The organism is Variovorax sp. 3319 (genome assembly GCF_031456585.1).
Classification (GTDB): Bacteria; Pseudomonadota; Gammaproteobacteria; order Burkholderiales; family Burkholderiaceae_C; genus Variovorax; species Variovorax paradoxus_P.
Genome location: NZ_JAVDUZ010000012.1, coordinates 109,932 through 164,912 on the forward strand (window position 1 = coordinate 109,932; position 54,981 = coordinate 164,912).

General features: G+C 65.2%; 59 protein-coding genes (2 of these 59 running past the window's edge). 25 read left to right on the forward strand and 34 right to left on the reverse strand.

The window, feature by feature from the left end; genetic code table 11:
* On the reverse strand, positions 1–795 hold the 5' portion of the coding sequence (gene apbC / locus J2X67_RS22945; protein WP_309956819.1) for an iron-sulfur cluster carrier protein ApbC. Its footprint begins 297 nt before the window's first position; only the first 795 of its 1,092 coding nucleotides appear in the window; its start codon is at positions 793–795; its stop codon lies off the left edge, out of view.
* A gap of 135 nt (positions 796–930) precedes the next feature.
* On the opposite strand from apbC, the gene J2X67_RS22950 reads away from it, so the two are divergent.
* Positions 931–2,124 carry a patatin-like phospholipase family protein gene (locus J2X67_RS22950; RefSeq protein WP_309956821.1) on the forward strand — a complete coding sequence of 398 codons (1,194 nt, stop codon included), beginning with the start codon at positions 931–933 and terminating at the stop codon, positions 2,122–2,124.
* A gap of 6 nt (positions 2,125–2,130) precedes the next feature.
* On the opposite strand, the gene J2X67_RS22955 is transcribed toward J2X67_RS22950, so the two are convergent.
* The 5 genes from J2X67_RS22955 to J2X67_RS22975 form a co-directional block, all read right to left on the reverse strand.
* On the reverse strand, positions 2,131–3,081 hold the full coding sequence (locus tag J2X67_RS22955) for a phytanoyl-CoA dioxygenase family protein (RefSeq protein ID WP_309957009.1): 951 nt from the start codon (positions 3,079–3,081) through the stop codon (positions 2,131–2,133).
* Positions 2,976–3,287: a hypothetical protein gene (locus J2X67_RS22960; RefSeq protein WP_126748418.1), complete on the reverse strand. Its 312-nt coding sequence runs from the start codon at positions 3,285–3,287 to the stop codon at positions 2,976–2,978. Before J2X67_RS22960 ends, J2X67_RS22955 begins: the two co-directional genes overlap by 106 nt.
* Before the next feature lie 109 nt (positions 3,288–3,396).
* On the reverse strand, positions 3,397–4,083 hold the full coding sequence (locus tag J2X67_RS22965) for a YceH family protein (RefSeq protein WP_309956823.1): 687 nt from the start codon (positions 4,081–4,083) through the stop codon (positions 3,397–3,399).
* Between the two features lie 43 nt (positions 4,084–4,126).
* Entirely contained in the window at positions 4,127–4,861 is a 735-nt protein-coding gene (locus J2X67_RS22970) for a phosphodiester glycosidase family protein (RefSeq protein WP_309956825.1), read from the reverse strand.
* A 24-nt stretch (positions 4,862–4,885) separates the two neighbouring features.
* Positions 4,886–5,917 carry an isocitrate/isopropylmalate family dehydrogenase gene (locus J2X67_RS22975; RefSeq protein ID WP_309956827.1) on the reverse strand — a complete coding sequence of 344 codons (1,032 nt, stop codon included), beginning with the start codon at positions 5,915–5,917 and terminating at the stop codon, positions 4,886–4,888.
* A gap of 300 nt (positions 5,918–6,217) precedes the next feature.
* Between J2X67_RS22975 and metG the strand changes: the two genes are divergently transcribed.
* The 3 genes from metG to J2X67_RS22990 are packed head-to-tail and all read left to right on the forward strand — an operon-like array spanning position 6,218 to position 10,264.
* Positions 6,218–8,314, forward strand: a complete 2,097-nt coding sequence (gene metG, locus J2X67_RS22980; protein ID WP_309956829.1) for a methionine--tRNA ligase — start codon at positions 6,218–6,220, stop codon at positions 8,312–8,314.
* A gap of 19 nt (positions 8,315–8,333) precedes the next feature.
* Positions 8,334–8,531, forward strand: coding sequence for a hypothetical protein (locus J2X67_RS22985; protein ID WP_309956831.1), 198 nt, complete (start codon positions 8,334–8,336; stop codon positions 8,529–8,531).
* 56 nt (positions 8,532–8,587) lie between these two features.
* The gene (locus J2X67_RS22990) at positions 8,588–10,264 is read left to right on the forward strand and encodes a SulP family inorganic anion transporter (RefSeq protein WP_309956833.1); all 1,677 of its coding nucleotides are present in this window, start codon (positions 8,588–8,590) and stop codon (positions 10,262–10,264) included.
* Between the two features lie 3 nt (positions 10,265–10,267).
* Here the strand turns inward: J2X67_RS22990 and J2X67_RS22995 are convergent, their stop codons facing one another.
* Complete coding sequence (locus tag J2X67_RS22995) at positions 10,268–10,771, reverse strand: outer membrane protein assembly factor BamE (RefSeq protein ID WP_309956835.1); 504 nt, start codon at positions 10,769–10,771, stop codon at positions 10,268–10,270.
* A gap of 39 nt (positions 10,772–10,810) precedes the next feature.
* On the opposite strand from J2X67_RS22995, the gene J2X67_RS23000 reads away from it, so the two are divergent.
* The 7 genes from J2X67_RS23000 (at position 10,811) to J2X67_RS23030 (ending at position 16,397) form a co-directional block, all read left to right on the forward strand.
* Positions 10,811–11,017, forward strand: coding sequence for a DUF3460 family protein (locus J2X67_RS23000; protein ID WP_126748409.1), 207 nt, complete (start codon positions 10,811–10,813; stop codon positions 11,015–11,017).
* A gap of 70 nt (positions 11,018–11,087) precedes the next feature.
* Entirely contained in the window at positions 11,088–11,924 is an 837-nt protein-coding gene (locus tag J2X67_RS23005; protein ID WP_157615343.1) for a ScpA family protein, read from the forward strand.
* Between the two features lie 32 nt (positions 11,925–11,956).
* Complete coding sequence (gene nadB / locus J2X67_RS23010; RefSeq protein ID WP_309956839.1) at positions 11,957–13,540, forward strand: L-aspartate oxidase; 1,584 nt, start codon at positions 11,957–11,959, stop codon at positions 13,538–13,540.
* A gap of 73 nt (positions 13,541–13,613) precedes the next feature.
* Complete coding sequence (gene panB, locus J2X67_RS23015) at positions 13,614–14,516, forward strand: 3-methyl-2-oxobutanoate hydroxymethyltransferase (protein ID WP_309956841.1); 903 nt, start codon at positions 13,614–13,616, stop codon at positions 14,514–14,516.
* Between the two features lie 12 nt (positions 14,517–14,528).
* Entirely contained in the window at positions 14,529–15,380 is an 852-nt protein-coding gene (gene panC / locus J2X67_RS23020; RefSeq protein ID WP_309956843.1) for a pantoate--beta-alanine ligase, read from the forward strand.
* Positions 15,377–16,015 (forward strand): 7-carboxy-7-deazaguanine synthase, encoded by a 639-nt coding sequence (gene queE / locus J2X67_RS23025; protein ID WP_309956845.1) that lies wholly within the window; start codon positions 15,377–15,379, stop codon positions 16,013–16,015. The genes panC and queE overlap by 4 nt, the downstream gene beginning before the upstream one ends.
* Before the next feature lie 19 nt (positions 16,016–16,034).
* Positions 16,035–16,397: a 6-carboxytetrahydropterin synthase gene (locus J2X67_RS23030; protein WP_309956847.1), complete on the forward strand. Its 363-nt coding sequence runs from the start codon at positions 16,035–16,037 to the stop codon at positions 16,395–16,397.
* A gap of 130 nt (positions 16,398–16,527) precedes the next feature.
* Here J2X67_RS23030 and nadA read toward each other — a convergent pair whose 3' ends face one another.
* The 6 genes from nadA to J2X67_RS23060 all read right to left on the reverse strand — a co-directional run bounded on the left by nadA (position 16,528) and on the right by J2X67_RS23060 (position 20,893).
* On the reverse strand, positions 16,528–17,649 hold the full coding sequence (gene nadA, locus J2X67_RS23035) for a quinolinate synthase NadA (protein WP_309956849.1): 1,122 nt from the start codon (positions 17,647–17,649) through the stop codon (positions 16,528–16,530).
* A gap of 11 nt (positions 17,650–17,660) precedes the next feature.
* A complete protein-coding gene (nadC, locus tag J2X67_RS23040) occupies positions 17,661–18,539 on the reverse strand; it encodes a carboxylating nicotinate-nucleotide diphosphorylase (protein ID WP_309956852.1) in 879 nt (292 codons plus the stop codon).
* Positions 18,540–18,555: 16 nt separating this feature from the next.
* Positions 18,556–19,608, reverse strand: coding sequence for an NAD(P)H-dependent glycerol-3-phosphate dehydrogenase (locus J2X67_RS23045; RefSeq protein ID WP_309956854.1), 1,053 nt, complete (start codon positions 19,606–19,608; stop codon positions 18,556–18,558).
* A 25-nt stretch (positions 19,609–19,633) separates the two neighbouring features.
* Entirely contained in the window at positions 19,634–20,098 is a 465-nt protein-coding gene (secB, locus tag J2X67_RS23050; protein ID WP_157615360.1) for a protein-export chaperone SecB, read from the reverse strand.
* Positions 20,099–20,225: 127 nt separating this feature from the next.
* Entirely contained in the window at positions 20,226–20,486 is a 261-nt protein-coding gene (gene grxC / locus J2X67_RS23055; RefSeq protein WP_309956857.1) for a glutaredoxin 3, read from the reverse strand.
* A 20-nt stretch (positions 20,487–20,506) separates the two neighbouring features.
* Positions 20,507–20,893 carry a rhodanese-like domain-containing protein gene (locus J2X67_RS23060; protein ID WP_409050543.1) on the reverse strand — a complete coding sequence of 129 codons (387 nt, stop codon included), beginning with the start codon at positions 20,891–20,893 and terminating at the stop codon, positions 20,507–20,509.
* Between the two features lie 106 nt (positions 20,894–20,999).
* Here J2X67_RS23060 and gpmA point away from each other — a divergent pair, with 106 nt between their 5' ends.
* From gpmA to J2X67_RS23075, 3 genes are all read left to right on the forward strand, one after another.
* On the forward strand, positions 21,000–21,743 hold the full coding sequence (gene gpmA, locus J2X67_RS23065; protein WP_157615364.1) for a 2,3-diphosphoglycerate-dependent phosphoglycerate mutase: 744 nt from the start codon (positions 21,000–21,002) through the stop codon (positions 21,741–21,743).
* 106 nt (positions 21,744–21,849) lie between these two features.
* On the forward strand, positions 21,850–23,292 hold the full coding sequence (locus tag J2X67_RS23070) for a S41 family peptidase (RefSeq protein WP_309957013.1): 1,443 nt from the start codon (positions 21,850–21,852) through the stop codon (positions 23,290–23,292).
* Between the two features lie 97 nt (positions 23,293–23,389).
* Positions 23,390–24,151 (forward strand): molybdopterin-synthase adenylyltransferase MoeB, encoded by a 762-nt coding sequence (locus J2X67_RS23075; protein ID WP_309956860.1) that lies wholly within the window; start codon positions 23,390–23,392, stop codon positions 24,149–24,151.
* Between the two features lie 32 nt (positions 24,152–24,183).
* Here J2X67_RS23075 and J2X67_RS23080 read toward each other — a convergent pair whose 3' ends face one another.
* Positions 24,184–26,196, reverse strand: coding sequence for an AsmA family protein (locus J2X67_RS23080; RefSeq protein ID WP_309956862.1), 2,013 nt, complete (start codon positions 26,194–26,196; stop codon positions 24,184–24,186).
* 233 nt (positions 26,197–26,429) lie between these two features.
* On the opposite strand from J2X67_RS23080, the gene J2X67_RS23085 reads away from it, so the two are divergent.
* On the forward strand, positions 26,430–26,834 hold the full coding sequence (locus tag J2X67_RS23085; RefSeq protein WP_309956865.1) for a response regulator: 405 nt from the start codon (positions 26,430–26,432) through the stop codon (positions 26,832–26,834).
* A gap of 67 nt (positions 26,835–26,901) precedes the next feature.
* Here J2X67_RS23085 and J2X67_RS23090 read toward each other — a convergent pair whose 3' ends face one another.
* Positions 26,902–27,534 (reverse strand): response regulator transcription factor, encoded by a 633-nt coding sequence (locus J2X67_RS23090; protein ID WP_015866882.1) that lies wholly within the window; start codon positions 27,532–27,534, stop codon positions 26,902–26,904.
* 130 nt (positions 27,535–27,664) lie between these two features.
* Here J2X67_RS23090 and J2X67_RS23095 point away from each other — a divergent pair, with 130 nt between their 5' ends.
* From J2X67_RS23095 to J2X67_RS23120, 6 genes are all read left to right on the forward strand, one after another.
* On the forward strand, positions 27,665–28,984 hold the full coding sequence (locus tag J2X67_RS23095) for a CHASE3 domain-containing protein (RefSeq protein WP_309956870.1): 1,320 nt from the start codon (positions 27,665–27,667) through the stop codon (positions 28,982–28,984).
* A gap of 196 nt (positions 28,985–29,180) precedes the next feature.
* Entirely contained in the window at positions 29,181–29,345 is a 165-nt protein-coding gene (locus tag J2X67_RS23100) for a DUF1328 domain-containing protein (protein ID WP_157615369.1), read from the forward strand.
* Between the two features lie 56 nt (positions 29,346–29,401).
* Entirely contained in the window at positions 29,402–29,776 is a 375-nt protein-coding gene (locus tag J2X67_RS23105) for a hypothetical protein (protein ID WP_126748392.1), read from the forward strand.
* Positions 29,777–29,811: 35 nt separating this feature from the next.
* The gene (locus tag J2X67_RS23110) at positions 29,812–30,195 is read left to right on the forward strand and encodes a phage holin family protein (RefSeq protein ID WP_309956873.1); all 384 of its coding nucleotides are present in this window, start codon (positions 29,812–29,814) and stop codon (positions 30,193–30,195) included.
* Positions 30,182–30,676, forward strand: a complete 495-nt coding sequence (locus J2X67_RS23115; RefSeq protein WP_309956875.1) for a hypothetical protein — start codon at positions 30,182–30,184, stop codon at positions 30,674–30,676. The genes J2X67_RS23110 and J2X67_RS23115 overlap by 14 nt, the downstream gene beginning before the upstream one ends.
* Positions 30,673–31,230: a ferritin-like domain-containing protein gene (locus tag J2X67_RS23120; RefSeq protein ID WP_309956877.1), complete on the forward strand. Its 558-nt coding sequence runs from the start codon at positions 30,673–30,675 to the stop codon at positions 31,228–31,230. Before J2X67_RS23115 ends, J2X67_RS23120 begins: the two co-directional genes overlap by 4 nt.
* Before the next feature lie 74 nt (positions 31,231–31,304).
* Here J2X67_RS23120 and J2X67_RS23125 read toward each other — a convergent pair whose 3' ends face one another.
* The 19 genes from J2X67_RS23125 to serA form a co-directional block, all read right to left on the reverse strand.
* The gene (locus J2X67_RS23125; protein WP_309956879.1) at positions 31,305–31,826 is read right to left on the reverse strand and encodes a BON domain-containing protein; all 522 of its coding nucleotides are present in this window, start codon (positions 31,824–31,826) and stop codon (positions 31,305–31,307) included.
* Positions 31,827–31,977: 151 nt separating this feature from the next.
* Positions 31,978–32,820 (reverse strand): DUF429 domain-containing protein, encoded by an 843-nt coding sequence (locus J2X67_RS23130; protein WP_309956881.1) that lies wholly within the window; start codon positions 32,818–32,820, stop codon positions 31,978–31,980.
* Between the two features lie 3 nt (positions 32,821–32,823).
* Complete coding sequence (locus J2X67_RS23135; RefSeq protein WP_309956883.1) at positions 32,824–33,705, reverse strand: DMT family transporter; 882 nt, start codon at positions 33,703–33,705, stop codon at positions 32,824–32,826.
* A gap of 45 nt (positions 33,706–33,750) precedes the next feature.
* Positions 33,751–34,173 carry a BLUF domain-containing protein gene (locus J2X67_RS23140; RefSeq protein WP_126748385.1) on the reverse strand — a complete coding sequence of 141 codons (423 nt, stop codon included), beginning with the start codon at positions 34,171–34,173 and terminating at the stop codon, positions 33,751–33,753.
* 2 nt (positions 34,174–34,175) lie between these two features.
* Positions 34,176–34,907: a GTP cyclohydrolase I gene (gene folE, locus J2X67_RS23145; RefSeq protein ID WP_258502055.1), complete on the reverse strand. Its 732-nt coding sequence runs from the start codon at positions 34,905–34,907 to the stop codon at positions 34,176–34,178.
* Between the two features lie 64 nt (positions 34,908–34,971).
* On the reverse strand, positions 34,972–35,724 hold the full coding sequence (locus J2X67_RS23150) for an endonuclease/exonuclease/phosphatase family protein (RefSeq protein ID WP_309956886.1): 753 nt from the start codon (positions 35,722–35,724) through the stop codon (positions 34,972–34,974).
* The gene (nudB, locus tag J2X67_RS23155) at positions 35,721–36,194 is read right to left on the reverse strand and encodes a dihydroneopterin triphosphate diphosphatase (protein ID WP_309956887.1); all 474 of its coding nucleotides are present in this window, start codon (positions 36,192–36,194) and stop codon (positions 35,721–35,723) included. Before nudB ends, J2X67_RS23150 begins: the two co-directional genes overlap by 4 nt.
* A gap of 7 nt (positions 36,195–36,201) precedes the next feature.
* Positions 36,202–38,007: an aspartate--tRNA ligase gene (gene aspS, locus J2X67_RS23160; protein ID WP_309956890.1), complete on the reverse strand. Its 1,806-nt coding sequence runs from the start codon at positions 38,005–38,007 to the stop codon at positions 36,202–36,204.
* A gap of 34 nt (positions 38,008–38,041) precedes the next feature.
* Positions 38,042–38,662, reverse strand: a complete 621-nt coding sequence (locus J2X67_RS23165; protein ID WP_309956892.1) for a DUF502 domain-containing protein — start codon at positions 38,660–38,662, stop codon at positions 38,042–38,044.
* A 23-nt stretch (positions 38,663–38,685) separates the two neighbouring features.
* Positions 38,686–39,015: an FmdB family zinc ribbon protein gene (locus J2X67_RS23170; RefSeq protein WP_309956894.1), complete on the reverse strand. Its 330-nt coding sequence runs from the start codon at positions 39,013–39,015 to the stop codon at positions 38,686–38,688.
* 90 nt (positions 39,016–39,105) lie between these two features.
* A complete protein-coding gene (locus J2X67_RS23175) occupies positions 39,106–40,554 on the reverse strand; it encodes a sodium:solute symporter family protein (protein ID WP_309956896.1) in 1,449 nt (482 codons plus the stop codon).
* Positions 40,555–40,567: 13 nt separating this feature from the next.
* Positions 40,568–42,133, reverse strand: coding sequence for a ubiquinone biosynthesis regulatory protein kinase UbiB (ubiB, locus tag J2X67_RS23180; RefSeq protein ID WP_309956897.1), 1,566 nt, complete (start codon positions 42,131–42,133; stop codon positions 40,568–40,570).
* Positions 42,130–42,690: a hypothetical protein gene (locus J2X67_RS23185; protein WP_309956899.1), complete on the reverse strand. Its 561-nt coding sequence runs from the start codon at positions 42,688–42,690 to the stop codon at positions 42,130–42,132. Before J2X67_RS23185 ends, ubiB begins: the two co-directional genes overlap by 4 nt.
* Positions 42,691–42,737: 47 nt before the next feature.
* Positions 42,738–43,763, reverse strand: a complete 1,026-nt coding sequence (locus J2X67_RS23190; protein ID WP_309956901.1) for a TIM44-like domain-containing protein — start codon at positions 43,761–43,763, stop codon at positions 42,738–42,740.
* A 34-nt stretch (positions 43,764–43,797) separates the two neighbouring features.
* Positions 43,798–44,529 carry a bifunctional demethylmenaquinone methyltransferase/2-methoxy-6-polyprenyl-1,4-benzoquinol methylase UbiE gene (gene ubiE, locus J2X67_RS23195; protein WP_126748374.1) on the reverse strand — a complete coding sequence of 244 codons (732 nt, stop codon included), beginning with the start codon at positions 44,527–44,529 and terminating at the stop codon, positions 43,798–43,800.
* 153 nt (positions 44,530–44,682) lie between these two features.
* Positions 44,683–45,096, reverse strand: a complete 414-nt coding sequence (locus J2X67_RS23200; protein WP_309956903.1) for a DUF971 domain-containing protein — start codon at positions 45,094–45,096, stop codon at positions 44,683–44,685.
* Positions 45,096–45,536, reverse strand: coding sequence for an HIT family protein (locus tag J2X67_RS23205; protein ID WP_309956905.1), 441 nt, complete (start codon positions 45,534–45,536; stop codon positions 45,096–45,098). Before J2X67_RS23205 ends, J2X67_RS23200 begins: the two co-directional genes overlap by 1 nt.
* Positions 45,533–49,411, reverse strand: coding sequence for an FAD/FMN-binding oxidoreductase (locus J2X67_RS23210; protein WP_309956907.1), 3,879 nt, complete (start codon positions 49,409–49,411; stop codon positions 45,533–45,535). Before J2X67_RS23210 ends, J2X67_RS23205 begins: the two co-directional genes overlap by 4 nt.
* A gap of 88 nt (positions 49,412–49,499) precedes the next feature.
* Positions 49,500–50,732: a phosphoglycerate dehydrogenase gene (gene serA / locus J2X67_RS23215; protein WP_309956909.1), complete on the reverse strand. Its 1,233-nt coding sequence runs from the start codon at positions 50,730–50,732 to the stop codon at positions 49,500–49,502.
* A gap of 225 nt (positions 50,733–50,957) precedes the next feature.
* Between serA and ugpB the strand changes: the two genes are divergently transcribed.
* The 4 genes from ugpB to ugpC form a co-directional block, all read left to right on the forward strand.
* Entirely contained in the window at positions 50,958–52,271 is a 1,314-nt protein-coding gene (gene ugpB / locus J2X67_RS23220; RefSeq protein ID WP_281151366.1) for a sn-glycerol-3-phosphate ABC transporter substrate-binding protein UgpB, read from the forward strand.
* 94 nt (positions 52,272–52,365) lie between these two features.
* A complete protein-coding gene (gene ugpA, locus J2X67_RS23225) occupies positions 52,366–53,247 on the forward strand; it encodes a sn-glycerol-3-phosphate ABC transporter permease UgpA (RefSeq protein WP_309956911.1) in 882 nt (293 codons plus the stop codon).
* A 45-nt stretch (positions 53,248–53,292) separates the two neighbouring features.
* Positions 53,293–54,141, forward strand: a complete 849-nt coding sequence (gene ugpE, locus J2X67_RS23230; protein ID WP_309956913.1) for a sn-glycerol-3-phosphate ABC transporter permease UgpE — start codon at positions 53,293–53,295, stop codon at positions 54,139–54,141.
* 43 nt (positions 54,142–54,184) lie between these two features.
* Positions 54,185–54,981, forward strand: the 5' portion of a protein-coding gene (ugpC, locus tag J2X67_RS23235; RefSeq protein WP_281151363.1) for a sn-glycerol-3-phosphate ABC transporter ATP-binding protein UgpC. Its footprint extends 211 nt past the window's final position; only the first 797 of its 1,008 coding nucleotides appear in the window; the start codon lies at positions 54,185–54,187; its stop codon lies off the right edge, out of view.

The window sequence follows — 54,981 nt, forward strand, 5'->3', positions numbered from 1 at the left end:
GACGATGCCCAGGATCGGCACGCCGACCTTCTCGAACATCTTGATGCCCTTCTTGGCGTCGAGCAGCGCGATGTCCTGCGGCGTGGTCACGATCACCGCGCCGGTCATCGGCACGCGCTGGCTCAGCGTGAGCTGGATGTCGCCGGTGCCGGGCGGCATGTCGACGATCAGGTAGTCGAGGTCTTTCCAGTTGGTCTGGCGCAGCAGCTGCTCCAGCGCCTGCGTGGCCATGGGGCCGCGCCAGATCATGGCCTCGTCCTGGTCCACCAGGAAGCCGATCGACATGACCTGCACGCCGTGGTTCTCCAGCGGCTCCATGGTCTTGCCGTCTTCGCTCTCGGGCCGGCCTTCGATGCCCAGCATCATCGGCTGGCTGGGGCCGTAGATGTCGGCGTCGAGCAGGCCCACCGCGGCACCTTCGGCCGCCAGCGCCAGCGCGAGGTTGGCGGCCGTGGTGCTCTTGCCCACGCCGCCCTTGCCCGATGCCACCGCAATGATGTTCTTGACGTTGGGCATCAGCTGCACGCCGCGCTGCACGGCATGGCTGATGACCTTGGTGACGATGTTGATGGAGACGTTGCTCACGCCCGGCACCGTCTTGGCGGCCGCCACAAGCGCCTTGCGCAGGGCCGGGTGCTGGCTCTTGGCCGGATAGCCGAGCTCGAGGTCGAACGACACGTCGCCGTCTGATATCTGCAGGTTCTTGAGCGACCGCGTCGCCACGAAATCCTTGCCGGTGTTCGGGTCCTGGACGGCCTTGAGCGCGTCCATGAGCCCTTCTGGGGTGAGTGCCATTGATCTAACTCCTGAATGGCGGGTAGTCTAGTGGCTCGCCCGGCGCCTCCGCGCACTTCATGCGGCTTCGCCTTCCTGCACTTGGGGGCAACGCAGAGTGCAAGCCCCTTTTCAACAGACGACAGCAACAAGAAGATGCCCGAGACACCCCCCGCCACCGGTCTCCTGCTTACCGGCGGCGGCGCCCGGGCCGCCTACCAGGTTGGCGTGCTCGAAGCCATCTCTCAAATTCGGCGAATCGCCGGTTTCGCAGGCCAGCCCAATCCCTTTCCCGTGATCACCGGCACCTCGGCCGGCGCCATCAATGCCGCCGCGCTGGCTTGCGGCGCCGACGATTTCGACGGAGCGGTCGCGCACATTGCGCAGGTCTGGCGCGACTTCCGTGCCGGGCAGGTCTACCGCGCCGATTCGCTCTCGGTGCTCGGCAGCGGCACGCGCTGGCGCATGCTGCTCGGGCTGGGGCGTTTTGCCGCCAACTGGATGCGCATCAAGCCGCGCTCACTGCTCGACAACGCGCCGCTGGCCGACCTGCTGGCCCGCATGGTGCCGCTCGACCGGCTGCCGCAGCTCATGCAGCAAGGCCATCTGCGCGCGCTGGCCGTGACCGCGTCGAGCTACAGCTCGGGAGAGCACGTCACCTTCTTCGAAGCCGCCGCGCCGATGGAGCCCTGGGTGCGATCGCAGCGGCTTTCCGTGCGCGACCGCATCAGCCACGCGCACCTGCTGGCCTCGTCGGCCATTCCCTTCGTGTTTCCGGCCACTGCGCTGCCGATGCAGGGGCACACCGAATACTTCGGCGACGGCTCGATGCGGCAGTCGGCGCCCATTGCGGCGGCAATCCACCTGGGTGCCCAGCGCATCCTGGTGATCGGCGCGGGCCGAATGCATGAGCCGCGCGACACCGACGCGCCCAACACCTACAGCGGCTATCCCACCATGGCGCAGATTGCCGGCCATGCGCTGTCGAGCATCTTTCTGGATGCCCTGGCGGTGGACATTGAACGCCTGCGGCGCATCAACCACACGCTCGGGCTCATTCCTGAAGAAGCGCGCAAGTCGAGCTCGTTGCGACCGCTCGATCTGCTGGTGATTTCTCCATCGGAGCGGCTCGACGTGATTGCGGCGCGCCATGTCGATGCGCTGCCCGGTGCGGTGCGCCACCTGCTCGGCGGCTCCAAGGTCGCAGCCGACGTAAAGGGCGGCGCGCTTGCGAGCTATCTGCTGTTCGAATCGGCCTACACGCGCGAGCTGATGGCGCTCGGCCGGGCCGATGCAATGCGGCAGAAGGATGAAGTGCTGCGGTTTTTCGGGTGGGACGCCGCCGCCTGACGCAGGTCAGTGCGCGTCATCGCTGTTTTCAAGAAAACCCGGCTGGCCGTTCACCGCCCGCACGATCGCTTCTTCGACAGGGCAACGCGTCTTCCGCGGAGCTTCGAGGTCAAACGGTTGCGCGGGCAGCAGCGGCGGCTGGGCCATGAAGCGCGGCTGCGTGCCGCGGTGCGGCTGGGCCGAATGCACAAGGAACGGATGGCACAGGTACACAGTGCCCGCCGCGCCTGTCGCCAGCACCTCGGGCCTCGCGGCGGATTCCGCAAAGCCGTTGCGCGCCAGTTCGCCGAGCGACACGCCCTCCTCGCCGGCGGGCATCAAAAGCCGGGCAATGTCGGCATGCGAGCCGGCGCGAATGCGCGTGGGTGCATCGTTCTCGCCCACATCCGAGAACAGGAAGAGCATCAGCAGCGCCCGCCCTTTGGAGCGAACGTTCGCGCGCCACGACATGAAGTCCGGGTTCTCAAGCCCGAAGCTCACGTCGATGTGCCAGCCTGTGTCGCCGGGATCTTCGGCCGAGGGAAAGCGCACGGGAAAGGTGCCCATGCTGCGGCACGGCTGCCACCGGCCCGGGCCGACGAGCAGGTTGAAGGCATCGTGCAGAAGCGGCGTGTTCGCTGCCTCGACAAAGGGCCGCTGCGGGTACATGCCGAGCCTGACAACGGGCTTGGTCCAGGTCGACGGATCGTCCAGATTGCATCCGGTATCCCGCCAGAGAATCGCGCGGGCATCTTCTGCGAGTTCACGAGAGAAGGCGTTGTCGATGCGAAGGAAGCCGTCGCGGATGAAGGCTTCGGAGCGCGGGTCGTTCGCCGACTGAGTTGAATGCCCTGGCACTTGAGTCAATTGAGTCAATTGAGTCCGAAGAGAACGATGATGCCCGTGACGAACCAGTTCGCGGTCGTCGCACGGGCTGCACTTTCCTTCGAGATCGGCACCAGCTTTGCACGCTTCCATGCCCACAGGTTGCAAGCAATGGCGAGCACCAGTCCACTGAAGAAGAACAGGGAAGAATGCAGGCCGAGCGCCCCGATCAGCGACACCACGAGAATCACGACGCCTGCGGCCCAAATGCCGCTCGAAGTGCTTGCCAGCACATGGCTGAGAGCACCGCAGGCTTCACAAGTGGCAGGGCCGCCGCGGCTCGACCAGCGCTTGGCCAACTCGCCAATTCCCGGCTCGCGGCAACTCGGGCATGTATGTTTCATGTGCTGCGCAAGATACCGCAGTTCAGCCGCGACGCACAACCGGCTGCTGCTGGCGGCACATCCGCTACCCCGCCTCGGAAATCCCGAGTTCCGAACACACCCGCCCAACCAACGCCTTCAGCGACGCAAGCTCGGCTTCGAGCCGCGCCACGTTGGCCTTGAGTGCCGCAACCTCGCCCAGCGACGCGTCGTGCAATGCATGGGCGCCATCGCTCGAAGCGCCGCCAGGTCCGGCGACCTCTTCGGCCGGCGTTCCGCTCAGCAGATGCGCCCAGCGGCTTTCGCGCGCGCCGGGCAGGCGCGCGAGCTTGACGACCAGCGCACCGGCGGGCCGTTCCGCGAGTTCGTCGAGAAAGCCTTCGACCGAAGAGATGTCGGCAAAGTTGTGCATGCGGTCGCAGGCAATGCGCAGTTCGCCGGCCGTTTGCGGGCCGCGCAGCATCAGCACGGTGAGCAGAATGACCGACTGCGATGGAATGCGCAGCACGCGGTCGATGTTGTGCTCGTAGCGAAACGCGCGGCCGCCGCTGGTTTCCGCCACGAGGCTGTAGCCCTTCAGGCTGTCGATGGCGGCCTGCACCTGTGACTCGCTCAGCTCGAGCACGGGGTTGCGGCTGGTCTTCTGGTTGCAGCCCGATACGAGCGAATTGAGCGTCAGCGGATAGCTGTCGGGCACGGTGCGCTGCTTTTCGGCCAGCACACCGAGCACGCGGGTTTCGACGAGCGAAAGAATGGGAAGGGCCAGGGTCATGATTCGGAAATTCTCAATGAAAACGTTGGCGCCAACGGCCGGCTCATGGCGCGGTCACGCCGAATATCGGGCCCAGCTCGCGCGTGGCATCGCTGCGCCGCAGTGCAAGCGAATACAGCGCCGACACCGTGCCGTCGAGATAAAGCGCATCGCGGCAATGCAGCACGTCGCGAAAGTACAGCGCAAACTCGTAGAAGTTCACCGGTTGCTCGCTGATCACGAAAATTGCCGTGTGGCCCGACACGCCCACGCCATTGCGGATCTTGCGTGAATCCGAATTGGGAATAAAGGCGGGGTGCACCGCGCCGTGGCGCAGCAGCAGCGGACCCGATTGGGTCGCCAGCCGAACGCCTTTCTTCGACAGCGCCGGATACTCCGACGATTCGACCACGCGAGGCCCCGCATCGGACACCAGGAACACGCCGTTCGGCTTGAGAAAGAAGTTGCCCGTGCCTGCCGAGAGGTTGAGCGGCGAAACCTCGCGCCCCTCCTGCACGAGCAGGCCGACAGGTGAAAAATCGGCGTGGTACATGCCGGCATTCATTGCAAACAACAGCTGGCGGTTGCGCGCGGCAAGCCAGGCCTCAAGGCGGTCGAGGCTTTTGAACTCGACACCCGCGTCGTCGCGCAGGAACAGCTCGAGCCGTTCCGTGCGCAGGTCGACCCTGACGACGGTGTAGCGCGGCGGATCTTCCGCAGCGGCTGCCGTGGCGGCCATGCCGGCCGCACTGGCCACGCCGGCTGCGCACAGTGCCAGCAGGAGCAGCAGCTTTCTCATGAAGTAATGGAAAGCCGCCTCCGCTCAGCCGTTCTGGATGCGGCTGACCAGCGCCTTGGTAAAGGCCGCCGTATTCGCGGTGCCGCCGAGGTCGCCGGTGCGCACCTTGTCGATGTTGAGCGTGTCGTCGATGGCCTTGCGCAGGCGCGTGGCCAGGTCGGGCAGCTTGACATGCTCAAGCATCAGCGCGGCGGCCAGCAGCAGCGCGGTCGGATTGGCGATGCCCTTGCCGGCGATGTCGGGCGCGGAGCCGTGCACGGCCTCGAAGATTGCGGCGTCAGCGCCAATGTTGGCGCCCGGTGCCATGCCCAGTCCGCCGACCAGGCCGGCCACCAGGTCGGAGAGGATGTCGCCGAACAGGTTGGTCGTCACCAGCATGTCGAACTGCCATGGGTTGAGCACGAGCTTCATTGCGCAGGCGTCGACGATGATCGAGTCGAGCTCGAACTTGCCCTTGTACTTTTTCTCGTAAAGATCGAGGCCCGTCTCCAGGAAGAGGCCGGTCAGCACCTTCATGATGTTGGCCTTGTGGACCAGCGTGACCTTCTTGCGGCCGGTGGCAATGGCGGTTTCGAATGCGTATTCGAGCAGGCGAAGGCACCCCTGGCGCGTGTTGATGCCGGTGGCCATGCCCACGGCGTGCGGATCGCCGTCGATGCGCACATAGTGCTCGTGGCCGATGTAGAGGCCCTCGAGGTTTTCGCGCACGACCATCAGGTCGATCTTGTCGAAACGGCCGCCCGGAACAATGGTGCGGGCGGGCCGCAGGTTGGCGTAGAGCTGGAATTCTTCGCGCAGGCGCACGTTCGACGAGCGGTAGCCCCCGCCCGACGGCGTTTCGAGCGGGCCCTTCAGGGCCAGGCGGGTGCGGCGGATGCTGTCCAGCGTGGCCTGCGGCAGCGGGTCGCCCGAGGCCTTGACGCCGCCGAGGCCGGCAATCTGGCGGTCCCACTCGAAGGGAGCCTTCAGCGCGTCGAAGGCAGCCAATGTGGCGTCGACGATTTCGGGGCCGATGCCATCGCCGGGGATCAGGGTTGCGGGAATGGGGGTGGTCATCGGAAAACTCGCTTTCTGTGTATCTATCTTGTATATCTCTTCGCCATATCAGGGGGAGCGTTGGCGAAATGCGCGGGATGGAGCATACGTCGCGCCGGAGACACCCCGCCGGCTTTCGGGTCACTCGGCACGCACCGGCAAAGCGGTAGGCCCGGTCACCGGGTAATTCCGGCAAGCGCGGACGGTGGGATCGGGGGCATTCGGCAGGGTGCGGAGCAGCCACCTAAAATGCCCGGTTCCCGGAAGCGGCCCCTGGCCGCGCCCAGCAAGTTCTCGCCACTCCCGAAAGCGCCCTCCCCGATGTCCGCCCCGCGCAAGCTCTTCGTTACCACCGCCCTGCCGTATGCCAACGGCAAGTTCCATATCGGCCACATGATGGAATACATCCAGGCCGACATCTGGGTGCGGAACCAGCGAATGAATGGCGCCGAGGTCAACTTCGTGTGCGCCGACGACGCGCACGGCGCAGCCATCACCATTGCAGCCGACAAGGCCGGCGTGACGCCGCAGGCCTTCGTGGCCGAAATCGCGGCAGGCCGCAAGCCGTATCTGGACGGCTACTACATCTCGTTCGACAACTGGCACTCGACCGATGCGCCCGAGAACCACCAGCTCGCGCAGGACATCTACCGCGACCTGCGGGCCAACGGTTTCATCAGCACCAAGAGCGTCGAGCAGTTCTACGACCCGGCCAAGGGCATGTTCCTGGCCGACCGCTTCATCAAGGGCGAGTGCCCCAACTGCCACGCCAAGGACCAGTACGGCGACAACTGCGAGGTGTGCGGCGCCGTGTACGCGCCCACCGAGCTGATCAACCCCTACTCGGCCCTGTCGGGCGCCAAGCCCGAACTGCGCAGTTCCGAGCACTTCTTCTTCAAGCTCTCCGACCCGCGCTGCGAGGCCTACCTGAAGGACTGGACCGCCGCCCCCGGCCATGTGCAGTCCGAGGTGCAGAACAAGATCCGCGAGTGGCTCTACAAGGACGACGAGGGCAAGGGTGGCCTGGGCGACTGGGACATCAGCCGCGACGCGCCGTACTTCGGCATCGAGATTCCGGATGCACCAGGCAAGTACTTCTACGTGTGGCTCGACGCACCCGTGGGTTACCTCGCCTCGCTGAAGAACCTGCTGGACAAGCGCTGCATCGAACTTGGCGGCGACGGCATCTCGTACACCGAGTACATGGCCGACCCCGACCTGGAGCAGGTGCACTTCATCGGCAAGGACATCATCACCTTCCACACCCTCTTCTGGCCCGCGATGCTGCATTTCAGCGGCCGCAAGGCGCCCGACGCGGTGTACGTGCACGGCCACCTGACGGTGAGCGGCGAGAAGATGAGCAAGAGCCGCGGCACCGGCATCGACCCGCTCAAATACCTTTCCATCGGGCTCGATCCCGAATGGCTGCGCTACTACATCGCGGCCAAGCTCAACGGACGCAACGAAGACATCGACTTCAACCCCGAGGACTTCGTGGCGCGCGTCAACAGCGACCTGGTCGGCAAGTACATCAACATCGCGAGCCGCGCGGCGGGCTTCATCGGCAAGCGCTTCGGCGGCAAGCTGGGCGAAATTTCCGCCGACGGCGACGCGCTGCTGTTTGCGCTGCGCGACGCCGCGCCGCAGCTGCATTCGCTGTACGACGGCCGCGACTACGCCCGCGCGCTGCGCGAAGTGATGGCGCTGGCCGACAAGGTGAACGAGTACGTCGACCAGAACAAGCCCTGGGAACTCGCCAAGAAAGAAGGCCAGGAGGCGCGGCTGCACGACGTGTGCACGGTCTGCATCGAGGCTTTCCGCCTGCTCACGCTGTACCTGAAGCCGGTGCTGCCGGCGCTCGCGGCCAACGTCGAGGCCTTCCTCAAGATTGCGCCGCTTGCATGGGCTGATGCCGCGCAGGCGCTGCCGGTTGGCCATGCCATCGGCGAATACAAGCACCTGATGCAGCGCGCCGACGCAAAGATGGTCGACAAGCTGTTCGATGCGCCCGAGCCGGTGGCGGCAGCCGCCGCGGAAGCCCCGGCCGGCGCGCTGCCGGGCGGCGAGGCCATTGCACCCACCATCACCATCGACGATTTCGCGAAGATCGACCTGCGCATTGCAAAGATCTTGGCCTGCGAGAAGGTCGAGGGCTCGACCAAGCTGCTGCGCCTGACGCTCGATGCGGGCGAAGAAAAGACACGCAACGTGTTCAGCGGCATCGCATCGGCCTACCAGCCGGAGCAGCTTGTGGGCAAGCTCACCGTGCTGGTCGCCAACCTGGCGCCGCGCAAGATGAAGTTCGGCATCAGCGAAGGCATGGTGCTGGCCGCCAGCCATGCCGACGAAAAAACCAACCCCGGCATTCATGTGCTCGAACCCTGGCCAGGCGCCACGCCCGGCATGCGGGTACGCTGATTTTCGAGAGGACCGCACCATGCTGAAGCGCACCATCCTTCTGCTGTCATTCGCGGCCATGCTGAGCGGCTGCGCGGTGGTAACCGTGGCGGGTACCGCCGTGACCGTGGGCGCCAGCGCGGTGGGCCTGGCAGCGGATGCCGCCATCGGCACTGCGCGCATCACCGGCAAGGCCGTGGGTGCGGCGGCCGATGCGGTGATTCCCGACAGCGACTGACCGACTGCCTGGCAGTGGGCCGGCCACGCCGGCGCGGGGTACACAATGGGTGCCCCATGCAGTCACCGCTGAACATCACCCGCTTTCGCCCGCGTCTGCTGGACGCGATGGCGGGCTACGACCGCGGACGCTTCTTCAAGGACCTGGGCGCGGGCGCCACCGTCGGCATCGTGGCACTGCCGCTGGCCATGGCATTTGCCATTGCGTCCGGGCTCAAGCCCGAAGCGGGCATCTGGACGGCGATCATCGCGGGCTTCCTGATCTCGCTCCTGGGCGGTTCGGCGGTGCAGATCGGCGGGCCGGCCGGCGCTTTCATCGTGATCGTCTACGGCATCGTCGAACGCTACGGCCTTGCCAACCTGCTGATATCGACCGCCTGCGCCGGGGTGCTGCTGTTCGCGGCGGGGCTGTTCGGGTTGGGGCGGCTGGTGCGCTTCGTGCCGCTGTCGATAGTGGTCGGGTTCACCAACGGCATTGCGGTGCTCATTCTCCTGTCGCAGCTCAAGGACCTGCTCGGGCTCACGGTGGAGAAGATGCCCGCCGATGTGTTCTCGCAGCTGCACGCCATGGCGCTGCAGATCGGCACCTTCAATCCCTATGCATTCGCGCTGGGGCTGGCCTGCGTGATCGGCCTGGTCATCTGGCCGATGCTGCTGCAGGGCGAGTCGAAGATAGGGCATGCGGTTCAACGATTGGCAGGCCGCCTGGCGCGAACGCGCGCGGTGCAGGTGGGCGCACGCATGCCGGGGCCCATCGTCGCGCTGGTCACGCTCACGCTGGTGTCGTGGGGCTTCGACCTGCCGGTAGAGACCATCGGCACGCGCTTCGGCGGCATTCCCGAGGGCTTGCCAACCTTTGCGCTGCCCGATTTCTCGTGGGAAACGGTCAAGCAGCTGGTTACGCCCACGCTCACCATTGCGCTGCTGGGTGCCATCGAATCGCTGCTGTGCGCCCGGGTGGCCGACCAGGTCAGCGGGCAGCCGCGCCATGACCCGAACCAGGAACTGATGGCGCAAGGCATTGCCAACCTGGTGACGCCGTTCTTCGGCGGCATGCCGGCCACCGGCACCATTGCGCGCACGGTGACCAACATCCGCTCGGGCGGCAACTCGCCCATTGCGGGCATCGTGCATGCGGCCACGCTGATGGTGGTCGTGCTGCTGGCGGCGCCGCTCGCGCGCCACGTGCCGCTCGCGGTGCTGGCGGGCATTCTGGTGTTCGTGGGGCTGAATATGGGCGAATGGCGCGAGTTCACGCCCGGGCAGCTGCGGCACTTCAGCCGCCACTACCGGTTGCTGATGCTCGGCACTTTTTTTCTCACCGTCGTTTTCGACCTGACGGTGGCGGTGCAGGTGGGCATCGTGCTGGCCTGCGCGCTATTCATCCGGCGCATGAGCGGGCTTTTCAGCGTCGAGTTGGTCACGATGCAGCCGCCGGTGCTCACCTACCGGCTGTACGGGGCGCTGTTCTTCGGCGCGGCAGCCAAGCTCGATGAGGCAGTGAACGCGGCCGAGAGCGCGCCGCGCGGCATGACGGTGGTGCTCGATGCCACCCACCTCATCTACCTGGACGCGACCGGGGTCGATGCGCTGCGGCAATTGCATCGCGCAGTGCTGGCGCGCGACGGGCTGCTGCGCCTGGAGTCGCTGCAGCCGCAGCCGCTGGAGGTGATAGTGCGTTCGGGCTTTGCCGATGAGCTGACGAGCGGCCGGCTGCACGACGCCGAAGGCTAGTTCTCAGTTCGCCTCGGTGCCCCTGTCGGGCGAGGAGCCGCTGCGCACCACACGCTGGTCGTCGTTGAGCGTGGCGGTAAACACCATGGGCGAATTGGGCGGCTGCACCCAGCGCCATTCCCATTCGGTTTCGCGCTTGAGCGCATAGGGCGTGACCTTGGCGGGCTTGCCGAGCAGCTTGCGCAGGTCTTCCATCATCATGCCGGGCTGCACCCTGGCAAAGTTCTCAGGCGTGAGCACCTGGCGCAGCGCGCTCATCTTGCCGTCGGCGCCGATGGTGATCATGTAGTTTTTCTGGCCCTGCGGCTGGCGGTTGTACTCGAGCACGCGGCCGTTGGGCACGTCCCAGATGTTCTCGGGCTCGCCGAACCGGGCGCGCACATCGGCCTCGGTGGACACGCCTTCTTCCAGTTCGCCGATGCGCTGCGGGTCGCATCCCGCAAGCCCCATGAACACCGCCAGCAAGGCCGCTGCCGTGCCGATCCGCCACTGTTGTCGTCGCTTCATGCCATCCCCGGTAAAATTCGCGCTACAAAGGTCCAGTCTATGTCCATCTTCCGCCGCCCCCACTACACCTCCGAGATCACCAGCTTCATCGAGGAGATGAAAGAAAAGAAGCCGACGCTGGAAGCCGAACAGCGCGCCGGCCGGGCCCTGCTGTGGGACAAACACCTCGACCGCAGCCTGCTCGAGGAATACAGCGAAGCCCGCGTGCCGCAGCAGCCGTACGTCTACCAGACCCAAAGCAAGTAATGGTGCCCAGCCGGCATCCATCGTTGGCCCTCATCGCGCCTGCAGCTATTGAAATGATAGCAAGCGCCCGATGAAGGACAACGAGGACAACGACACGCTCGTGGCCAGCATGCCCGACGTGGTCGACCAGGTCGCGCTTGCCAGGCTCTATGGCGAGCCGTTGTTCGCGATGCCGAAGGACCTGTACATCCCGCCCGAGGCGCTGCAGGTTTTTCTGGAGGCCTTCGAAGGCCCGCTCGACTTGCTGCTGTACCTCATCAGGAAGCAGAACTTCAACATTCTCGACATCCCGATGGCGGGGCTCACGCGGCAATACCTGAGCTACGTCGACGAGATTCGCCAGACCAACCTGGAACTCGCGGCCGAGTACCTGCTGATGGCCGCGATGCTGATCGAGATCAAGTCGCGCATGCTGCTGCCGCCCAAGAAGGTAGCCGACGGTGAAGAGGCCGAAGACCCCCGCGCAGAGCTGGTGCGCCGCCTGCTCGAATACGAGCAGACCAAGCTGCAGGCGGCCGCCATCAGCGCCATGCCGACCTACGGGCGCGACTTCTGGAAGGGGCAGGTCTACATCGAGCAATCGCTCAAGCCCCGCTTCCCGGACGTGAACGTGGTCGAGCTGCGCGACGCGTGGGCCGACATCATGAAGCGCGCCAAGCTCGTGCAGCACCACAAGATCTCGCGCGAAGAGCTCAACGTGCGCGAGCACATGAGCATCGTGCTGCGGCACCTGCAGGGGCAGCGCTTCGTCGAGTTCGAAAAGCTGTTCGACGTGTCGCGCGGTGCGCCGGTGCTGATCGTCACCTTCATCGCAATGCTCGAGCTTGCGAAAGAAACACTGATCGACATCACGCAGGCCGAGGCCTTCGCGCCCATCTACGTCCGGCTGGCGTACTCGCCGGCCTGACCTTGCCGGCTCTCGCACCTGTGAATTCCGCCGTGCGCGACTTCGACGTTCTCATCGTCGGCAGCGGCCTTGCAGGCCTCTCGGCGGCGCTGCACCTGGCCCCCGCGCACCGGGTGGCGGTGCTGACCAAGCGCGCACTCAACGACGGCTCGAGCGCCTGGGCGCAAGGCGGCATTGCCGCCGTGCTGGCTGCAGGCGACAGCTTCGATGCCCACGTGCAAGACACGCTCGTGGCGGGCGCCGGGCTTTGCGACCCCGACGCCACGCGCTTCGTTGTGGAGCATGCGCCTACGGCCATCGAGTGGCTACGCGAACTGGGCGTGCCGTTTTCCGCCGAAGCCGACGGCGGGCTGCACCTGACGCGCGAAGGCGGCCACAGCCAGCGCCGCATCGTGCATGTGACGGACGCCACCGGCGCAGCCGTGCAGCAGACGCTGATCGAGCGCGTGCGCCGCACGCCCAACATCACCCTCTTCGAGCATCACACGCTGGTCGACCTGATCACCGGGCCCAAGCTGGGCCTGGACGATCCGGCCTGCCTGGGCCTGTACGCGCTGGACGACGAAACCGACGAGGTGCTGAGCTTTCGTGCGCCGCACACCATCCTGGCGACGGGCGGCGCGGGCAAGGTCTACCTGTACACCACCAACCCCGATACGGCCACGGGCGACGGCATCGCGGCCGCCTGGCGCGCAGGCTGCCGGGTGTCGAACATGGAGTTCATCCAGTTCCACCCCACCTGCCTGTACCACCCGCACGCCAAGTCGTTCCTCATCAGCGAGGCTGTGCGCGGTGAGGGCGGGCTGCTGAGGCTGCCCCAGTCGGCGGGAGGCACACGCTTCATGCCCCAGCACGACGAGCGCGCCGAGCTTGCGCCGCGCGACGTGGTGGCGCGCGCCATCGACTTCGAGATGAAGAAGCACGGGCTCGACTGCGTGTACCTGGACATCTCGCACCAGAGCCCAGCCTTCCTGAACGAGCACTTTCCCAACATCCTTGCGCGCTGCGCCGAGCTGGGCATCGACATCACGCGCGAGCCCATTCCCGTGGTGCCGGCCGCGCACTACACCTGCGGCGGCGTGCTGAGCGATCTGGCAGGCCGCACCGACGTGCCGGGCCTCTACGCCATTGGCGAAACCGCCTGCACGGGCCTGCACGGCGCGAATCGCCTGGCGAGCAACTCGCTGGTCGAGTGCATGGTGTTCGCGCGCGCCGCGGCGGGCGCAATTGCGGCGACCCCGGGGCGCAGCGGCATTGCGTTGCCGCATTGGGACGACAGCCGCGTGACCGATGCCGACGAGGCGGTGGTCATTTCCCACAACTGGGAAGAGCTTCGGCGCTTCATGTGGGACTACGTGGGCATCGTGCGCACCAACAAGCGGCTGGAACGCGCAAGCCATCGCATTGCGCTGTTGCAGGCCGAAATCCACGAGTTCTACGCCCATTTTCACGTGACGCGCGACCTGCTCGAACTGCGCAACCTGGTGCAGGTGGCCGAACTCATCGTGCGCTCGGCGCAGGCCCGCCATGAAAGCCGCGGCCTGCATTTCAGCCGGGACTATCCGTCGCTTGCCGAGCCCACCGCACCCACGGTTCTGACGCCGCCAGGGCACTGACCGCCCACCCCTTTTCAACTTTTCTTCACTCAAGGATGCCCGGCCACCGACGCCCGCAGGGAGAAACCCAACCATGTTGACCACCGCCACACCCCCTTCGTCCGAAACGCCGGCGACCGCCACGCCCTACGGCACGCTGCCCCCGGCCTCGCCGCCCGCATCGCGCAAGCCCGTGAGCCTGCCGCGCCTGGCCGACATGCATGCGCGCGGCGAGAAAATCTCGATGCTCACTGCCTACGATGCCACCTTTGCAGCCATGGCCGATGCGGCGGGTGTCGACTGCCTGTTGGTGGGCGATTCGCTGGGCATGGTCTGCCAGGGCCTGAACAGCACAGTGGGCGTGAGCCTTGACACCATGCGCTATCACACCGACAGCGTGTCGCGGGGCCTGCGCCGCGTGCAGGGCACGGCCTGGCTGATTGCCGACCTCCCCTTCGGCAGCTACCAGGAATCGCGCGAGCAGGCATTGCGCAGCGCCACTGTGCTGATGCAGGCGGGTGCGCACATGGTCAAGCTCGAAGGCGGCGGCTGGACGACGGAGACGGTGCGCTTTCTGGTCGAGCGGGGCATTCCGGTGTGCGCACACCTGGGGCTGACGCCGCAGACCGTGCATGCACTGGGCGGCTACCGGGTGCAGGGCAAGGGCGATGCAGCCGGCGCACTGCTGAAGCAGCATGCGCACGCGTTGCAGGATGCCGGCGCCACGATGCTGGTGCTCGAAATGGTGCCCGCCGCGCTGGCCGCCGAGCTCACCGTTGAACTGCAGCACTGCGCCACCATTGGCATCGGCGCGGGCAAGGGCACCGCCGGCCAGGTGCTGGTGTTGCACGACATGCTGGGCATCAACCTCGGCAAGATGCCGAAGTTCGTGCGCAACTTCATGGCCGATTCCCCGAGCATCGCGCAGGCTCTCGAAGCCTACGTGCGTGCCGTGAAGGACGGCAGCTTTCCCGACGACCGACTGCACGCCTGGTAAGGAGCACAGACCATGTACATCGCACACACCATCGCCGAGCTGCGCGAGCACCTTTCGGCTTTCAAGCGCCCCGCCTTCGTTCCAACCATGGGCAACCTGCACGACGGGCACCTGGCGCTGATCGAACAGGCCAGGCCGCTGGGCGACGTGACCGTGGCCAGCATCTTCGTCAACCGGCTGCAGTTTCTGCCGCATGAAGATTTCGACACCTATCCGCGCACCTGGGACAGCGACTGCGAGAAGCTGCGCGCGGCCGGCTGCAACGTGCTGTTCGCGCCCGACGAAAAAACGCTCTACCCCGAACCGCAGACCTGCAAGGTGCACCCCGATGCGGCGCTGGCCGACATTCTCGAAGGCCACTTTCGCCCCGGCTTCTTCATCGGCGTGTGCACGGTGGTAATGAAGCTCTTTCAATGCGTGCAACCGCGCGTGGCAGTGTTCGGCAAGAAGGACTACCAGCAGCTGATGATGATCCGCCACATGGTGCGGCAGTTTGCGCTGCCTATCGACATTGTCGGCAGCGAAACCTTCCGCGCGAGCGACGGGCTCGCGCTATCGTCGCGCAATGGCTACCTGAGCGAGACCGAGCGCGCGGAGGCGGTGCAGCTCTCGAAGGCACTGAAAGCCATGGCCGCTGCCGTGCAAGCCGGCGAACGCGATCTGGCCGCAATCGAAACGCGGGCAATGCAGACACTCACAAAGCGCGGCTGGCAACCGGACTATCTTGTGTTGCGGCGGCGTGCCGACCTGCAGGCGCCCACTTTCGGGCTGGCTGGCGAACCGCTCGTGGCGTTGGCTGCGGCACGGCTGGGCAGCACGCGGCTGATCGACAACCTCGAAATCGAAACTCCGGCTTCTTCATGACCTACAGCGTCAAGGAAATCTTCTACACCCTGCAGGGTGAAGGCGGCCAGGCGGGCATGCCGGCCGTGTTCTGCCGCTTTGCGGGCTGCAACCTGTGGACGGGCCGGGAGGAAGACCGCAATACGGCCGTCTGCCGCTTCTGCGATACCGATTTCGTCGGCACCGACGGCACGCTCGGCGGCAAGTTCAAGACCGCCGATCTGCTGGCCGACACCATCGCCGCGCAATGGCCGGCCAGCGACCTCGCCCACCGCCTGGTGGTGCTCACCGGCGGCGAGCCGCTGCTGCAGGTAGACGCCGCGCTGGTCGACGCGCTGCATGCGCGACGCTTTCGCATCGCAGTCGAGAGCAATGGCACGGTCGCAGCGCCCGAGGGCATCGACTGGCTTTGCATCAGCCCCAAGGCCGGTGCGCCCTGGGTGCAGCAGCGCGGGCAAGAACTGAAACTGGTGTGGCCGCAGACCGAATTCGACCTCGACACCATGGCGCGCACAGGCGAGTTCACGCACCGCTTTTTGCAGCCGATGGACGGCCCCGACCGCATGGCCAACACCGAGCTGTGCATTGCCGAGTGCATGCGCCAACCCGCATGGCGCCTCAGCGTGCAAACCCACAAGATCACCGGCATCCGCTGAGCGCGGAGAGACTTTTCAAATGCGATTCACGATCAGCCAACGCTTTTTCTTCGACGCCGCCCACACGCTGAAGCGCGACATCGAGGTGGAAGGCAGCCGCCGTATTCACGGCCACACGTACCACGCGGAAGTGTGGCTTGCGGGCCAGCGCGATCCCGTCACGGGCATGGTGGTCGACCTGGGGCTGCTGCGCCGCCGGCTGGATGACGTGCGCGAGCTGCTGGACCATCACCTGCTGGACGACGTGGAGGGGCTGCATCCGCCGACGCTGGAGAACCTCTGCGTGTTCATTGCAGATGCGCTGCCGGACTTTCGCGCTTCGCTCGCGCGGGTGCGGGTGTGGAGAGAGGCGCTGGGGGACAGCTGCACACTGGAGTTCTAGGGTCTTGCTCCCTCCCCTTCCGGGGGAGGGTTGGGGTGGGGGCAAGCGGCCTTCACAACACCGCCGGCCCATTCAGCGCCGCGAGCCCCCATCCCAACCTTCCCCCAAAAGGGGAAGGAGCAATTCGGGATCAGGCGGCGCCGATGCCGGCGATCAAGCTGCCTGCCGCCTGGCCATTCTTCAGGCCCGCAGTAAACGCCAGCATCCGGTCGATCGGCACCCGCGCCCGCAGACCCAGCGCCGGGTCGACATGAATTTCACCCGCACCTGTTTCCAGCGCATTCGCCAGCTCCACCAGCCCGTTCATTGCCATCCATGGGCAATGCGCGCAGCTTTTGCAGGTGCCGCCGTTGCCTGCAGTGGGCGCCTCGATAAACGTCTTGCCGGGGTTCAGCGTGCGCAGCTTGTGCAGCATGCCGCCGTCTGTGGCAACGATGAATTCGTTCGCGTCCATGCGCTGCGCCGCACTCAGGATGGCCGAGGTGGAGCCCACCGCATCGGCCAGCGCAATCACGTCGGCCGGCGACTCGGGGTGCACCAGCACTTTTGCGGCGGGATGCGCCTTCTTCAGCAGTTCGAGTTCCAGCGCCTTGAACTCGTCGTGCACGATGCAGGCGCCATTCCAGCTGACCATGTCGGCCCCCGTCTGGCGCTGGATGTAGTCGCCCAGGTGGCGGTCGGGGCCCCAGAGAATCTTGCGGCCCTGCGCGTGCAGCGCGCTCACCACATCGAGCGCGCAACTGGAAGTAACGAGCCAATCGGCACGCGCCTTCACGGCTGCACTGGTGTTGGCATAGACAACCACGGTGCGATCGGGGTGCTGGTCGCAGAACGCGCTGAACTCGTCGACGGGGCAGCCCAGGTCGAGCGAGCAGTTGGCGTCCAGGTCGGGCATGAGCACGCGCTTCTCGGGCGAGAGGATCTTGGCGGTTTCGCCCATGAATCTGACGCCCGACACCACCAGCGTCTGCGCTGCATGGTCACGGCCAAAGCGCGCCATCTCGAGCGAATCGCTCACGATGCCGCCGGTTTCCTCGGCCAAGTCCTGCAGGTCTGGGTGCACGTAGAAGTGCGACACCATGACCGCATTGCGCTCGCGCAGCAGGCGGCGAATGCGCTCCTTCAGGGCGATGCGTTCGTCGGGCGAAGGCTCCGGCGGCACGCGAGCCCATGCGTGGCGGGTGTCGCAGGCCGAGCCGGCTTCGGCCACCGGTTGTTCGTAGTCGACGTCGATGACGAAGGAAGAAGCCATCGCCGGCGCCCTCAGCTTTCCTGGAAGCGCATCGAAAAATCGATGGCCTTCACGTCCTTGGTGAGCGCGCCGACCGAAATGCGGTCCACACCGGTTTCTGCCAATGTGCGAAGGCCTTCGAGCGTGACGCCGCCCGAAATTTCGAGCACGGCCTTGCGTTCACTACCGGCCGCGTCGTTGATGCGAACGGCTTCACGCAGGGTGGGCAGATCCATGTTGTCGAGCAGCACCATGCGCGCACCCGCGTCCAATGCCTCGCGCAGCTGCGCCAGCGTTTCGACCTCGACTTCGACAAACGCCGCGCGATCTGCCACCGGTGCCACGGCGCGCAGCGCTGCAGCCACGCCGCCGGCCGCGGCGATGTGGTTTTCCTTGATGAGCACCGCGTCGTAAAGACCGATGCGGTGGTTGACGCCGCCGCCGGTGCGCACCGCGTACTTCTGCGCCAGGCGCAGGCCCGGCAGGGTCTTGCGGGTGTCGACGATGCTGGCGCGCGTGCCGCTGACTGCATCGGCATAAAGAGCGGTCTTGGTAGCGACGGCGCTCAGCAGCTGAAGAAAGTTGAGTGCGGTGCGTTCGGCCGTCAGCAATGCGCGAGCCGAGCCTTCGATCTCGAGCACCGTCTGGTCGGCTGCGCAGCGCTCGCCCTCGCCGCACAGCCAGTCGATGCGGGCTTGCGGATCGAGCTGACGTACGGTGGCCTCGACCCAGGGCGCGCCGCACAGCACGGCCGGTTCGCGTGCCAGCACGCGGGCGCGGGCCCTGCGGCCAGGGTCGACCAGCGAGGCGGTCAGGTCGCCGTCGGCTACATCTTCCTGCAAGGCGCGGTCGGCGTCGGCCTGGGCCAGCGCGGCCACGGCCGGCGCCGAAAAATCAAAGCGGAGGCTCATGGCTCTTTTTGTCTCTTCAGTCTTGTTGTGAACCGCCAGGCCCGTGGGCACGGACGGTTTCGGGCACCGGGTCGCGGCCGGTGAGCGAGGCGACCGCCTCCTGCGGGCTCACCCGGCCATCGAGCAGCGCAACCACGCCTTCGGCGATGGGCATTTCCACCCCGAGGCCGCGCGCGCGCTGCACCACGGTGCGCGCGCAGTACACGCCTTCGGCCACATGGCCAAGCGACGCCACGGCTTGCGCCAGGGTCTGCCCTTGCGCCAGCAACAGGCCCACCTTGCGGTTGCGCGACAGGTCGCCGGTCGAAGTCAGCACCAGGTCGCCAAGGCCTGAAAGGCCCATGAACGTCTCGGCACGAGCGCCGAGCGCCAGCCCGAAGCGGGTCATTTCGGCCAGGCCGCGCGTAATGAGCGCGGCGCGCGCATTGAGCCCGAGCGCGAGGCCGTCGCAAAGGCCCGTGGCAATGGCCAGCACGTTCTTGACCGCGCCCCCAACTTCGACACCGACGATGTCGTCGTTGGCATAGACGCGCAGGGCCGGGCCGTGAAATGCGTCGACCAGCGCATTGCGCACCGCGGCATGCGGGCTCGCGGCCACCAGCGCCGTGGGGCGGCCTTCGGCCACTTCTTGCGCGAAGCTCGGCCCGCTGAGCACGCCCGCTATCAAATCTGGAGCAACCTGGGCCCAAATTTCGTGCGCGAGCAGGCCGAAGGATGCGGGGGAAGAAGCGTCGAGCGCGGGCTCCACGCCCTTGCAAAGCCACGCAACGGGCGCGGTGCAGCCGCGCAAGGCAATGAGCTGTTCACGCAGCGCCGCCATGGGCGTGGCCACGATGACGAGGTCGGCCCCGACGTGGGCCTGGCCGATATTGCCCGCGCGCACTGCGAGCGAGGCCGGCAATGCAAGCCCCGGCAGGTAGCGGGCGTTCTCGCGTGCGGTCGAAATGGCATTTGCCTGGGCGGCGTCGCGCGCCCAGAGCGTGACCTCGTGGCCGACGGCGGTGTTGAGGGCCGCATTGACGGCCACCGCCGTGCCCCAGGCACCGGCGCCATGAACGCAGATCTTCATCGGCGTTGGCGGCGTTGTGCCGTGTTTACTGCGCGAGGGTCGGGGCGGGCTGGCCGGCGGCCTGCGCCTGCTGCTGCTCGTACATGGCCTGGAAGTTGATTTCCGCCAGGTGCACGGGCGGGAAGCCGCCGCGCTGGATCACGTCGGCCACGTTGCCGCGGAGGTACGGGTACACGATTTGCGGGCAGGCAATGCCGAGGATCGGGCCCATCTGGTCTTCGGGCAGGTTGCGGATCTCGAAGATGCCGGCTTGCTTGGCTTCTACCAGGAACACGGTCTTGTCCTGGATCTTGGTCTGCACGGTGGCCGACACGGTGATCTCGAAGATGCCTTCAGCCACGGGCTGGGCGTCCACGCCAAGCTGGATGTCGACCGTGGGCTGCTCTTGTTCGAGCAGGATGCCGGGCGAATTGGGCTGTTCGAGCGACAGGTCCTTGAGGTAGACGCGCTGGATCTGGAAAACGGGATCTTGGGCTTGCTGGTCGGCCATGGCTGAACTTTCGAGAATCAAAACAATGCCCGCCGGGGAGAGGTTCCCGCAGCGGGCTGCAGATGAATGAGCAGGCGATTATCGCCCGGCGCCCGGACCGCTTCCGTGACAACCGGCCGATCGGTGTTCAGGCGGCTTGCAGCAGGGGCATGAGGCCGCCGCGGCTGTCGAGCGCCATCAGGTCGTCGCAACCGCCCACGTGGGTGTCGCCGATGAAAATCTGGGGCACCGTGCGGCGCTGGGTGATTTCCATCATGGTGCTGCGGGCCTCGGGATCGGTGTCGATGCGAATTTCTTCGATCTCGTCGACGCCCTTGGATTTGAGGATCTGCTTCGCACGGACACAGTACGGGCAGAACGCGGTGGTGTACATCTTGACGGCTTGCATAGGATGTATCTCAGGGAGATTCAGGCTTTTTCAACGGGCAGGTTAGCCTCTTTCCAGGCCTTGAGCCCGCCGGAGACGGCTTGGGCCTGCTCGTAACCGAGTTTCTTGGCCATGGCCACGGCGCGCTGGGCGCGGGCTCCGGTGGCGCACACCAGCAGCAGCGGCACGTTCTTGTTCTTGACCGCGCCGGTGAGTTTTTCTTCCAGCAGGTTCAGCGGCACGTTCTTGGCGCCGATCATGTGGCCGGAGGCGAACTCTTCGGGCTCGCGCACGTCGACCAGCACCGCGCGTTCGCGGTTGATGAGGTGCACCGCCGCCTGGGCCGTGAGGGTGCCGCCACCGGCGCCGCCGCGAATCAGCGGCCAGGCCAGCATGCCACCCGAGCTGAGTGCGATCAGGATCAGCATCCAGTTCGCGGTGACGAATTCGATCAATTTCACGGGGGTTCCTTGGATGGCAAACCCGGGATTTTAGAATGCTGGTTTTCCCAAGCGCTGCCAAAGGCCTCCCAACATGCACAAACTGGTACTGATCCGCCATGGCGAATCGACCTGGAATCTCGAAAACCGCTTCACCGGATGGACCGACGTCGACCTGACCGAAACCGGCATCGAGCAGGCCAAGCAGGCCGGCCGGCTGCTCAAGGCCGAGGGCTACGACTTCGACGTGGCCTACACCAGCGTGCTCAAGCGCGCCACCCGCACGCTCTGGCACACCCTCGACGAACTCGACCGCACCTGGTTGCCCGTGGTGCACTCGTGGCGCCTGAACGAGCGCCACTACGGCGCCCTGCAGGGCCTGAACAAGGCCGAAACCGCCAAGAAATACGGCGACGAGCAGGTGCTGGTCTGGCGCCGCAGCTACGGCACCCCGCCTCCGGCGCTGGAAGCCGACGATCCGCGCAGCGAGCGCAGCGACGTGCGCTACGCCAAGCTCTCGCCCGAGCAGATTCCGCTGACCGAGTGCCTGAAGGACACGGTGGCGCGCGTTCTGCCGTTCTGGAACGAGTCGATGGCCCCGGCCATCCGCACCGGCCGCCGCCTGGTGGTGGCTGCGCACGGCAACTCGATCCGGGCGCTGGTGAAGTACCTCGACGGTATTTCGGACGACGCGATCGTGGGGCTGAATATTCCCAACGGCATTCCGCTGGTGTACGAGCTCGATGACGACCTGAAGCCCCTGCGGCACTACTACCTGGGCGACGCGGCCGCTGCCGAAAAGGCCGCAGCAGCGGTTGCCTCGCAAGGCAAGGCCTGAAGAAAATTAAAACCCCTCGGCGGCGCTCCCCCGTGGAACCCCGGCAGGCAATTTGCTTCCAAGCTGTGTATATTGCTTCGACAGCCGACAAGGACAATCACTCATGATGGGCCACAAATTGAAGATTACCGGCTGGGTCGCCGCCGGCGCCGTTGCCGGCGTCTTGACCACCGTCTCCCTGCAGACGGTCGCACGCGGCTCGCTCGCGCCGCTCCCGCTCGAGGAATTGCAGCAACTCGCCGCCGTTTTCGGCATGGTCAAGAGCGACTATGTCGAACCCGTCGATGAAAAGAAGCTCATTTCCGACGCCATTTCCGGCATGGTCGCCGGGCTCGACCCGCATTCCCAGTACTTCGACAAGAAGTCCTTCAAGGAATTCAGGGAAGGCACGACCGGCCGCTTCGTTGGCGTGGGCATCGAAATCTCGCAGGAAGACGGCCTCATCAAGGTCGTGTCGCCCATCGAGGGTTCTCCGGCCTTCCGCGCTGGCCTGAAGCCCAACGACCTGATCACCAAGATCGACGACACCGCGGTGCGCGGCCTGTCGCTCAACGAAGCCGTGAAGCGCATGCGCGGCGAGGCCAACACCAAGGTGCTGCTCACCATCTTCCGCAAGGACGAAAGCCGCACCTTCCCGGTCACGATCACGCGGGAAGAAATCCGTACCCAATCGGTGCGCGGCAAGGTCATGGAGCCGGGCTACGGCTGGATCCGGTTGTCGCAATTCCAGGAACGCACGGTCGACGACTTCGTGAAGAAGGTCGAGGACATCTACAAGGAAGAGCCCAACCTGAAGGGGCTGGTGCTCGACCTGCGCAACGATCCGGGCGGCCTGCTCGACGCTGCGGTAGCCATCTCGGCGGCCTTCCTGCCCGAGAACGTCACCGTGGTGTCCACCGACGGCCAGTTGGCCGAGAGCAAGTCTGTCTACAAGGCGGCGCCGGAGTTCTACCAGCGCCGTTCGGGCAGCGACCCGCTTCGCAACCTGCCCGCGGCCCTCAAGAGCGTGCCGCTGGTGGTGCTGGTAAACGAAGGCTCGGCCTCGGCCAGCGAAATCGTGGCTGGCGCGCTGCAAGACCATAAGCGCGCCACCATCATGGGCAGCCAGACCTTCGGCAAGGGATCGGTGCAGACAGTGCGCCCCCTCGGACCGGACACGGGCCTGAAGATCACCACGGCGCGCTACTACACGCCGAGCGGCACCTCCATCCAGGCCAAGGGCATCGTGCCGAACGTGCTCATCGACGAAAGCGCCGAGGGTAGCCCCTTCGCCGCCCTGCGCATGCGCGAGGCCGACCTCGAAAAGCACCTGGCCAGCGGCCAGGGCCCCGAAACCAAGGATCCGGAGCGCGAAAAGGCACGCGACGAAGCGCGCAAGCGCCTCGAGGAAGAAGCCAAGAAGCCGCCGCAGGACCGCAAGGTGCCCGAGTTCGGCACCGACAAGGACTTTCCGCTGGTGCAGGCGCTCAACCGCCTGAAGGGCCAGCCGGTGCTGGTCAGCAAGACCCAGGTCATCGTCGACAACAAGGAAGAGAAAAAAGAGAACTGATCTGCAGCCAGACGCTTTTTTCAGATCCGGAATACCGCGGAACCGGCACTGCCGGGCCGCGGTATTTTGCGTTTGGCGGCACCCGGGATGAGCCACCATGAATGACGACGACCTGTTGCGCTATTCGCGCCATATCCTGCTCGAAGAGTTCGGCATAGACGGACAGGCGCGCGTCAGCGCCGGTCGGGCGCTGGTGATTGGTGCGGGCGGCCTGGGCTCGCCGGTGGCGCTGTACCTTGCCGCGGCGGGTGTCGGGCATGTCACCCTGGTGGACGATGACGAGGTCGACCTGACCAATCTCCAGCGCCAGGTCGCCCACACCCAGGCGCGGGTGGGCACGCTGAAGGTCGAATCGGCCGCACACGCCATGCGCGACATCAACCCCGGCATTTCCATCGAGACGCACGCCTCGCGCGCCGACGAGGCGCTGCTGTCGCGCCTCGTGCCGGCGGCAGATGTGGTGATCGACTGCTGCGACAACTTTGCGACGCGGCAGGCAGTCAACCGGGCCTGCGTGGCGCATGGCAAGCCGCTGGTGGCAGGGGCCGCCATCCGGTTCGATGGCCAGTTGAGCGTTTACGACACGCGCGATGAAGCCTCGCCTTGCTACGCCTGTATTTTTCCGCCTGACGCAACCTTCGAGGAAACGCTTTGCGCGGTGCTCGGGGTGTTCGGCCCGGTGGTCGGAACCATCGGCACGCTGCAGGCAAGCGAGGCCCTGAAGCTGCTTGCGGGCATCGGGCCGTCGCTGGCAGGCAAGCTGCTGATGTTCGACGGACGCCGCACGGCATTCGACACGCTGCAGATTGCGCGCGACCCGCATTGCAGCGTGTGCGCGCAACGCCCGGGCGGCGCCTGACGACACTCGCTCCCGCCGTTCCTCGGCCCGAATCAACGCTGCTTCGCGCCCTTGGCCTTGGCCGCACCTGCGGCGGCTGCACCGGTGCCGGGCTTGTTGGCTTGCGCCAGAACGCCCTTGCAGTCGGCATCCTCACCCGGACCGGTCTCGATGGTCGCGGCCAGCGCCAGCAGCGGGTTGAGCGCACCCAGCACCAGCGCTGCCAGGCCGCGCTCTGCCAGCGGAACCACCTGAACCCCGCCAGAGGGCGAACCGAAAGTGCCGCCGATGACCAGCGGCGTGCGCAGCGACAGGAAGCTGGCGTCCTTGGGTTCGGGGCGCACCACGAAGTCAAGCTTCTCGGTTGCCAGGTTGGCTTGGCCGCTGGCATAAAAAACAGTGTCGTCGGTGTCGAGCACCACGCTGCGGCTGCTCATGACGCCCTTGTTGACGTCGAACGCCATCGCGGCGCAGCGCAGCTCTACGTTCTGGTCCCCCCGCAGCAGAAACTTGATGATCTCGGCGCCGTCCAGCCCCATGAACTCCAGCAGCAGGTTGCTGAACCGCCCCCGCCCGGTCAGGGCTGCCACGTCGCCTGAAGCGCCGCCAAGCCAGCTGGCCACCGAATTGCCGCGGCCTGACAAATTGAGCCGGCCGTCGAGACGGCTGAAGCTGCTGCGCATGGTTTCGATCTTCGGCACCAAGCGGTTGAGCTGCACGTTACGCAGATCGAGCGAGGCACGAATATCAGCCGGATTCTGGGTCGCGTCGATGCGGATGGCACCGGCCAGCTTGCCGCCCCCCACACCCAGGTCGAGCGGGTCGAGGGCAAGCACGCCATTGGTCAGCTTGACCTGCACGCTGCCGCGGTCGAGCGGCACGTCGCGCACGTTTCGGATGCGGTCGGCCGTGTACTTCACGTCGGCGTTCATCGCGCGCAAGCGGTCGAAGTCGAGCGTTGCGGTGGGCAGCACCTTGCCGCCGCTCGCCCGCTTGGCCTCTTTGATGGTGGGTGGCGGCGCCACGCCTTCAACCGCCTTGGCAGACCGCTCGGTGGGCGGCAAGCCGATAAGCGGGCCCAGGTCGTCCATGTCCATCAGGCGGGAACGCAACTCGCCCCCAAGGCGCGGGAGTTGGCCAGCCTGGTCGAAGCGCATCTCGCCGGCAATGTCCGACAGACCGAGCCGGCCTTTGAGCCCTGCAACTTCCCACAGCTTGGCGCGCTTGCGAAGGTCGCCGCTCAGCGCATAGGGCGAGGTCTCGGGCAACGCGATGCCAAGCAGCGGAAACAGGGCGCCAAGCGTCTGCCCCTTGAGTTCGAACTTGGCGTCGATGCCGTCGAGGTCGGCAAAGTCGGTTACGGTGCCCTGGGCCTTGAAGCGCGTCTGGCCAGCGGCCGCATTGATCTCCATCGGAAACGGCTCCTGGCCGGCCGATTTGAGCTGGAGCACGTTGCCCGTGCGGCCTTCGGCGGTGAGCGGCTGGCCCTTGTAGCGGCCCTTGATGCGGTAGCTGAGCGGCAGGGTGCCGCGGCTCGTGTCGTAGCTCACGTCGGCGTGCAGATCGACGCCCAGGTGCTTGGCCAGGAAGTCGATCGTGCCATTGTCGACCTGCATCAGCCCGATGACGGGTACGGTCCCCGGGTCGGATGTGTCCTTGCCGAGCGCCCACGTGCGCCGCCCGTCCTGCTCCATCTGCAGCCCCAGCGTGGGCGAGAACAGCGCCAGGCGCGGAATGACGATCTTCTGCGTGAGCAACGGCCACAGGCGTATATCGAACTCGGCGCGCTCGGCCTTCACCAGGTAGGGGTCGCGGGCCCACGGGGGGTTGGCAAACTCGATGCCGTCGAACTTCACGGTGGCACCACGCAGCCCCACACCCACGTCGAGCCGGCGTGTGATCTCGAACTTGCGCCCTGTCTTGTCGCTGACATAGCGGTTGATAGGACCACGCAACATGTCCCACGGAAAGAATGCGACCACCACCGCGAGCACGGCGAAAAGCAGCACGAGGGCCGCCAGCAGCTTCAGCCAAAGCGGCCGGTCGCGAAGAACGTTGGTTGCCATGGAGTCTGGATATACCTGCGGCCGATTTCCCCGGGTCGGCAATGAACCGCAAAAACCGTGCGGCATTGCCTACGGAAGGCGGCCATGCGGCCGGCTCGTCAGAACACGCCTACAACACCCATCCTCCGAACCCTGCATGATGCGTGTCGGCGACGCCTCAATCTTCGATGCGCAGGCAATCGCCAGCAGGGGCGTTCGCGAGACACCTGCACACAGAGGAAGCGCGGTTCGGCATGGATACCAGATTGCAGACATACATCGTCGAAGACAACCTCACGATCCGTGAAAACCTCATCGGTACCTTGGAAGAACTCACCTGCACGACGGTTGTCGGCTTTGCCGAGACCGAGGCGCACGCGCGCCAATGGCTGCAGGACCATAGCGAAGAGTGGGACCTTGCGGTTGTCGATCTTTTTCTCAAGCAGGGAAGCGGCCTGGGCGTGCTCCAGGCCTGCACGTCGCGCCGGCCGAACCAGAAGGTGGTGGTGCTCAGCAACTACGCAACGCCCGACATCCGGCGGCGCTGCGCCGAATTCGGTGTGGATGCGGTGTTCGACAAATCGAACGAGATCGACGCGCTGGTCGATTTCTGCATCCTGGAGGCGGTGGCCCATCGCCCCGCTACCGGCACGGAATGAAAAAGAGGCAGAAGAAGCCGCGCCGGACTTCCTTGCCTCTTTCTTCAGCCGGCGGCTGTTTCTCTTCTCAATCGATCAGCTTGTTCTTCAGCGCGTAGTACGTGAGGTCGCTGTTGGAAGAGAGGTTCATCTTTTCCATGAGGCGCGTGCGGTAGGTGCTGACGGTCTTGACCGACAGCGACAGCGTCTTGGCGATGTCTCCGGCGGTTTCGCCCTTGGCAAGCTTCAGGAACACCTGGAACTCCCGCTCCGACAGCTGCTCGTGCGGTGCCGCGTCGTCCTTGCGGTCGAGCTGGCGGGCAAGCAGTTCTGCCACGGCCGGCGTGATGTAGCGGCGGCCCAGCGAAATGGTGCGGATTGCGTTGACGATTTCCATCGGGTCGCACTCCTTGTTGAGGTACCCGCTCGCACCCTGGCGAATGAGGTTCATCGCGTAGTGCTCTTCGGGGTAGCCGCTGAGAATGAGAATGCCCACGTCCGGCGCCTTGGCGCGGATCATGGCAAGCGCATCGATGCCGCTTTGCCCCGGCATGGAAAGGTCCATCACCAGCACGTCGAGTTCGGTGGTGCGCACCAGCTCGATCGCTTCGCGCCCGCTGGCGGCCTCGCCGGCCACGCGCAAGTCGACGTGCTCGGAGAAGAACTGCCGCAGGCCCGAACGCACGATAGCGTGGTCGTCCACAATTCCAATTTTGATCATCTGTTACTTTCTTCGTTGTGTTGCGGCCGAGGAAGCCGCAACATGCCGATCCCCGGTTGTTATCAATTATTCACGAACTTGTGCTGAAAGCACCTCTGAAAGTTTCATGCACTGGCTAGCTCCTCCAAAAATGGCCGTGAGCCTACTGCTTGCGGCACTGGCTGCGCTGGCCCTCGTCGGTATCAACGAGGCCGGCTACCGCCAATCGACCCAGGCCCTGGCCAACATCGACGAGGCGCAAAAAGTGCGCGCCGCGCTCAACCTGATTTTGCAGAGCATGCTCGATGCCGAAACCGGACAGCGAGGCTACCTCCTTACCGGCGAGGCCAGCTACCGCCAACCATACGACACGGCGGTGAAGCAGGTCGACGGTTACCTGGCCACATTGCGCCAACTTTACGCCGATCGGCCGGCCGAGCGTACCCAATTGGCGGAGCTCTCCAAGCACGTGCTGCGCAAGATAGCCGAAATGGACATGAGCGTGCGCTTGCGCCAGGACGGCAAGGAGGATGCCTGGAAGTTTGTCATCACTACCGACGTGGGGCGGGAAGAGATGGAAGCCATCCGCAAGAGCGCCCACGACCTGGTGGCGACCAGCAACAAGACCCTGCAGGAAAGCCAGTTGCAGGTGATGAAGTCGCTGCAGCTCGCGCGCATCGGCACCGCCATCGTGGCCCTGGCCGCGCTCATCGCCTTCTTTCTGTACCTGCGGCAGACCCATGCGTTGCGCTCCATCGGCGAGCGCCAGCAGGAAACCCTGCAGCGCGAGCGCAACGCCCTTGAGGACGAGGTGCGCGAACGCACCGCCTCGCTGGCCGAACTGGCGACCCACCTGCAGGACGTGCGCGAAACCGAGCGCGGCTATCTCGCACGCGAACTGCACGACGAGCTCGGCTCGCTGCTCACGGCGGCCAAGCTCGATGTAGCCCGCCTCAAGTCGAGGTTGCTGGAAGCGCCGGACGCCACCCAGCGGCTGCAGCACCTGACCGAACTGCTCAACAGCGGCATTGCGCTCAAGCGCCGGATCATCGAGGACCTCCGGCCGTCGTCGCTGTCGAACCTCGGGCTGGTGGCTTCGCTCGAAATCCTGGGTCGTGAATTCGCGGAGCGCTCGGGCATCCAGGTGCAGATGGCGCTCGAGCCGGTGATCATGGACGAGTCGCGCCAGCTCACCATCTACCGCATGGTGCAGGAGAGCCTGACCAACATAGGCAAGTACGCAGAAGCCAGCGAGGCGACGATCGTGCTGAAGAACTACGAGAACCACGTGATCGTGGAGGTTGCCGACAACGGCAAGGGTTTCGACCCCCAGCGCATCCATCCTTCCACGCACGGCCTTGCGGGCATGCGGCACAGGGTGGAGGCTGCGCGCGGCAAGCTCACGATCTCGTCGACGCCGGGGCGCGGCACTCGCCTGAGTGCAATGCTGCCCGTGGTCAAGCCGCTCTGAAGCCACGCCGGCTTCATTGCCGGCGCGCGGCCCTCATGCACGGCGGCTCGCGGGGAACTCGGTCGTCTCCTACGTCCCCCGCGCCCAGCCGCTGACAGGGCCTCGCAGGCGCGCCACTTAAGGTTGCTCCTGTGCCGTTCATTCCCTCTTTGAACGCGCAGTTCCAAACAACGAGCGAAGCCTCGAAGGAGTCCACATGTTGCACTACACGGTGGTGTTTCTGGTCATTGCGCTGATTGCCGCTGTGTTCGGCTTCGGCGGAATTGCCGCCAGCGCAGTAGGAATCGCCAAGATCCTTTTCGTGATCTTCGCCGTACTTGCCATCGCCAGTTTCCTGGCCGGCTTGCTACGACGCAAGTAGCGTAGTTACGATCAACAGGCTCTCTCGCAATCCATCTCCCCGGAAAGGAAATTTTCATGAACACGACCAAAACTCCCTCGCAACTCGCCGACGACGCCCGCCAGACCGCCAACGAAGCTGTCGAATCCACCCGCGCCTACGCACAGAACGCGGTGAATGCGGCCGGCGAGAAGGTCCGTGAACTGCGCCGCGACGCCGAGCCGGCAGTCGAACAACTGGCAGCGCGCGTGCAGCAGGCCGTGCAGCGCGGCCTTGATGCGGCTTCGACCACCAGCGCACGCGCACAGCGCCGCCTGGAGCAGGCTGCCGACGTGACCGGCCGCTATATCTCCGACCAGCCCGTTCGCTCGGTGCTGATTGCCGCCGCAGCCGGTGCCGCCATTACCGCACTCATCGTGCTGGCCAGCCGCAGCCGCCGGGACGAATACTGATCCGCTGACGCCCCGTTCCACCGATTCCGCGCACCATGCTTCATCCGATTTTTTCCACGGTGCTCGGGCACCCGGAACTCATCGCCGAACACGCAGCGAACTATGCCGCCCTCGTGCGGCAGGAAGCCTCCGAGGCGGGACGCGGGCTCGTTGCCCGCATCGTCGCGGGGGTGGTCGCGGCGGCGAGCGCGATGCTCGCGCTCGGGCTCATCGGGGTTGCGGTGTTGATGGGTGTGCTGCATGGCAGCTTCCATTGGGTGCTGGTGGCGGTGCCGGGCGTTGCGCTGGTCATAGCCGGCATTTGCGCCTGGGTCGCGAGCCGCCCCTTCCCCGGTTACGCGTTCGACGATCTTCGCGCCCAGGTCGATGCAGACCTGCAGGCGTTGCACGAAGCAGGAGCCCGCCATGAACGTCACTGACCGCAGCTCGCTCACGCCGCAGGAGCGCCTTGCGCTTTCGCGCCGCGCACTTGTGCGGCACTTGAATGGTGAAGACGACGAGCCGCGCGGCAGCAGCCGCAGCAGGCACTACGCGGCGCAAGAAGATCACCCCGGCCTGTACGGCACAGACGACGCGTATCAAGAGGCATCGCCGCGCGGCAGCAGCCACCGGTGGATGTCTATGGCGCGCAGCATGACCGAGCGCTGGTGGCGCCGGCATCCCGCCCATGCAATGGGCCAGCTTGCACGCCCTTTGCTCGAGCACTATGCGCGCAGGGAACCGGCCAAGCTCATGGCCATTGCCGCCGCAACGGGCGCGGCCGTTGTGCTGATCAAGCCATGGCGCCTGCTCTCGTTCACTGCGGTGCTGGCGGCGGTGCTCAAGACCTCCGACATAGCAGACGTCGTCAACACGTTGATGCAGCAGAAAAATAGCACCCCACGAAAGGACACTCCATGAATGCGAATTCCCCGGGCACCAACCCGGCAAGGCACGAGCACCTGGTGCTCGACGAAAAGGCCATCGAAGCCGCAGCCAACAGCCTCGACGAAGGGGCGGTCACTCCGAGCTACGGCCCCTGGCGCGACGACGTAGTGAAGCTGTTGAACGATGCACTGGCCACCGAACTGGTGTGCGTGTTGCGCTACAAGCGCCATTACTTCACCGCGAGCGGCGTGTCGTCGCCCGCAATTGCAGAAGAATTCCTGGTGCACGCCAATGAAGAGTCGGCCCACGCCGACCGCATTGCCGAACGCATCGTGCAACTGGGCGGCGAGCCCGACTTTGCCCCGACGCACCTGCTCGAACGCAGCCACGCCGGCTATGACGAATCGACCGACCTGCAAGCCATGGTGCGCGCCAACCTCGTTGCCGAGCGCATCGCAGTCGAAACGTACCGGCAAATGATCACGCTGATCGGCGACAAGGACCCGACCACCCGCCGCATGCTCGAAGACATTCTTTCCGACGAGGAAGAGCATGCGGACGAACTCAAGGATTGGCTGGGCCACTGACTGCTGCCTCGATCGCCCTGCTCAATAAAAAAGCCCGGACGAACCGGGCTTTTTTATTTTGGGAAGAAGCGCGCTCAGCCCTTCACTTCGAGCTGGTTGTTCACCGAAGTTACCCCCTGCACGCCCTTGGCGATTTCTTCGGCGCGCGCCTTGGCAGCGGCCGTGGGCGCGGGGCCCTTCAGGCTGACCGCACCGGCCTTGGTGTCCACGTCGATCTTGATCGCACTCAGGTCCGGATCCTTCGCAAGGCCCGCTGAAACCGATGCAGTGATCGCGGCATCGTCCGCCGTTGCGCTTGCGGCAGTGCCCGCTTTCTTTGCGGCTTCCGCCATGTTGGCGACGCCGTCCTTCACCTCGGCAGTGGCGCCGGAGGCATCCGCCCTTGCCTTGGCGTCTCTCATGGCCTCCCCTGTCTTGGCGGCGGCGGTCTCGGCCGCCTTCTCGGTCTTTGCAATCGCGCTGTCGAGCTTTTGTCCTGCGGTGCGGTTGTCCGAGCTGTCGCAAGCGGCAAGCGTCAATGCCGCGCCAGCCATCAGCAGCGCGGTGAGCCATGTGTGCGAAAACGGCATGGCGGTAATTTGACGGGGTCTTTTCATTGAAATCCTCCATTCGCTCCAAGGAGCGGGTAACGCGCGCAGGTTGCGCGCAAGCTGCCCCGGACAAGATCCGGGCCGCTCGGTCAATCTAGCTTTTGGAGCGAAGGCGCGGGAGGCCCTGCTGCCGCGAAAGCCTGTAGGACAAGGAGGCTCAGGCCGTGACGATCCATCCTTCGATGGGATCGAAACGCTCGGGCAAGCCGAAGCCCGGCCCCGGCGTGGAGGCGCGCTGCGCGCTCCACGCCGCCTGCAGCAGGCAAAGCACAGCGTCGACGTCATCGCCGCGCGCATCGCCGAGCAGTTCAGCACGTTGCGCATCGGTGAGCACGAGCCGAATGCCCAGGCGCGTGGTGCCCGCTTCTAGTGCGGCGACGAGGCTGGTGCGCGCCGCAAGCCGCTCGGGCGTCTGCTTGGCCGTCTCGTCGCTCTTGTAGCTGCGGCGGCCTATCAATTCGCGGGCCAGCAGTCCGGGGTAGGCCTCGAGTGCCACGCGGTTCCTGTTGCTGCCGACATGCAGCCCCGGGAGGCTCGCCCCGGCGGCCAGGAGCGGCGGCACGCCAGCATGGAGCATGAAGGCCACGGGCGGGTTGACCCATTTCATCGACGTGCTCGAACCCGCAGGCTCGTCGGTCGCGCGGTGGGCAAACTTGCCGCCCACCGGGCGCGCCGCACAGAAGTTTGCAAAGATGGTGCGAATCTCCGCACGGCTCAGGCTTGCATAGTGGGCGATAAGCGCGTTCCATTGCCGCGGCCAGTCCAGGTGCTCGACCAGTTCGCGCGGAAGGCCGAACGGAAAATCGAAGCCTCCGATCCATGCCGGTTCGCTCTGCAGCCATCCCGCCCAGGCGTCGAGCGTGGTGAACCGCTGCAGCTTCTTCAGCACAAGGCTGCTTGCCTCACCTGTGCGGCCGACGCAGCCGCTGGCAATGACAATCGGCTTGCGCGACGTGGGTGCGCAAGAAAAATCGCATCCGAACAGCAGCGCCGTGTCCAAGCGCTACCCCAGCGCGAGCGCCACCACCCCGGCGGCAATGAAGGCTGCGCCCAGCAGCCGCAGCAGGCGGTCGCCCTCGCGCAGCAGATGGCCGCCGATCAGCGCGGCGAAGAGCATCGACACCTCGCGCGCCGGAGCAACGTGCGAGATGGGCGCCTGCTGCACGGCATAGAGCACCAGCACGTAGGAAACCGGGCTGATCGCCGCCACCAGCAGTGCGTACTTCCATTGCGCGCGCCACATTCGGGCCGTTTCGGCACGGTCTTGCAGCGCGGCGGGCAACAGCAGCGCCACGCGCACGAAGTTGCCGAAATAGTCGAGCAGGATCGGCGACATGGCCAGGAACTTCACTGCGTAGCTGTCGGCCACGGTGTAGGCCGCGATGAAGGCGCCCGTCAGCACGCCGTAGCGAATGCCCTTGTGCACCCGCGCGCGCTGCGCAGGGTCATGTTTCTTGCGCCACAGGCCCGGTCCGCCAGCCACCAGGAACACGCCCAGCACGACGCCCGCGATGCCCGCAACACCAATGAGGCTGATGCGCTCGCCAAGAAACAGTATTGCGACCAGCGACGACAGCAGCGGACCCGAGCCCCGCGCCAACGGATAGACCACCGTGAGATCGGACTTGCGGTAACCGCGCAGCAGGATGACGTAGTAGAAAACGTGCAGCACGCCGCTCAGCGCAATGAAGCCCCACTCGGTGAGGCCCCAGGTCGGCACCACGCTCCAGCCCAGCGTCAGGCCGACGGGGGCCCAGACGATGGCCAGGAAGACGCCGCTTTGCAACGCGAAGCGCGCATCGCCGTTCGCCTTCTTGGCGGCGATGTTCCAGCTGGCGTGAATGACCCCGGCGAGCAGGATCAGCGCAAAGGCGGAAAGCGGCACCCCTGGAAGACGCGCTACACGCGATCGGGCGTGGCGGCCACTGCCTCAGTGGCGTCCGACGATGGCCGCGGTGGCCATCAGTTCTTCGAGCAGCGCCAGCGAAACCTTGCCAGAAACGGCGTACGGGTTCAGTTCCGGCTTTTCCGAGTACTTGAGCAGCGTGGAGGCGTTGAGCTTGGAGAGGTTGACCTGCCCCATGGTCCAGCCGCCGAAGCGGCGCTCGGAAATCTCTTCGTAGTGCAACAGCACCACGTCCTTGTGGCGCGCATCGCGCTGGATGTGGCCGTAGAGCTCGCTCACGGCCATGCGGCCGCCTTCGATGGCCTGCAGGAACGTGCCGGCGCCGTAGCAAAGAATGCCGGTGATGCCGCAGGAGGGGTTGTGCGTGCGCGATTGCGCAAGGATGGCGTCGATGGCTTCGGGGCTGGTATCGACGGCGCGGCTGGCGTAGAGAAGTCGCACGAGCATGTTCAGCTCCTTCTGGGCAGCAGCGAAAGGAATTCGCGGCGCAGGCTCGGGTCTTTGAGGAACACGCCGCGCATGACGGAGTTGATCATCTTGCTGTCCATTTCTTTCACGCCGCGCCAGGCCATGCAGAAATGCTCGGCTTCCATGACGAGCGCCAGGCCGTCGGGCTGGGTCTTTTCCTGGATCAGGTCGGCCAGCTGCACCACGGCCTCTTCCTGGATCTGGGGCCGGCCCATGACCCATTCGGCAAGGCGCGCGTACTTGGACAGGCCGATCACGTTGGTGTGCTCGTTGGGCATGATGCCGATCCACAGCTTGCCGATGATCGGGCAGAAGTGGTGCGAGCAGGCGCTGCGCACGGTGATCGGGCCGACGATCATCAGCTCGTTCAGGTGCTCGGCATTGGGAAACTCGGTGAGCGAAGGCGGCGCCACGTAGCGGCCCCGGAACACTTCGTTGAGGTACATCTTGGCCACGCGGCGCGCGGTGTTGCCGGTGTTGTGATCGTTCTCGAGGTCGATCACCAGGCTTTCGAGCACGCCCTTCATCTTCACTTCGACTTCGTCGAGCAGCGACTCGAGTTCGCCCGGTTCGATGAACTCGGCAATGTTGTCGTTGGCGTTGAAGCGCTTGCGCGCGGCAGTCAGGCGTTCGCGGATCTTCACCGAGACGGGGGTGCCCTCGTCGTCGTTGTTTCCGTCAGGGCGCGGTTCCACGTCGGTTTTCCTCAGCATCCGCGCATGGTATCAGCGAACGCATTTTGGAGGCTCCGCAGGGAGAAGCCGGCACAGCCGGGACTCATGCCAGCACAAAATCGGCCACCAGCGGCAAGTGGTCGGACATGCGCGCCCAGATGGGCCCGCGCGGCACCGAGCAGGCCACCGGCTCCAAATGGCGCCCGTAGACGAAGTCGAGTTGCGCCACAGGCAGGCGCGAGGGATAGGTGAGCGTGCGTGCCCCGCGCAGGTCGCTGGTGTCGCGCAGGCCCATGGCGTTCATGGCGTAGCGCATGCGCGCGCCCCAGTCGTTGAAATCGCCCGCAACGACCACCGCCTCGCCAACCGGCACCTCGCGCTCGATGAACTCCCGCAGCCGGGCAACCTGCCGCACGCGGCTGCCCTTGATGAGCCCCAGGTGCACGACGATGGCATGCACGGGCCGGCCCTCCACCTCGATAACGACATGCAGCAGCCCGCGCTGTTCGAAGCGATGGTCGGAAATGTCCTGGTGGCCGGTGCGGATCACCGGCCAGCGCGTCAGCAGGGCATTGCCGTGCTCGCCGTGGCGAGTGATCGCATTGGTTTCATAGACGGCGGTGTAGCCCTCGGGCGCCAGGAAGTCGGCCTGGGGAAGCTCGGGCCAGCGCTCGAAGCGCATTTCGGCCTGCCGGTTCATCTTGCGCACTTCTTGCAGGCAGACGATGTCGGCGTCGAGCTGCTCGATGGCGTGGCCGAGGTTGTGGATCTCCAGGCGCCGGGCCGGGCCGATGCCCTGCACACCCTTGTGGATGTTGTAGGTTGCGACCCGAAGGGTGTGTGCCGGCAGGTTCATCTGGCAAATTCTGGCAGCAACAGAATGGCTTCGGCGTTCGACGGAGAAAAGCACGCGTCGGCCGCCTCGCGGTGGGGAAGCCACTTCCAGTCGGTGTGTTCGCGGGGTGCCAGCACGGGCACCAGCCGCTCTGGCACGCACAGGCCGAACAGATGCTCGGTGTTGTGCGTCACGCCCGGTTCATAGCGGGCGCGCCAGCCTGGGTAGATTTCGTAGACGTTGCTCAGTTGCCAGTCGACCAGCTGGTTGGCCAGGGGCGTGCCCTCGCCGCATTGGATGCCGGTTTCCTCGGCCACCTCACGCGCCGCGGTGAGCATGAGCGGCTCGTCGGCCAGGTCCTTGCTGCCGGTGACCGACTGCCAGAAGTCGTTGGCATCGGCGCGCCGGATCAACAGAACGTCGAGCGCCGGGGTATGAATGACGACCAGCACCGACTCCGGAATTTTCCAGGGCCGGACGCTCGTCGTCATGGGCGCATCAGGCGGGCTGCTGGACGTTGCGCAGCCGGATGTGCAGTTCTCGCAGCTGCTTCTCGTCGACCGGGCTCGGCGCCTGCGTAAGCAGGTCTTGCGCACGCTGGGTCTTGGGGAACGCAATCACGTCGCGGATCGACTCTGCGCCGGTCATGAGCATCACCAGGCGGTCGAGGCCGATGGCAATGCCGCCATGCGGAGGGGCGCCATATTGGAGCGCGTCGAGCAGGAAGCCGAACTTGAGCTGGGCGTCTTCGGCGCTGATCTTGAGCGCGCGGAACACCTTGCTCTGCACTTCCTCGCGGTGGATACGCACCGAGCCGCCGCCCATCTCGATGCCGTTGAGCACCATGTCGTAGGCCTTGGCAATGCACTTTTCGGGCGCGGTGTCCATGAGGTCTTCATGGCCGTCCTTGGGCGCGGTGAACGGGTGGTGCACGGCGCTCCAGCGCTGGCCTTCCTCGTCGAACTCGAACATCGGAAAGTCGACCACCCACAGCGGCGCCCACCGGTCGTCGAAGAGGCCGGCCTTCTTGCCGAAGGCACTGTGGCCGATCTTCACGCGCAGCGCGCCGATGGCGTCGTTGACGATCTTTTCCTTGTCGGCGCCGAAGAACAGGATGTCGCCGTTGCGCGCACCCGTGCGGGCAATGATCTCGGCCAGCGAAGCGTCGTCGAGGTTCTTGACGATCGGGCTTTGCAGGCCTTCGCGGCCGGCGGCTGCGTCGTTCACCTTGATGTAGGCCAGGCCCTTGGCACCGTAGATCTTGACGAACTCCTGGTACGCGTCGATTTCGCCGCGCGAGAGGCCGCCCTCGGCACCGCCGCCCGGCACGCGCAGCGCGACCACGCGGCCGCCCTGCATGGTGGCGGCGTTCGAGAACACCTTGAATTCGACGCGCTTCATGAGCTCGGTGAGTTCGGTGAACTCGAGCTTCACGCGCAGGTCGGGCTTGTCGGAGCCGTACTTGAACATGGCGTCCGCATACGTCATGGTCGGGAACACCGGCAGGTCGATGCCCGCGGCATTGCGGAACACGTTGCGGATCATGCCTTCGAACATCTCGCGGATTTCTTCTTCGGCGAGGAACGAGGTCTCGATGTCGATCTGCGTGAATTCGGGCTGGCGGTCGGCGCGCAGGTCTTCGTCGCGGAAGCACTTCACGATCTGGTAGTAGCGGTCGTAGCCGGCCACCATGAGCAGCTGCTTGAAGAGCTGGGGCGACTGCGGCAATGCAAAGAAGCTGCCGTCGTGCACGCGGCTTGGCACGAGGTAGTCGCGCGCGCCTTCGGGCGTGGACTTGCCGAGCATCGGCGTCTCGATGTCGATGAAGCCGTTGGCGTCGAGAAACTTGCGCGTTTCCATCGTCACCTTGTAGCGCAGCATCATGTTGCGCTGCATGGCCGGACGGCGCAGGTCGAGCACGCGGTGCGTGAGGCGGGTGGTTTCCGAGAGGTTGTCGTCGTCCAGCAGGAAGGGGGGCGTGACGGAGGGGTTCAGCACCTTGAGCTCGTGGCACAGCACTTCGATCTTGCCGCTCTTGAGCTGGTCGTTGGTGGTGCCTTCGGGGCGCGCGCGCACCAGGCCGGTAATCTGGATGCAGAACTCGTTGCGCAGGTTTTCGGCCACGGCAAAGGTCGAGGCACGATCGGGGTCGCACACCACCTGCACGTAGCCTTCGCGGTCGCGCACGTCGATGAAGATGACGCCACCATGGTCGCGGCGGCGGTTGACCCAGCCGCACAGGGTGACGGTTTGGCCCATCAGGGCTTCGGTCACAAGACCGCAATAGTGAGTACGCATGGCCATATCTTGATTTCCAGCGCCGCGTGGGCGCGTTTTTTTACTTGTTCGCGATGGTCGAGGGGCCGCCGGGAACGACCACGCCCATCGAGACGATGTACTTGAGCGCTTCGTCCACGCTCATCTTGAGTTCGATGCAATCGCTGCGCTTGAGCATCACGAAATAACCGCCCGTGGGGTTGGGCGTTGTCGGCACATAGACGCCGAGGTAGTCGCCGCCGCCCAGGTGCTCGACCACGTCGTTACCGGGCGTGCCGGTAACAAAGGCAATCGTCCAGACGCCCTCGCGGGGCCATTGCACCAGCACCGCCGTCCGGAAGGCATTGCCATTCTCGGAAAAAAGCGTGTCGGACACCTGCTTGACGCTGGAGTAGATCGAGCGCACCACCGGAATGCGCCGCACCACTGCGTCGCCCCATCCGAGCAGGCGCTTGCCCACGAAATTGCTTGCAATGGCACCCACGCCCAGCAATATGGCCAGCGTGAGCAGCACGCCCAATCCGCGCACGTTGTTTTCGTGCAGCCATCGCTGCCAGACCACCGGCAACACCCAGAGCGTCTGGTCCAGCGTGTCGATGATCCACTTCAGCACCGCCAGGGTGATGAACAGCGGAACGATGACCAGCAAGCCGGAAAACAGCCATTTGCGCAGGGCGAGCATGGTGTGTTGTTCTCAGTCGCTCTTCAGTCGCTCTTGGCCGCGGCAGCCGGTGCCGGAGCAGGGCTCGCGGCAGGCGCGGGAGCCGGGCTGGAGGCATCGGCGGTCTTGGCAGCCGGCGAAGCAGTGGACTCGCCACCCGTCGCGGGCGCCGGTTCGGCTTTCTTGCCGCCACCGTCGCGGAAATCGGTCACGTACCAGCCGGAACCCTTGAGCTGGAAACCGGCGGCGGTGACCTGCTTTTCGAAGGCACTCGCGCCGCACGCCGGACACACCGTGAGGGGCGCATCGGACATTTTTTGCAGGGCATCCTTGGCAAAGCCGCAGGCGCTGCACTTGTAGGCGTAAATGGGCATGGAAATGAGTAAAAAAGCGGCGCAAAAACCGAGCAGAGGCCGCTCGCAAAGCCCTCGATTATAAGGGCCGCCCTACCTCAGGCGCCGCTTTCAGGCCGGCTCGGTCGCGAGCAGCCGGTGCGGCGTGCGGGTGTTGGCAACCCACTGCGGCACCAGCGATCCGGCCACCATGCCCGCAAACGAGGCAAGCACCCCGGCCAGCTGGGCCGGAAACTCGGCACTCCAGGGCATTGCCAGAAACAGCAGCCAGGTGCCGATGCCGAACAGGATCGAAGCGAGGGCTCCCTGTGTGGTGGCGCGGCGCCAGTAGAGCCCGCACACCAGCGGCACGAAAGCGCCCACCAGCGGCACCTGGTAGGCGCCCGAGACCAGTTCGTAGATGGGCGTGCCCTGCATGCGGATGGCATAGGCCAGCACGGCCGCGCTGAACACCAGCACCGTGATTCGCATGGTCATGAGGTTCTGGCGGTCGGTGCCCTGAGGCCGGAACTGCCGCCAGATGTTCTCGGTGAAGGTGACGCTAGGCGCCAGCAAGGTGGCCGACGCCGTCGACTTGATGGCCGACAGCAGCGCGCCGAAGAACAGCACCTGCATCACGAAGGGCATTTTCTCGAGCACCAGGGTCGGCAGCACCTTTTGCGGGTCCTCCTTCAGGAGCGTGGCGGTCTGCTCGGGCATGATCAACAGCGCGCTGGCCACCAGGAACATGGGCACGAAGGCGAACAGGATGTACGCCACGCCGCCGATGACCGGCCCGCGCGTGGCAGCCTTGGCGCTGTTGGCCGACATGACGCGCTGGAACACGTCCTGCTGCGGAATGGAACCTAGCATCATCGTGATGGCAGCGGCAAAGAAGAACACCATGTCGTGCCAGTTGGGCTCGGGCCAGAACTTGAAGAGGTCCTTGCTCACCGCAAAGGCGACCACCTTGTCGGCGCCGCCGGCCATGTTGCCGGCGAACACGGCAATGACGGCAAGCCCCGCGACGAGGATGATCATCTGGATGAAGTCTGTGACGGCCACCGACCACATGCCCCCGAAGAGGGTGTAGGCCAGTATCGAGACCACACCGATCACCATGCCCGCCGGAATGCTGATGGCACCGATAGAGAGCACGTTGAACACCAGGCCCAGCGCCGTGACCTGCGCCGACACCCAGCCCAGGTAGCTCAGCATGATGATGAGCGAGCAGGCCACCTCGACGCCGCGGCCGTAGCGCTCGCGGTAGTAGTCGCTGATGGTGAGGAGCGTCATGCGGTACAGCTTGCCCGCAAAGAACAGCCCGACCAGGATGAGGCAGGTGCCCGCGCCGAACGGGTCTTCGACCACACCGCTCAACCCGTTTTCAATGAACTTGGCCGGAATGCCCAGCACCGTTTCGGAGCCGAACCAGGTGGCAAAGGTGGTCGTCACGATCATGAAGAGCGGCAGGTGCCGCCCCGCAATCGCGAAGTCCGTGGTGTTCTTGACCCGCTTGGCGGCGTAGAGGCCGATCGCAATGGTGACCAGCAGATAAACGACAACCAGCGTCAGCAACACGGGGCAATCTCCTCTAGAACAACTTCACGCGCACCAGCACCTGCATGGCGAGCAAACCCAATACAAATCCTATGCCACCATAGATGATGGTCTGCAGCAACCGGTTGGTGCGCTTTTGTGCGGCCAGCAGTTCGAGCAGCTCGCGGCGATTGTCGGCCGGCCGATTTTCGAGGAAATCGTGCAGCAGGCGCGGCAGTTGCGGCAGCAGTTTCGCGTAGCGCGGCGCCTCGGCCTTGAGCTGCTGGAACAGCTTTTTAGGCCCGATCTGGTCGACCATCCACTTCTCGAGGAAGGGCTTGGCGGTGTGCCAAAGGTCGAGTTCGGGGTCGAGCTGGCGGCCCAGGCCCTCGATGTTGAGCAGCGTCTTTTGCAGCAGCACCAGCTGCGGCTGGATCTCGACGTGGAAGCGGCGCGAGGTCTGGAACAGCCGCATCAGCACCATGCCAAGTGAGATTTCTTTCAGCGGCCGGTCGAAATACGGTTCGCACACCGTGCGGATTGCCGCCTCGAGCTCGTCGATGCGGGTGCCTTCGGGTACCCAGCCGCTTTCAAGGTGAAGCTCGGCCACTCGCTTGTAGTCGCGACGGAAGAAGGCCACGAAGTTCTGCGCGAGGTACTCCTTGTCCGACTCGGTGAGCGTGCCGATGATCCCGAAATCGAGCGAAATGTAGCGCCCGAAGGTCTCCGGCGCGAGGCTCACCTGGATGTTGCCCGGGTGCATGTCGGCATGAAAGAAGCCGTCGCGAAACACCTGCGTGAAGAAGATCGTGACGCCGTCGCGGGCCAGCTTGGGAATGTCGACTCCGGCCGCGCGCAGGCGGTCGAGCTGCGCAATGGGCACGCCGTTCATGCGCTCCATCACGATCACCTCGGGGTGGCAGAAGTCCCAGAACATCTCGGGGATCAGCACCAGGTCGAGTTCGGCCATGTTGCGGCGCAGCTGGGCCGCGTTGGCGGCCTCCCGCACCAGGTCGAGTTCGTCGTGCAGGTATTTGTCGAACTCGCCGACCACCTCGCGGGGCTTCAGGCGCTTGCCGTCGGGCGAGAGCCGCTCGACCCAGCCGGCCATCATGGCCATGAGGGCCAGGTCTTTCTCGATCACGCCGCGCATGCTGGGACGCAGAACCTTGACGGCAACCTCCCGCACCTCGCCCTGGTTGGTGCGGATGGTCGCAAAGTGAACCTGGGCGATCGATGCGCTGGCAATCGGCGTCTCGTCGAACTGCACGAACACATCGCCCACCGGACGGCGGAACGCCCGCTCGATGGTGGCAATGGCCACCGACGACGGGAACGGCGGCACGCGGTCCTGCAAGAAGGCGAGTTCGTCGGCAATGTCCTGCGGCAGCAGGTCGCGCCGGGTAGAGAGCACCTGGCCGAACTTCACGAAGATGGGGCCCAGCCGCTCGAGCGCCTCGCGCAGGCGCTGGCCGCGCGGTGCATCGAGATTGCGGCCGATGGAGACGACCCGCGCCACCACGCGCAGCCAGGGTTTCTGGAAGCTCGTGAGCACGAGCTCGTCCAGGCCGTAGCGCAGTGCGACCCAGACGATGAAGAAGCCGCGGTAGAAGCGCCTCATTCGGCCGTGCTCGCCGGGCCGGCCGTCGAACCGCCGGCCTTGCCGCCGACAAACTGGCGCAGCGCGCCCGCAACCTTGCGTGCGCCGTTGGCAATGGTGTGCGCCGGCACGTCGCCGATCAGGCGCGCGAGGTCGTCTTCGACATCCCAGCGCACATGGTCGACCAGCCAGTTGACCTCGGCCGCAAGCTGCACGTCGCCGATGATCTGTACCGACGGCTTGTCGCCGCGCAGCGTGGCGCGGGCGAGGTCGAAGGGGGACTCATCCGTGACGGTGAGCGTGAGCTCGGGCACCGAGCCCGGGGGAGCCAGGTCGAGCAGGCCCGCGGGCGTGGCCACCAGCTCCATGGTGACGAAGCGCCACTGGAAGCGCACCACCCGCCCCTGCTGGCGCAGCAGCCGCTGCTGGGCTTCGGGTTCCTGCTGCAGCACATGATTGAGAAACAGCACCGCACGGTGCTGGATCTCGTGCACCGCCCAGGCGGGCGGCTGCAGCCGTTCGCCGATGCGATTGAACAGGTCGTCTAGAAAAGAAAATGGGGACGATGGTGTGGCCATGTCCCCATTATCGGTTCTGTCCGCGGCCTCATGGCCGCCGAAATCGCTTACTGCAGCGCTTGCACGCCTGCCACCAGCCAGCCGCTGTTGCCGCTGACAGGCTTCGTCATGTTCCAGACTTCGCGGAACGGGCCCGGGCCGGCCGAGTCGTCTTCGCGGATCATGCCGGAGAACTCCACGCTGGCCATGTAGGCGTCGGACAGTTCCTCGATGCCGAGCAGCTTGGCATCGAGCATTACCACGTCGGTCTTGTTCGGCGCACCGCCGGTGTGGCTGGCACGGTCGGCCAGCTGCGTGCGGATCTCGTCGACCATGCTGTCGGTCATCATCGAACGCAGGGTGCCGACGTCGGCACGGTCCCAGGCGTCTTGCAGCGTCACGAAGTTGCGCTTGGCCGCACCGAGGAAGCCGTCCACGTCGAAGCCGGCGGGAATGCCCCACGACTGCGAACCCGAAAGCGCCGAGCCGATCATGCTGCCGCCAGCGGCCGCACCTGCTGCGGAAAGGCTGCTGCCGTGCCGCTCGTCGGCTTGCGCGGGCGTGCCGTCGAATGCGGTGGTGTTGCGCTCCCATGGCCGGGCCGAAGCGTCGTTGCCCACGTTGGCGGGGCTGTACTGCGCAGGTGCGCTGGCGTTGGCCGGATTGCCTGCGCCCTGGAAGGCGAAGCCGCCCTGGCGGTTGGCGCCCGAGGACGCGGCCGAGCGTGCCTTGAACATGCGCCACACAAACAGGCCAGCCATGACCAGCAGGCCGATCAGCAGGATGTTGGCAAAGCCGGCGCCAAGACCCAGCGAATGTGCGAGCCACGCCAGGCCGAGGCCGGCGGCCAGGCCGCCGAGCATTGCACCCCATGGGCGCTTGGGCGCAGCGGCGGCGGGCGACGGCGTTGCAGGCCGCGGCGCCGCGTTGGTCGCGTTTTGCTGTGCGGGCGAACTGGGCGAGGCACTTTCGCGCTGCGTCACGTTCGACGACTGGCGGCCGAAAGACTTGCCGCCGCCGATTCGCGCTGCGTCAGCCTGCACGCTGACCAGGGCCAGCACGCAAGCCAAGAACAAAGAACTCAAACTTTTCATCTCGTCTCCTCTTTTGAGCGAAGAATTCGCGTCATCAACACTTGATTCCAACATGAAGGGCAACCACGCCACCCGTCATGTTGTGATAGTCCACATGCCCGAAACCGCCCTCTTTCATGAGGGTCTTGAGTTCGTCCTGCGCGGGATGCATCCGGATCGATTCGGCCAGGTAGCGATAGCTCGCGTCGTCGCCCGCCACCAGCTTGCCCAGGCGCGGCAGCACGTTGAACGAATACCAGTCGTAGGCCTTTGCGAGCGGCTTGGCGACCTTAGAGAACTCGAGCACCAGGAGCTTGCCGCGCGGCTTGAGCACGCGGTTCATCTCTTTCAGCGCGATGTCCTTGTGCGTCATGTTGCGCAGGCCGAAGGCCACGGTCACCACGTCGAAATGGTCGCTTGGGAAGGGCAGTTTTTCTGCGTCGCACACCAGCGTGGGCAGTGCCACGCCGGCATCGAGCAGGCGGTCGCGGCCGGTGCGAAGCATGGCTTCGTTGATGTCGGTGTGCACCACTTGTCCGCTGGCGCCGACCTTCTTGGAGAAAGCCAGTGCGAGGTCGCCGGTGCCGCCCGCGATGTCGAGCACGCGCGAGCCTTCGCCCACGTTGGCCACCATCACGGTGTATGCCTTCCAGGCGCGATGCAGACCCATCGACATCAGGTCGTTCATGAGGTCGTAACGCGTGGCGACGGAGTCGAAGACGCCGCGAACACGTTGCGCTTTCTCGCTTTCGTCGACTTTCTCGAAGCCGAAGTGGGTGGTGCTCATGCGCCTGATATTAGGCCGGAAGAACACACCTCAAGAAGGCGACCCTGCGAAGACGCCGGGCTTTTGTTGCTTTTTCTTCAAATAGCGGGGCGCCGCAGGGCGCGCCGCGCCTGCTTGCGCGGCTATCTTTTCGGTAGCGGAGGCCGTTTGACGTCAGTGGCTGCCGCAGGCGGAGCCACCCTTGTCGAGCATCGGCGCGTCGCGGTCGACGCCTGCAGCGGCAAGGCGGCGTTCGTATTCGGCCCAGAGCTCAGTCTCTTTGGCGCCGAGCTCATACAGCAGGTTCCACGAGAAGATGCCCGTGTCGTGTCCGTCGCTGAAGACCGGCTGCACGGCGTAGTTGCCCACCGGCTTCAGGTCGACCAGCTCGACCTCGCGCTTGCCGGTCTGCAGCACTTCCTGGCCCGGGCCGTGGCCCTGCACTTCGGCGGACGGCGAATAGATGCGCATCAGCTCGAACGGAATGCGAAACGTCGCGCCATCGGAAAAACCGACTTCAAGCATGCGCGACTGGCCGTGCACGGTGATCGATTTCGGCGTGGGTGCGCCGGCTTGCAAACCTGCCATCAGAAGCTCCTTGTGCCCAGTCGGGCGATCATCGCACTCTCGAGCGCCGGCAGGCGCGCGGCCACCGCCGCCTCTTGCGCCGCATTCGACTCGCGCTGCACTGGCGCCCACACGGAACCGGGAAAATGCGTGTCGTCGGCAAAGCGTGCAATCACATGCCAATGCAGGTGCGGCACCATGTTGCCGAGCGCCGCAAGATTGATCTTGGCTGGCGAAAGATGCTCGCGCAGGCACTGCTCGACCACCACCACGGCCTCCATGCACAACACGCGGTCAGCGGCACTCAGGTCGGAAAACTCCGCCGCATGTTCGCGCCAGATCACGCGGTAGAAAGCCGGAAAGCCGGCCTCTTCGGCACGGATGACGCGAAGCTTCGCGCCTTCGAACACGATGCGGCCACCGGGGCCTTCACAGAAGGGGCAGCCTTGTTGACCGGTCATACCAACACCCGCTCGATGCCGCCGTTGTTGGCGGCGGCCACGTATTCGGGCATCCAGTCGTTGCCAAGAATCTTGTTGGCCATTTCGACCACGATGTAGTCGGCCTCGAGCAGCCCGTTGTTCAAGTCGTTGCCGTAGCGCGAGAGGCCTTGCAGGCAGCTCGGGCAGCTGGTGAGGATCTTGACGTTGTCCTTTTCGCCGACCTGTCCGTTCGCGCGCAATGCGGCCTCGCCCTTCTTGAGCTCTTCTTCCTTGCGGAAGCGGATCTGCGTGGAAATGTCGGGCCGCGACACGCCCAGCGTGCCCGACTCGCCGCAGCAGCGGTCGTTCTTGAGCACGTTGTCACCGACCAGCGCCTTCACCGTCTTCATCGGGTCCTGCAGCTTCATGGGGCTGTGGCAGGGGTCGTGGTACAGGTAGCCACCACCGCCCGCATCGGCGAGCGTGATGCCCTTCTCGAGCAGGTACTCGTGGATGTCGATGATGCGGCAGCCCGGGAAGATCTTGTCGAACTGGTAGCCCTGAAGCTGGTCGTAGCAGGTGCCGCAGCTCACCACCACCGTCTTGATGTCCAGGTAGTTGAGCGTGTTGGCCACCCGGTGAAAGAGCACGCGGTTGTCCGTGATCATCTTCTCGGCCTTGTCGAACTGGCCGCTACCGCGCTGCGGATAGCCGCAGCACAGGTAACCCGGCGGCAGCACGGTCTGCACGCCCGCATGCCAGAGCATGGCCTGCGTGGCCAGGCCCACCTGCGAGAAGAGCCGCTCCGAACCGCAGCCCGGAAAGTAGAAGACCGCCTCCGTTTCGGACGTGGTGGCCCTCGGGTTGCGGATGATCGGCACGTAGTCGGCGTCTTCGATGTCGAGCAGCGCGCGCGCGGTCTTCTTCGGCAGGTTGCCCGGCATCTTCTTGTTGATGAAGTGGATCACCTGCTCTTTCACCGGCGCCGGGCCCAGCGTGGCCGGCGGTGCGGCCGTCTGCTTGCGGGCAAGCCCGCGCAGCAGGTCGTTGGCCAGGCGCTGCGCCTTGAAGCCGATGCCCACCATGCCCGCGCGCACCGCCTTGATGGTCTGCGGGTTGGTCGCGTTAAGGAAGAACATCGCGGCCGCGTTGCCGGGACGGAAGCTCTTTTGCCCCATCTTGCGCAGCAGGTTGCGCATGTTCATCGACACGTCGCCGAAGTCGATCTTCACCGGGCACGGCGTGAGGCACTTGTGGCACACGGTGCAGTGGTCGGCCACGTCCTCGAACTCTTCCCAGTGCTTGATGCTGATGCCGCGGCGGGTCTGCTCTTCATAAAGAAAAGCCTCGACCAAGAGCGAGGTCGCAAGGATCTTGTTGCGCGGGCTGTACAGCAGGTTGGCACGCGGCACATGCGTGGCGCACACCGGCTTGCACTTGCCGCAGCGCAGGCAGTCTTTCACGCTGTCGGCAATGGCGCCGATGTCGCTCTGCTGCATGATCAGCGACTCGTGCCCCATGAGGCCGAAGCTCGGCGTGTAGGCGTTGGTCAGGTCGGCATGCAGCTCGATGTTCTGGCCTGCGGGCGCACGCAGCAGCTTGCCCTTGTTGAAGCGGCCTTCGGGGTCGACGCGCTGCTTGTAGTCCATGAAGGGCGCGAGTTCTTCGTCGCTCAGGAATTCGAGCTTGGTAATGCCGATGCCGTGCTCGCCCGAAATCACGCCGTCGAGGCTGCGTGCCAGCGCCATGATGCGCACCACCGCGGCATGCGCGGTTTGCAGCATGTCGTAGTTGTCGCTGTTGACCGGAATGTTGGTGTGCACGTTGCCATCGCCCGCGTGCATGTGCAGCGCCACCCACACGCGCCCCTTGAGCACCTGCTTGTGAATGGCCGTGCACTCGGCCAGGATGGGCGCGAACTCGGCGCCGCTGAAAATCTCCTGCAGCGGCTGGCGCAGCTGGGTCTTCCAGCTGGCACGCAGGGTGTGGTCTTGCAGCTGCGGGAACAACGTGTCAACGTCGCGCAGCCATTCGGCCCAGAGGGCACGAACGCCCTGCACCAGCGCCACGGCCTGCGCCACGCGGTCTTCCAGCAGCTCGGCCGCCGGAATTTCATGCGCATCGTCGGTCTTGCCGAGCGGCAGGTTGCCGCGCAGCAAGAAGGCTTCGAGCGCATCGGTGAGCGCGAGCTTGTTCTGCAGCGAAAGCTCGATGTTGATGCGCTCGATGCCGTCGCTGTACTCGGCCATGCGCGGCAGCGGAATGACCACGTCTTCGTTGATCTTGAAGGCGTTGGTGTGTTTGCTAATGGCCGCCGTGCGCTTGCGGTCGAGCCAGAACTTCTTGCGCGCCTCGGGGCTGATGGCGATAAAGCCTTCGCCGCTGCGCGAGTTGGCGATGCGCACCACCTCGGAGGTGACGCGCGCCACGGCGTCGGCATCGTCGCCTGCGATGTCGCCGAACAGCACCATCTTGGGCAGGCCGCCATGCTTCTTCGACTTGGTGGCGTAGCCCACGGCCTTCAGGTAGCGGTCGTCCAGGTGCTCGAGGCCGGCCAGCAGCACGCCCGAGCGCTTTTGCTCGGCGAACATGAAGTCCTTGATCTCGACGATGCTGGGCACCGCGTCCTTCGCGTTGCCAAAGAATTCGAGGCACACGGTGCGCGTGTGCGCCGGCATGCGGTGCACCACCCAGCGGCAGCTGGTAATGAGGCCGTCGCAGCCCTCTTTCTGGATGCCGGGCAGGCCAGAGAGAAACTTGTCGGTCACGTCCTTGCCGAGGCCTTCCTTGCGGAAGGTGCGCCCGGGAATGTCGAGGCGCTCGGTGCGCAGCCTGGTCTTGCCGTCGGCAGCGTAGTACTGCAGCTCGAACACGGCGCTCTCGGCGTCGTGGATCTTGCCGAGGTTGTGGCCGATGCGAGTCACTTCAAGCCATTCGGCCTGCGGCGTCACCATGCGCCACGAGGCCAGGTTATCGAGCGCCGTACCCCAGAGCACGGCTTTCTTGCCGCCCGCGTTCATTGCCACGTTGCCGCCGACGCACGAGGCCTCGGCGGAGGTGGGATCGACCGCGAACACGTAGCCAGCGCGCTCGGCCGCGTCGGCCACCCGCTGGGTGACCACGCCCGCCTCGGTCCAGATGGTGGGCACGGGCGCGTCGAGCCCGGCCAGCGAGACCATCTCGACCTCGGTCATGGCCTCGAGCTTTTCGGTGTTGATGACCACGCTCTTCCACGTGAGCGGAATGGCGCCGCCGGTGTAGCCGGTGCCGCCGCCGCGCGGAATGATGGTCAGGCCCAGCTCGATGCAGCCCTTGACCAGCAGGGCCATCTCGGCCTCGGTGTCGGGGCACAGCACCACGAACGGATATTCGACGCGCCAGTCGGTCGCGTCGGTCACGTGCGACACGCGCGAGAGGCCGTCGAACTTGATGTTGTCCTTGGCCGTCAGGCGGCCCAGCACGCGCGTGGCCTTGCGGCGCAGGGCCGCCACGTCGCGAAAAGCGGTGTCGAAAGCGGCAACGGCCTGGCCGACAAGCGCGGTGAGCTCACCCACGAGCTGGTCGCGAGGCAGGTCGCTGTCGGGGGTGCGCCGCTTCTGGACCTCGGCCAGGCGGTGCCTGAGCGCATCGACCAGCTGGCCGCGGCGCCGCGGGTTGTCGAGCAGGTCGTCGACGAGGTAGGGGTTGCGCTGCACCACCCAGATGTCGCCGAGCACTTCGTACAGCATGCGCGCCGATCGGCCGGTGCGGCGCTCGGCGCGCAGGGTCTGGAGCAGTTCCCAGCCGCGCTCGCCCAGCAGGCGGATCACGATCTCTCGATCGGAAAAGCTGGTGTAGTTATAGGGGATCTCGCGCAGTCGTACAGGCTCTGCGGCCTGCGACAACAGCGTGGTCAACGCGGTCGGAGCATTCATCGGGGGTGGCACCTCGGCCGGGCGCTGCGCGCCCATAGCCGGGGGTGGGGATTTTAGGCCAGCGCCCGCGGGTTTGCCCGGAGGGGCCTTAGAACAGCACGCGGCTGCGGATCGTTCCGTTCACCTTGGCCAGCTTTTCCAGGGCAAGGTCGGAGTACGCCGCATCGATGTCCATCACCACATAGCCGATCTTCTCGTTGGTCTGCAGGAACTGCGAGGAGATGTTGATGTTGTTGTCGGAGAAGATCTTGTTGATTTCGGACAGCACGCCGGGCACGTTGCGGTGAATGTGCAGCAGCCGGTGCTTGCCGGGGTGGGCCGGCAGCGCCACTTCCGGAAAGTTGACCGACGAGGTCGAGGTGCCGTTGTCGCTGTACTTGACCAGCTTTTCAGCCACTTCGAGGCCGATGTTGGCCTGCGCCTCCATGGTCGAGCCGCCGATGTGAGGGGTGAGGATGACGTTGTCCAGGCCGCGCAAAGGCGACTGGAACTCGTCCTTGTTGGTGCGCGGCTCGACCGGGAAGACGTCGATCGCGGCGCCCAGCAGCTTTTTCTGCTTCAGGGCCTCGGCCAGCGGCTCGATCTGCACCACCGTTCCGCGCGAGGCGTTGATCAGGATGGAGCCCGGCTTCATGGCGTCGATTTCGGCGGCGCCAATCATCCACTGGGTGGCCTGCGTCTCGGGCACATGCAGGGTGACGATGTCGCTCTGGGCCAGCAGCTGGTGCAGCTCGCGCACCTGCCGCGCATTGCCCAGGGGCAGCTTGGTGACCACGTCGAAAAAAGCCACGTGCATGCCCAGTGCCTCGGCCAGCACCGACAACTGCGCGCCAATGGAGCCGTAGCCAACGATGCCCAGCGTCTTGCCGCGGATTTCGAAGGCGTTTTCGGCCGATTTGAGCCAGCCGCCGCGGTGCGCAACCGCGCTTTTTTCAGGCACGCCGCGCAACAGAAGAATGGCTTCGGCCAGCACCAGCTCGGCCACCGAGCGGGTGTTGGAATAAGGCGCGTTGAACACCGCCACGCCGTGCTCGCGCGCGGCTTCCAGGTCGACCTGGTTGGTGCCAATGCAGAAGCACCCGGCCGCTACCAGCTTGTGGGCGGCCGCAAAAACCTCGGCCGTCAATTGCGTGCGCGAACGGATGCCAAGGAAGTGAACGTCGGCAATCTTGGCCTTGAGCTCCGCGTCGGGGAGCGCGCCCGGCAGCGACTCGACATTGGTGTAGCCGGCGGCATGCAGCACCTCCACGGCGGAGGGGTGGATGCCTTCGAGCAAAAGGAACTTGATCCTGCTTTTTTCGAGGGAGGTTTTGCTGCTCATGACGTACTCGCGGAAGCCCCGGCCACGGCAACAGGCTAGGCCGAAAAAAGGGAAGTCGATGCTAGCATGCTGCAGCGCAACACGAGGCCCCGCACACTGCGGGAAGCCTTGTGCCAAAGGGGTTTTCCCGATTGGAAAATGACAGCGGTCCGTGCGCCAATGTGACGCGGCCGTGTCATCCACATGGCCTAGCATCCGCGCTTTCATTTCCCATCAGGAGTCTTCATGCGATTCAAGACGCTCGCGCTGGCATCGGCGCTGGCAGCCACCACGCTGTTCAATGTGGCCCACGCCCAAACCGAAATCCAGTGGTGGCATTCCATGAGCGGCCCGCTCGGCGAATGGGTCAACGACCTCGCCAAGCAATACAACGCCAGCCAGAAGGAATTCAAGGTAGTGCCCACCTACAAGGGCCAGTACGACGAATCGATGACCGCCGCGATTGCGGCCTTCCGCGCCGGCAATGCACCGGACATCCTGCAGGTGTTCGAAGTTGGCACCGCCACCATGATGGCCTCCAAGGGTGCCATCAAGCCCGTGGGCGAAGTAATGAACTCCGGCGGCGCCAAGTTCGACCCCAGCGTGTATGTGCCTGCCGTTTCGGGCTACTACACCGCGCCCAATGGCCAGATGCTGAGCTTCCCGTTCAACAGCTCGACCACCATCTTCTATTACAACAAGGACGCCTTCAAGGCAGCCGGTCTCGACCCCGAGAAGGCCCCCACCACCTGGCCTGAAGTCATTGCCGCGGCCGACAAGCTCAAGGCGAGCGGCCACAAGTGCCCGTTCACCACCAGCTGGATGAGCTGGACCCAGCTCGAGAGCTTCTCGGCCTGGCACAACACGCTGTATGCAACGCAGAACAACGGCTTTGGCGGCACCTCGGCGCGCCTGGCCTTCAACTCGCCGCTGCAGGTGAAGCACTTCGAGAACCTGGCCAAGATGTCCAAGGACGGCACCTTCGTCTACAAGGGCCGCAACAACACGGCCGACGCCGCCTTCCCCTCGGGCGAGTGCGCAATGATGACCGGCTCCTCGGGCCTGTACGCACGCGTGGCCAAGGACGCCAAGTTCAAGTACGGCATCTCCACCCTGCCCTACTACCCCGACGTGAAGGGCGCGCCGCAGAACACCGTGATCGGCGGCGCCAGCCTCTGGGTCATGTCCGGCAAGCCGGCCGACCACTACAAGGGCGTGGCCAACTTCTTCACCTTCCTGTCCGACACCAAGGTGCAGTCCGAGAGCCACAAGCGAACGGGTTATCTGCCCATTACCACCGCGGCCTACAAGCTGACCGATGCCTCCGGCTTCTACAAGGAGAACCCCGGCACCGACGTGGCCGTGACGCAGATGATCCGCAAGACCACCGACAAGTCGCGCGGCGTGCGCCTGGGCAGCTTCGTGCAGATCCGGACCATCATCGACGAGGAAACCGAGCAGATCTGGAACGGCAAGCGCACCGCCAAGGAAGCCCTCGACGCCGCCGTCAAGCGCGGTAACGAGCAGCTCGAACGCTTCGAGAAAGCAAACAAAGGCTGACGCTGCGTTCGGCCCGGCGCCGAAGTAGACTCGCCCGCCCGCCACTGCAAAAGCCGTGGGCGGGCGTTTCGTTTTTTGAGGGATTCGAGGGGCTATGGAAAAACGCGTTCTATTCCGGTCGGCATGGCTGCCATGGCTGCTGATCGCACCGCAAATGGCGGTCATCCTGGTGTTCTTCTTCTGGCCCGCCAGCCAGGCGATCTGGCAGTCGATGCAGACCGAGGACGCCTTCGGCACGTCGACCGTTTTCGTGGGCCTGGAGAACTTCAAGACCCTGTTCGATGACCCCGCCTACATCGAGTCGTTCAAGGTCACCGCGCTGTTCTCGGTGCTGGTGGCCGGCATCGGCATTGCGGTGTCGCTTCTTCTTGCGATCTTTGCCGACCGCATCCTGCGCGGTTCGCTGTTCTACAAGACCTTCCTGATCATTCCGTACGCGGTGGCACCGGCCATTGCGGGCGTGCTGTGGGTGTTCATGTTCTCGCCCAGCATCGGCGTGGTGAGCTACGGCTTGCGCAAGGTGGGCATGGACTGGAACCACCTGCTCAATTCCAACCAGGCGCTGTCGCTGATCGTCGTGGCCGCAATCTGGAAGCAGATCTCCTACAACTTCCTGTTCTTCCTGGCGGGGCTGCAATCGATCCCCAAGGCGCTGATCGAGGCTGCGGCCATCGACGGCGCCGGTCCGCTGCGCCGCTTCCTGACCATCCAGTTTCCGCTGCTGTCGCCCACCACCTTTTTCCTGCTGGTCATCAACGTGGTGTACGCCTTCTTCGACACCTTCGCGATCGTGCATGCCACCACCGAAGGCGGCCCGGGCCGGGACACCGCCATCCTGGTCTACAAGGTGTGGCACGACGGCTTCCGGGCGCTCGACCTGGGCGGCTCGGCTGCGCAGTCCGTGGTGCTGATGGTGATCGTCGTCGTGCTCACGGTCATCCAGTTCCGCTATGTCGAAAAGAAGGTCCAGTACTGATGGCGCATCCTTTCCGCTTTGTTTTCTTCCTCCGGAGCACCCGCCATGATTGAACGCCGGCCCGGCCTTACCGTCCTGTCGCACGTGGTGCTGATCTTGGGCATTGCCATCGTGGCTTTTCCCATCTACCTGGCCTTCGTCGCATCCACCCACACGCGCGACGAAATCCTGCGCGTACCCATGCCGCTTGTGCCGGGCGCGCACATGGTCGAAAACTACACCGCGGCCCTTCTTGGCGCCGAGACGCAAGGCGCCCGCGTGGTGGTCGGCCGCATGATGTGGATCAGCCTTGTCACGGCGCTGGTCATCAGCATCGGCAAGATCGCCATCTCGCTGCTCTCGGCCTTTGCCATCGTGTATTTCCGCTTCCCGTTCAAGAAGATCGTCTTCTGGATGATCTTCGTCACGCTCATGCTGCCGGTGGAGGTGCGCATCCTGCCCACCTACAAGGTGCTGGCAGACCTGAACATGCTCAACACCTACGCGGGCCTGACCGTCCCGCTGATCGCCTCGGCCACGGCAACCTTCCTGTTCCGGCAGTTCTTCCTGTCGGTGCCGGACGAGCTGGTCGAAGCGGCGCGAATAGACGGCGCGGGGCCGATGCGCTTCTTCAAGGACATCCTGGTTCCGCTGTCGCAGACCTCGATTGCCGCGCTCTTCGTGATCCAGTTCATCTACGGCTGGAACCAGTACCTCTGGCCGCTCCTGGCCACCACCACCGAGGACATGTACCCGGTGGTCATCGGCATCAAGCGAATGATCGCCTCCGGCGACGCCGCGGTCGACTGGAACCTTGTGATGGCCACCGCCATGCTGGCGATGATTCCTCCGGCCATCGTCGTGGTGCTGATGCAGCGCTGGTTCGTCAAGGGCCTGGTCGACACTGAAAAATGAGCCTTGGCGCGCCAGCCACAACCTGATATTTAAAACAGACAACATGTCAGCCATTTCCTTTCGCAACGTCATCAAGCGCTACGGCAAGGGTGCCAAGGCCAACCAGGTCATCCACGGCGTCTCGGCCGAGGTGAACAAGGGCGAGTTCGTCGTCATCGTCGGGCCTTCGGGCTGCGGCAAGTCCACGCTGCTGCGCATGGTGGCCGGCCTCGAAGATATTTCTGCGGGCGACATCGCCATCGGCGGGCGCGTGGTGAACCAGCTCGAACCCTCCGAGCGCGACATTGCCATGGTGTTCCAGAACTACGCGCTCTACCCGCACATGAGCGTGTTCAAGAACATGGCCTACGGCCTCAAGATTGCCAAGGTGCCCGAGCCCGAGATCAAGACCCGCGTCGACAAGGCGGCCAAGATTCTTGAACTGGGCCACCTGCTCGAGCGCAAGCCGCGCGAGCTTTCTGGCGGCCAGCGCCAGCGCGTGGCCATGGGCCGCGCCATCGTGCGGCAGCCGCAGGTGTTCCTGTTCGACGAACCGCTGTCCAACCTTGACGCCAAGCTGCGCGCGCAAACCCGCCTCGAAATCCAGAAGCTGCACCGCGAGCTGGGCATTACCTCGCTGTTCGTCACGCACGACCAGGTCGAGGCCATGACGCTCGCGCAGCGCATCATCGTGATGAACGGCGGCGTGATGGACCAGTTTGCAACGCCTGAAGAGGTCTACAACCGGCCTGCCACCACCTTCGTGGCCAGCTTCATCGGCTCACCGCCCATGAACCTGCTGCAGCATGCACCCGGCGTGCGGCCGGGCCAGATTCTCGGCATTCGCCCCGAGCACATGAA

Bases quoted from the DNA above. Each gene is read 5' to 3' on its own strand.
- J2X67_RS23125 (WP_309956879.1), bottom strand. From the start codon at position 31,826: ATGAAAAGACCCCGTCAAATTACCGCCATGCCGTTTTCGCACACATGG.
- panC (WP_309956843.1), top strand. From the start codon at position 14,529: ATGTACATCGCACACACCATCGCCGAGCTGCGCGAGCACCTTTCGGCT.
- grxC (WP_309956857.1), bottom strand. From the start codon at position 20,486: ATGCAAGCCGTCAAGATGTACACCACCGCGTTCTGCCCGTACTGTGTC.
- ugpE (WP_309956913.1), top strand. From the start codon at position 53,293: ATGATTGAACGCCGGCCCGGCCTTACCGTCCTGTCGCACGTGGTGCTG.
- serA (WP_309956909.1), bottom strand. From the start codon at position 50,732: ATGAGCAGCAAAACCTCCCTCGAAAAAAGCAGGATCAAGTTCCTTTTG.
- nadA (WP_309956849.1), bottom strand. From the start codon at position 17,649: ATGGCTTCTTCCTTCGTCATCGACGTCGACTACGAACAACCGGTGGCC.
- ubiB (WP_309956897.1), bottom strand. From the start codon at position 42,133: ATGAGGCGCTTCTACCGCGGCTTCTTCATCGTCTGGGTCGCACTGCGC.
- panB (WP_309956841.1), top strand. From the start codon at position 13,614: ATGTTGACCACCGCCACACCCCCTTCGTCCGAAACGCCGGCGACCGCC.
- J2X67_RS23185 (WP_309956899.1), bottom strand. From the start codon at position 42,690: ATGGCCACACCATCGTCCCCATTTTCTTTTCTAGACGACCTGTTCAAT.
- J2X67_RS23150 (WP_309956886.1), bottom strand. From the start codon at position 35,724: ATGAACCTGCCGGCACACACCCTTCGGGTCGCAACCTACAACATCCAC.
- J2X67_RS22990 (WP_309956833.1), top strand. From the start codon at position 8,588: ATGCAGTCACCGCTGAACATCACCCGCTTTCGCCCGCGTCTGCTGGAC.
- J2X67_RS23045 (WP_309956854.1), bottom strand. From the start codon at position 19,608: ATGAAGATCTGCGTTCATGGCGCCGGTGCCTGGGGCACGGCGGTGGCC.
- J2X67_RS22985 (WP_309956831.1), top strand. From the start codon at position 8,334: ATGCTGAAGCGCACCATCCTTCTGCTGTCATTCGCGGCCATGCTGAGC.
- gpmA (WP_157615364.1), top strand. From the start codon at position 21,000: ATGCACAAACTGGTACTGATCCGCCATGGCGAATCGACCTGGAATCTC.
- J2X67_RS23090 (WP_015866882.1), bottom strand. From the start codon at position 27,534: ATGATCAAAATTGGAATTGTGGACGACCACGCTATCGTGCGTTCGGGC.
- J2X67_RS23060 (WP_409050543.1), bottom strand. From the start codon at position 20,893: ATGCTGATCCTGATCGCACTCAGCTCGGGTGGCATGCTGGCCTGGCCG.
- J2X67_RS23030 (WP_309956847.1), top strand. From the start codon at position 16,035: ATGCGATTCACGATCAGCCAACGCTTTTTCTTCGACGCCGCCCACACG.
- J2X67_RS23070 (WP_309957013.1), top strand. From the start codon at position 21,850: ATGGGCCACAAATTGAAGATTACCGGCTGGGTCGCCGCCGGCGCCGTT.
- J2X67_RS23000 (WP_126748409.1), top strand. From the start codon at position 10,811: ATGTCCATCTTCCGCCGCCCCCACTACACCTCCGAGATCACCAGCTTC.
- nudB (WP_309956887.1), bottom strand. From the start codon at position 36,194: ATGACGACGAGCGTCCGGCCCTGGAAAATTCCGGAGTCGGTGCTGGTC.
- J2X67_RS23115 (WP_309956875.1), top strand. From the start codon at position 30,182: ATGAACGTCACTGACCGCAGCTCGCTCACGCCGCAGGAGCGCCTTGCG.
- J2X67_RS23205 (WP_309956905.1), bottom strand. From the start codon at position 45,536: ATGACCGGTCAACAAGGCTGCCCCTTCTGTGAAGGCCCCGGTGGCCGC.
- J2X67_RS22950 (WP_309956821.1), top strand. From the start codon at position 931: ATGCCCGAGACACCCCCCGCCACCGGTCTCCTGCTTACCGGCGGCGGC.
- queE (WP_309956845.1), top strand. From the start codon at position 15,377: ATGACCTACAGCGTCAAGGAAATCTTCTACACCCTGCAGGGTGAAGGC.
- J2X67_RS23190 (WP_309956901.1), bottom strand. From the start codon at position 43,763: ATGAAAAGTTTGAGTTCTTTGTTCTTGGCTTGCGTGCTGGCCCTGGTC.
- J2X67_RS23140 (WP_126748385.1), bottom strand. From the start codon at position 34,173: ATGCTCGTGCGACTTCTCTACGCCAGCCGCGCCGTCGATACCAGCCCC.
- J2X67_RS23080 (WP_309956862.1), bottom strand. From the start codon at position 26,196: ATGGCAACCAACGTTCTTCGCGACCGGCCGCTTTGGCTGAAGCTGCTG.
- J2X67_RS23005 (WP_157615343.1), top strand. From the start codon at position 11,088: ATGAAGGACAACGAGGACAACGACACGCTCGTGGCCAGCATGCCCGAC.
- J2X67_RS23110 (WP_309956873.1), top strand. From the start codon at position 29,812: ATGCTTCATCCGATTTTTTCCACGGTGCTCGGGCACCCGGAACTCATC.
- J2X67_RS22970 (WP_309956825.1), bottom strand. From the start codon at position 4,861: ATGAGAAAGCTGCTGCTCCTGCTGGCACTGTGCGCAGCCGGCGTGGCC.
- J2X67_RS22975 (WP_309956827.1), bottom strand. From the start codon at position 5,917: ATGACCACCCCCATTCCCGCAACCCTGATCCCCGGCGATGGCATCGGC.
- folE (WP_258502055.1), bottom strand. From the start codon at position 34,907: ATGCTGAGGAAAACCGACGTGGAACCGCGCCCTGACGGAAACAACGAC.
- ugpB (WP_281151366.1), top strand. From the start codon at position 50,958: ATGCGATTCAAGACGCTCGCGCTGGCATCGGCGCTGGCAGCCACCACG.
- J2X67_RS23165 (WP_309956892.1), bottom strand. From the start codon at position 38,662: ATGCTCGCCCTGCGCAAATGGCTGTTTTCCGGCTTGCTGGTCATCGTT.
- secB (WP_157615360.1), bottom strand. From the start codon at position 20,098: ATGGCCGACCAGCAAGCCCAAGATCCCGTTTTCCAGATCCAGCGCGTC.
- J2X67_RS23085 (WP_309956865.1), top strand. From the start codon at position 26,430: ATGGATACCAGATTGCAGACATACATCGTCGAAGACAACCTCACGATC.
- metG (WP_309956829.1), top strand. From the start codon at position 6,218: ATGTCCGCCCCGCGCAAGCTCTTCGTTACCACCGCCCTGCCGTATGCC.
- J2X67_RS23095 (WP_309956870.1), top strand. From the start codon at position 27,665: ATGGCCGTGAGCCTACTGCTTGCGGCACTGGCTGCGCTGGCCCTCGTC.
- ugpA (WP_309956911.1), top strand. From the start codon at position 52,366: ATGGAAAAACGCGTTCTATTCCGGTCGGCATGGCTGCCATGGCTGCTG.
- J2X67_RS23170 (WP_309956894.1), bottom strand. From the start codon at position 39,015: ATGCCCATTTACGCCTACAAGTGCAGCGCCTGCGGCTTTGCCAAGGAT.
- J2X67_RS22995 (WP_309956835.1), bottom strand. From the start codon at position 10,771: ATGAAGCGACGACAACAGTGGCGGATCGGCACGGCAGCGGCCTTGCTG.
- aspS (WP_309956890.1), bottom strand. From the start codon at position 38,007: ATGGCCATGCGTACTCACTATTGCGGTCTTGTGACCGAAGCCCTGATG.
- J2X67_RS23100 (WP_157615369.1), top strand. From the start codon at position 29,181: ATGTTGCACTACACGGTGGTGTTTCTGGTCATTGCGCTGATTGCCGCT.
- J2X67_RS23120 (WP_309956877.1), top strand. From the start codon at position 30,673: ATGAATGCGAATTCCCCGGGCACCAACCCGGCAAGGCACGAGCACCTG.
- nadC (WP_309956852.1), bottom strand. From the start codon at position 18,539: ATGAGCCTCCGCTTTGATTTTTCGGCGCCGGCCGTGGCCGCGCTGGCC.
- J2X67_RS23200 (WP_309956903.1), bottom strand. From the start codon at position 45,096: ATGGCAGGTTTGCAAGCCGGCGCACCCACGCCGAAATCGATCACCGTG.
- J2X67_RS23210 (WP_309956907.1), bottom strand. From the start codon at position 49,411: ATGAATGCTCCGACCGCGTTGACCACGCTGTTGTCGCAGGCCGCAGAG.
- ubiE (WP_126748374.1), bottom strand. From the start codon at position 44,529: ATGAGCACCACCCACTTCGGCTTCGAGAAAGTCGACGAAAGCGAGAAA.
- J2X67_RS22955 (WP_309957009.1), bottom strand. From the start codon at position 3,081: ATGGAAGCGTGCAAAGCTGGTGCCGATCTCGAAGGAAAGTGCAGCCCG.
- J2X67_RS23105 (WP_126748392.1), top strand. From the start codon at position 29,402: ATGAACACGACCAAAACTCCCTCGCAACTCGCCGACGACGCCCGCCAG.
- J2X67_RS23075 (WP_309956860.1), top strand. From the start codon at position 23,390: ATGAATGACGACGACCTGTTGCGCTATTCGCGCCATATCCTGCTCGAA.
- J2X67_RS22965 (WP_309956823.1), bottom strand. From the start codon at position 4,083: ATGACCCTGGCCCTTCCCATTCTTTCGCTCGTCGAAACCCGCGTGCTC.